Consider the following 57671-nt stretch of genomic DNA (forward strand, 5'->3'; position numbering starts at 1 on the left):
GGATAATGTAGAAGAATAATTAGATCTCACTAGATGTACTTGCTCGGGTGCATACTTATTAACTACCAACTAAGACACTATATAAAAAATCTACACTTTTATTATCATTTCAGTTTTTCAATCATTTCAGTAGCTTAAGAAAAAACGTACGCAATAACATATTGAAAGTTTTTATAAGCCCCCCTTTACTGGCACACACATCTATTTTATACTGATAAAAACAATACTCTCTACCTATTTAATTACTATTATATATAGAAAGACTTATCGTCATTCCTAACGCATTGAAAACTTTTTAGCAATTCTCTATTACAACAATCTTTTAATTAATACATACCAAAAAATTAAAATTTATAAACCAACACACCACTTTTGAATTCCATTCTTACCAATACAATAAGAATGTTCCTCTTGCACTTTCTAGGGGTTTGCTAGGAGATTCCTTGGGCTTTCCTTGCCCAAAAGGCGTTTTTGTCGAAGAAAGGTGCAAGAAACCCTCAAGCATTCCCCTAGCAAGTCTGAACAAAACTATCTTTAACACATCCATAAATATGGATAAGAAATAAAGTTACTACATGATTCTTTTTAAATACGGCATCCCTTATCTACACTAGAAAACTTTTTTCCTATTTAAGTTTTGTTCGGGAATGGTTCGGGTCATGTTCGGTAATCCTTCGGTAAAAAGGGTGTTTTTCCGAACAAAATCAAAACAAACCAATGATTTAGAATTATAAAAAAAGCATCTGTATGACTACAGATGCTCTTCAACAAAACACATTTACACTAACCTAATATATCATTAGACAACCCTATATCTACAGGTCATACTTACTCTTTCCATTGATCATACGAGAGACTATTCCGTTCTCTGAACTCAGCTCAGCGAATAGTACTCCGATAAAATGGATAACTAAATATGTCACGAAGTAATATATAGAGCCAAAATGAATACTCTTTATTTCATTATTATAAGCTGTCTCGATATCTAATGCTAAGACGACTCCAGATACTATAGAGATAACCACACAGACATAGAACACTAAGTATATAACTGCTCTAATACGTGTATTAAGTGTAATTCCTCTCTTAAACGGATTTAAGAACGGTACTCTATCCATCATCCCTAGTATGATTCTCACGAATACTAATCCCATCAAGGTATAACCCAAGTAGACATGCCACTCCCACATAGGAGCACGTAACCGCTTAGCGAGTACGATGGCTTTCTCTTTAGTCATACTAACCTCCTGAGAAGTACAATATTCCATAATGATTTCACTCATGCCTTCTTTATTCAGCCAGGTATAACGCAGCAGTATAGTGATAAGCATACCTAGCATCACGAATGCTATACTCCAGTGCAAAACCCGAAATGCCAAGCTATAGCACTCACCTCTCATTCTCATTTTAATACTTTTAATAAAATTAAATTACCAAATATGTTAATTTAAAACAATTACAATAATCAAATATAGAAATAACAATCAATAACTTCTAAACAAAAGTGAACATAATTTGAAAAAAGTAAAAAAAATGGCTTTTTATACAATATCAAATGATACCATCCGTTATATATCTAGCTAATAAAATGCAGAAAAAATAGATTAACTCTATTATGTCTATTTTTTAAAGTATGTTTGTTAGTCTGCAATATTTTTTTGAAATAAAATATTAATATTTATCTTAAATTTGCAGAGTGAAAAACAAATTGTTATTGAATCAAAAATAAATTGGAATGAAAAAGATATTACTCTTGTTTGTAATACTAATGTCAATTAGTACTTCTTATGGTCAACGAAAATCTAAAAAACAGGAAGAGCCTGTAAAGAAGATTGAGTACCTAGACATTGTTCAAATTCTATCAAATAAAGATGAGCTTAAATTAACTCAAAAACAGGTAGGAGCCTTGACAATCAAAAATGAATACATTAAGCGTGACTTACAGAATCTGAATTCTAAAACAAAGATGCAGGAGGTAGAAAAGAACATGCACCAACGTCAATTATTCGCTGGTTATGACAACTTCGTAAATAGAACACTGAATGAAGACCAATTAGAAAGTTGGAATGTAATTAAAAAAGAAATAGCTGCTAGTGAAGAAGAGAGCACTGATCTAAAAACGGAGATGGCTGCACTAGACTCAGCTTATAAAGCAGAACTAAAAGAAGTATACAGAAAGTACAGCAAAGATCGTAAACTGTACTACGCGAGTAGAAATGTAGTGAGAAAACAATACGATGCAGATAAACTTCGTATCTACAAAAAATACAACCAAGCTGTAGAAGAAGAAGGTGAAGAGGGAGATAAAGTATTAACATTAGAAGAAATCGCGAACTTATATAAAGAATACGACGATTACTACAATGAACCGACACAAGCGAATCCATTAGAATACTTAGATGTAAAAGAAGAATATTCTAATGAGACAGAAGAAATAACATCAGAAGAAGAAGGAGAGTATTAATCTCCTTCTTTTTTTTTGTATTATTTAAATACATTAAAGTACTTTAACAGCCAAAATGTCCGAATACTACCAAAATACAAGTATATTAAGCGCAAAGCTTTCAGTTTTTTTAAGTTACTTTGCATAAAAAATAAATTATGTCTTATATCAGCAAAGTTATTAGTGGAAAATGCCCTAACTGTGGTAAAGAGCACATATTCCATGACAAAGGAAATCCGATTACATTTAAGATGCCGAAAATGACGAAAGAGTGTGGATCTTGTGGATATAACTTCCATAGAGAAACAGGATTTTATTTTGGGGCTATGTATATGAGTTATGCACTTACAGTTGCTGAAATGGTAACGGTGATGGTGCTTCGTCTTATCATCAATCACTTATTTGATTTGAATATCACGATGTTACACGCATTTATTGCAATTGTCTTTGTAATCTTTATTCTGTGGACATTTAACTATCGCTTATCTCGAATCATGTGGTTAAATTTATTTTATAAAAAAGATGAGCAATAGTCTAGGTTTATTAAAATAAAAGTTATTATATTTGCGCCACCTAACAGAGAAACGGGTGTAGTTCAAGGGTAGAATAGCGGTCTCCAAAACCGTTGATGGGGGTTCGAATCCCTCCACCCGTGCAGCGTAAAAAAAGCTCCTTAATATTTACATTAAGGAGCTTTTTATTTTTATATCATTCTCTTATTTTACACATACTTTTTAAGGAACTCTTTCGGAGAGATACCAGTTCTCTTTTTAAACACCTTAGAGAAGTAAGAATAATCATCGTATCCTAGCATCATAGCGATCTCACTAAAGCTTTTGCCTGTATAGATAAGCATACGCTTAGCCTCTAAGACGATTCTGTCTATAATGATATCGGTAGTAGTCTTATCTAATAACGTCTTGCACACGCGATTTAAATGCTTTTGTGTCATATTCATCCATTCTGCATACACTGCAGCCGACTTCTCCGTGCGAAAGTTCTTTTCTAATAGGTTCTCGAAGTGATGTAGATGTTGATTATACTGCAAGTTTGGTACAGCACTAAAGGAGTTCCCTTCTAGTAGCTGTCTATTGCATTCTATATAGAAGAGTGAAGCTAGATTCACGAGAGAGAAGTTCTTCTTCCAGTTGGGCTGGCTTACCTCATCTGTCATTCTCTTCATTAGATTCTCCACTAATACGCTACTCTCTTCATTTAGTAAAAAACCGTTCGGGTAATACGCTGATCTAAATACAGGATACTCGCGTATCGTCTCTCGGACAAAGAATAAATCAAAATACTCTTGAGTGTGAAAAAAGATATAACCATCTATATCCTCTGATAAGATCCAACTATGCGTCTGCCCAGGTGCTAGCATGAATACCATACCAGGCTGTATCTCATAGCTCTGAAAGTCTATCTCGTGGTTACCACTCCCCTTGGTAAAAATCATACAAACATAGAAATCATGTCGATGTGGTTTTTCCACATGATCGTGATTTGTGATAAGGTGTTGTGGTATCGTATTGGCATAAAAATCAGCTCCTTTAACCTCCTCAGTCAAATCTCGCATTTGTAAAATAGTAATATCTTTCATCAATCTAATATATGGTCAAACAAAAATAGTATTTTTAGTTTACACTAAATAATTCTTATGCTAATGGCTTATGTCCTAGCTACTGTTCTACATTATCTATTTAAAAAACAAAAAGTCTCTATAATACGCTAGTACACACTTGATCAAGAACTAAGCGTGAATATTATCCAAAAAGTCTACTGTACAACAAACAAAGTTTTGAGTAAACTTTACTATCTTTAGCACTCGTTAAAATAAATAATTGTTATGAAATATATTCTACCTATTCTTATGGTATTAGGGCTAGCCTCATGTGGAGGTGGTGAAACTAAAAAAACAGATCTTGAGACTATCGATAAACAATCTGCAAGAGAAGTAACAATCAAGTCTGTAGTAGCAGGAGATAGTATCCTACATATCACAAGTCAAAAAATATGGGCGAATGGTCAACTAGTAACACAAAAAACGGACACGATCAAAACAGCAAAAGAAGTAAGCGCATGGGGAGATACTAAGCCTACTTCTCTAGTAAAAGTGCCGATTTATGTAACTGTAGAATAATAATATCATGAATAGAAAAAGTAGTAAAGCAGTGAGTCTAGTACTTATCACAGCAGCATTAGCTTCATGCTCTAAGACTCCTGATAAACAAGAAGAAAAAGAACAAGCACAGAAGGTATATATGAGAGCAGATAGCTCTGCACCTTATACGGATGTGACTCAACAATATAATCAACAACGCCATCACAGTGGAGGTGGTATGGGAACTGCGCTACTATGGTATATGGCCTTCAGACCACTAATGGGTGGAGGTATGGGATATGCTAGTAATGGACTCTCTCACCAAGCTAATGTAGGTACGAATACGTCTAAATCTAATGCTGTAAAGACACATAAGTCAGCTAGAGGAGGTTTTGGTAATACTTCTAAGTCATCTACTGTTAGTTCATAATCTATGAGAATAAAATACCTAACAGCTGATGCAAATTGGCAAAAGAGATTAGAAGACAACGGTTTTGGATTTCACACGGATGAGAATAATATCCCTTACTGGATAGAACACTACTATTACAGTATAGAGCCAGCATTCGCTGACGAGATATACAATGCCACTACTGAGCTATGGCAGATGTGTCTAGAAGCAGTAGATCATGTGATCACACATAATCTATTTGATCAATTTCAGATTCCGATCTTCTTTCACGATCATATAAAGCAGTCATGGGAGAACGATGCTCCAAGTATCTATGGTCGTTTTGACTTTGTCTTCGATGAGAAAAAACAACAACTGAAAGTATTAGAGTTTAATGCAGATACTCCTACTTCTCTGTATGAAACAGGAGTGACACAGTGGCAATGGATGCAACATTACTTCGGTGAACGCAAAGACCAGTTTAACTCTGTACACGATCAATTAATCGCTTCATGGCGTGATCTAAAGCCTTATCTTAAAGGGGACACTCTACACTTCAGTTGTATGCGTGAGACCTTAGAGGATCTAACGAATATAGAATACCTAAGAGACACTGCTATACAAGCTGGTATCAACACAAAGCTAATCTTCATAGATGATATCGGATGGAATGGGGTTAACTTTACAGACCTAGAAGAAGAGACGATAACTGATATATTTAAGCTATATCCGTGGGAATGGTTGGTATATGAGCCATTTGCGCTACATATACCGAATGACGAAGCACAAGCGAACTGGATAGAACCGTCATGGAAGATGATCTTATCTAATAAGGCTATCATGGCTGTACTGTGGAAGCTGTATCCTAACCATCCACTACTACTAGAGACCTACTTCGATACACCTAATGGGATGCGTGACTATGTAAAGAAACCTTTACTCTCAAGAGAAGGTGCTAATGTAACGCTATACCAGCATGGAGCTATCGTAGAAGCTACTCCTGGAGATTATGGAGAAGAAGGCTATATCTGTCAAGAGTTAGCTCACTTACACCAAGAGTCAACAGGATATTCTATTATCGGAAGCTGGATCATAGGTCAAGAATCATGTGGGATTACATTCCGAGAAAGTAATAATCGAATCACAACAGACAAAAGCAGATTTATACCTCATATCATAGAAGAACCATAAGGATAAATCTTTATAATATTATATCTTGCTACCGTATATGGATAAGTTCTATATACGGTAGCTAACTTTTAACACCAGACAGATGACTCCTGAATTTATATACGACAAACAATACAGTAACACTGTATTTAACTATAACGATATCTCATTTAAAGAATTTGAGAATTGTAAGTTTGAAAACTGTGATCTGAGCGCTTGTTCATTCTTAGCTACTCTTTTTATAGACTGTGATTTTATCAACTGCAATTTTAAAGATGCAGAGGTGAACTATGTAGGACTGCGCAATGTCAACTTTACAGCTTGTAACTTTACACGTGTAAACTTCGCCATGATAGACCAGACTATATTCGAATTTACCTTTACAGATTGTAATTTAGAATTAACTCAGTTCTATGGATTAAAGCTTAAAAAGCAACTGTTTTCTAACTGTAGTCTAATCAGTGCTGATTTCTCTGATACAGATCTGAGTATGGCACTGTTTGACAACTGTAACTTACACCGTGCAGTATTTCACAAAGCTAATGCAGAGAAAGCGGACTTCTATACGAGTTATAACTATGATATAGACCCACAGTTCACTAAGATTAAAAAAGCAATATTCTCTATGGACGGATTAGCTGGTTTATTAACAAAGCATCAATTAGTTTTAAAGTAATTCATAATAATTACAAAAACATAAAGATAAATTAGTACTTTTAAGTATTAATTTATCTTTATTAAAAAATGAAATTATCAAAACGTGTCAAAATCCTTTTAATAATTGGTATCAGTCTACTAGGACTATATCAGGTAGGGAGATATGCATTAAACCGTTTTATATATAAACACTTACCAGAGATCATCGCAGAGAAGAATGATACTCCTTATGATCTAACGTATGAGGACATCAGCTATTATCCTGCCTTAAGAAGACTAACTGTCTCTGGAATCACAGTCACTCCTAAAGATACTACTACTCACCCTAATCTTACTTATATCAGTGCAAGACTAGATAAAATAGTGATTCAAGGGGTAGCTATCAAAGAATTGCTGCAGAACAAGAATCTACGTGCAAACAAAATCAAACTAAGTCATCCTAGTATAGTGATGATTAAAGGAGATAGTGTCGTGCAGAAGCAAGCTAAAATAAACGTAAAAAATGATATAGATATAGAATCTATTATCGTAGAGCATGCTCATGTCTTAATAAAAGACAGAAAGAGTAATACAAGACTAAATGAGGTCTATAACTTCAATGCAACAATCAGAGGAGTACATTTCGGTGAAGAAATCGTAGAGAAGGCAATACCTTTTAGTTATGACTCTTATGTGATGACTACTGACTCTATCTATAGTAAGCTGAATGAGTGGCATAAGTTCACCATCGGTAAGATTATCATAGAACCAACAGCGCTAGAGATGCACAAGCTATCTGTAAAGCCGTTCTCAGAGACTGTCGAGTCAAAAGAATTAGCTAAGAATTTATTGTCTGTAGATATTCCACAGCTAAAGCTGACTGGGACAGACTGGGGGTATAAAAATGAGCAAGACTTCTACCTTGACATTGCTTCTATAAAGACAGACTCTACAGCGATCACTATCAAAAACAACAAACTCAAACAAGATATCAAAGTAGCAGAAAAACAACCTACTAAAAAAACTAAAAAGCAGAAAAAGCAAGAGGTGGCAGTGGTATATGATACATTGCCTGCACTAGTTCCATTTGCTTTGAAGATAGGCGACATTAAGATTAACAAATTATCATTAGATGCATTAGACACTTGGAATACATCTAAGACTAATATAGTCTTAACGGATATCAACAATAAGGTAGGAGAACAACTAAAAGTAGCTAAAATAGCGATAGACTCTCCTGTTATCACCTATACTCCTAATGATGTAAAGAGTAAACCTAAAACTACTGCTAAATTACTGTCGGATTATATCACATTAGATTCATTAGTGCTGCGCAAGGCTACTTTTCAAATACACGATAGAAAGACAAATAGCAACAGCTTAAAGGTGAATAATATCAATGCTGTGATAGCAGATATACGCATTGATAAAAACACTGGTGGAAATAAGATTCCTTTTACTTATGGCAAGACTACGCTATCCTCTGGAGCGATTACATACGATACGAAGAAATATTATGATATAAGTGTAGACTCTCTATCTATCGATAATAAAGAGCTAAAACTGGCTAACTTCAATATGAAGCCAAAGTACTCTAGAAAGAAGACAGTAAGCATGTTTAGATATGCAGATGATATCTTCACACTACATGCCAAAGAGATAGCTCTAAAGAATTATAACTATGACTTCGATACCAAAGGAACACTACTGTTTAAAACAGAACAGATCAACATCAATCAACTTGATGCTAATATCTTTAGAGATAAGGCTCCTACATTCAATATGAGTATCAAGCCCATGTTTAGTAAAAAGCTGAGAGATCTAAAATTCGGATTAGAGGTAAACAATGTTGCGATACGCAACTCTAAACTAGTCTATGAAGAGACGGACCCTAAAGCAGTAGCTCCGGGTAAGATTATGTTCCACAACTTCAATGCGACTATTAAGAATATATATAGTGGATATGGTGTCACTAAAGTACCTACTACTACGATAGCTGTCAATGCGAGGTTTATGAACGCAGCTCCACTGCGTGTGGACTGGTCTTTCAATGTACTTAACAGAAGAGATAACTTCAATATACAAGGTAAGATTACGAACTTCCCAGCTAATTCTATGCGCCCGTTCTTACAGCCTTATGTCAAGGCTAATACAGAAGGTAGTATCAGTCTAGTCACTTTTAACTTCACTGGTAATAATACTTCTGCGACAGGAACCTATGGTATGCAATATGAGGATCTCAAAGTAACTATCTATAAGAAAGATGGGCAGCAAAAGAAAAAGTTCTTATCTGCTGTGGGGAATATGTTTATCCGAAAGAACACTAAGGATGAAGTCAAGACAGTTAATATTAAAAAAGTAGATAGAGTCCAAGAGAAGTCTTTTTTCAATTATCTTTGGTTATGCATAATGCAAGGTTTAAAACAAACCGTCTTATAGTACAACACCACAAAACAAAAAGATATGAAAACAGCATTCATTACAGGAGCGACATCAGGTATAGGAAAAGCAACAGCGCAAGCCTTAGCTGCTAATCACAGACTAATCTTGTGTGGGAGAAATAAAGAGAACTTAGCTGCCATAGAGCGTGAACTAGCAGAGCAGACAGAAGTGATGACACTAACCTTCGATGTGAGTGATAAAGAAGCTACCTTTAAGGCAATAGCCTCTCTTCCGACTGCATGGCAAGATATAGATGTGCTAATCAATAACGCTGGAAATGCTCACGGATTAGCTACTTTCCAAGAAGCTTCTCTAGAGGACTTAGAAGCTATGATAGATATCAATGTAAAGGGAATAATCTATGTGACTAAAGCTATTGTTCCTCTTATGATCAAAAGACAATATGGACATATCGTCAATCTATCTTCTATCGCAGGGAAAGAGTCATACCAAAACGGTACAATCTACTGTGCTTCTAAGGCTGCTGTAGAGGCATTCTCTAAAGGACTGAGATATGATTTATTATCTGATGGAATTAAGGTAACTAATGTAGCTCCTGGGGCAGTAGAAACAGACTTCTCCCTAATCCGATTTAAAGGAGATAGCGATAGAGCAGCAAAGGTATATGAAGGGTATACTCCATTAGTAGCAGAAGATATAGCGAATGCTATAGCTTATATCGTCAACCAACCTGAACATGTACAAATAGCTGATATTACAGTATTTCCGAAGGCTCAAGCTGGTGCAACAACCATTCATAAAAAATTGTAAAAATTATCATATTAATCATCCCAAAACTAATACATTTGCAGAGGAATTACAGTATGTTAATCTTCTATTAGAATGAAACAAATCTTAGCAATAAGTCTCTTATTAGGGCTGAGTTGCACATCTAGTTGGGCTTATAAAAGTACCTACTCACACATCAATGTACAGTTAGAGGAAAGTGTAAAACTAGACACCGTCTATCTCGACTTAAAAAATGATCCAGACTTTAAGTTTCAAAACAACTTAAGATGGTATCAAGATAAGAAGTTGGAATTGTTTGGAATCAAAACCAATAAGAATGAAATCTTCATCGAGCCTCTTTTCTATCAAATAGAATCTTTTATAGAAGGAATATCTATCGTGTCTATGGACAACTTCCAAGGCGCAATAAATGATAAAGGAGAAGTGATTATTCCTTTTGCTTATGAAGAACTACAGACGAGTAGTGAGTACAAAATAGCCTTCTTAGAAGGTGGCAAGTGGGGATTCTTCAACACAGAAGGTAAAAAGATTATCTCTGCTCAATATGATTATGTAGGAAGCTACTCTGATGGATTAGCATTAGCTTCTAAAGATCAATTGTTTGGTTATATCGATCACAAAGGAAGAGTAGTCATCCCTTTTCAATATGACTACGCTAGTAACTTCGAAGATGGACAAGCACAAGTAGAACTAAAATTTGAATCTTTTACGATTGATAAAAAAGGAACTAAGGTATCTTATTAAAATAAAAAACGGTAAGCTGTACAAGGCTTACCGTTTTTGTATACTAGAATTTCATAGCAAAAAAGCGTATTCTAAGTATTTGTAGTAATTGATTCATACTATTGAAACTACCCCACGATAATCTAAATAGTATGTAGTCATCTGAAAACTCCAACTAACCAATTTATATATTAAAGTCCATTAAACTTCACTCCTAACATAAACCATCTACCAGGCATAGGTACTGCACCTGCCTCTATATAAGTCGTATCAAATATATTCTGAGCATCTAGATAGATACTATATTTCTTTAGATTATAGTTGATTCTTACATCTGTAATCCAATAGTTCTTATAACTGATGCGCTCATTAAAACGATTAGCCAGTGTAGCACTAAACTTATTATAAGTATAATTAACTGTTCCGACTAACTGATGTCTTAAACTCTCTATCGCATACTTAGAGATCTTATCTTCTCCTTTATTCTCCACTTTAGGAGATAAATAAGTATATGATAATCCTAAATCCCAATAAGACTTCTCTGATCCTACTTTATACTTTAATGCTGTATTAAATCCTTTAGTCTTATTCTTAGAAGCATTATATGGCTGATATGGCACTGTCGTATCTACTCTTATCCAATCGATAAAGTCATCAATATCTCTATAAAAAGCAAAAGCCTCTGCTCTAAATCCTTTATTGACATACTTCCCTCCTAATTCTATCTGATAAGCTTTTTCTGGTAATAGATCAGGATTACCTATATTACCAGGGCGTTGATCTAAATACAAATCTGTAAAAGAAGGTATTCTACTTGCTGTACCAGCATTAAACATCGCTTTCCAATGTTCATTAAAGGTATAACTAGCGTCTATCCCTGGGAAAACTTCCCATCCATACTTCGTATTATAATTAACATAAGCCCCTAGATTTACATCTAATCGATCAAAGAACTCACGTTGTATCTCAGCGTACAATCCATAGTTACTCTTGCTGTGATCCCCGATATTAGTAGAGTTAATCTCTTCATACCTCATCTCTCCTCCAAAAGATACCTTACCAAAATCTGCTAAGTACTCTCCTCTAATATTACTAGTAATCGCATGTGAGTAATGACGGCTACGTGCCTTACTTAACTCCTGTCTGAAGTAACGATAATCATCAAAGTTATATCTGTAAGCTACACTAGGCATTAATGTAAAACGGTCAGTTAAATAATGACGTGAACTCAGATTTACCATTGATGTAGAAACTACTTCTTTTGACTCTTTATCTCCAGGAGCAGCATAGAATCCATTTGCTCCAAAAGAACTTCTAGCATGACCTGCAAGTACCATAATAGCATTATTCTCATTAGGGGTATAATTCCCTTGATAAAAGATCTTATTGTTATTAAAAGCAGTGTTATAACGAGTACCATTACCCGAGTCATGGCTACCAAATAACATATGATTGTCTTTTTTGCGTACAAGTGTACCTCCTAATTGAATACCTCGGTTATTAAATAACTCTCCATGATCGCCTTCTTTATCTTTCTTTAAGCTACTTCCGATATACGTATTAGCAAAAAGACCATCTTTTTTAGGGTTCTTCGTTACGATATTTACAACTCCTGTCAGGCTGTTCACACCATATAGACGAGCAGAAGGTCCACGTACTATCTCTATACGTTCAATCGCTTCTAAAGGAATTGGTACGTTAAGACTATTATGCCCTGTCTGTGGATCTGAAATCTTCTGTCCATTAAGCAACAATACATTCTGCTCAAAGCTACCTCCGTCAATACTAAAGTCTGATTGTGTTCCAAATGGACCTCTCTGACGAATATCAACACCAGTAGCATAAGTCAACAACTCATTAATAGACGACACAGGTAATTGTTTTATCTGTTCTTGATTAATAAATGTAATATTTCTATTCTTCAGCGAACTTGGCAACTGTAATCGTTGATTATAGATTACTATTTCTTCTATTTTATCTTCAAGGGTATTTTCTGTCTTAGTTTGTCCTTGCACTTGTACAGTAAAAACAGTACTTAACAAGGCTAAAATGACATAATTATTCTTCATTTCAGGTAGTTTATTTACGCAAAACTATTCTTATTCCTTTCTTATATACTAGTCCACTTTTAAAATAACAACTAGTCCGGCCTACAGTACTCCAAAACGAGGTTTATAGAACATTTTAAGAATAAACAACAAATTATTCACTATATTATATTAAATTCGCAGTATAATATATAAAAACATGAAACATTTAATCTTCAGTTTTTTGAGTATACTTGTCCTTACTTCTTGTAAAAAGGCAAATACTATGGCAGAAACTTTGATTCTCAATGATACCATCAAGGTAGACCCTATGGAGGATCAAATAAAGATACACGTAGATAGTGCATCTATAGTTAGTCTTCCAAAGGATATCCAAAAGTTCTATGTAGAGAACCTATACCAAATCGGTTGGGGAAGAACAAGTAACCGAGAACAACTTCTAAAAGTACTTGACGAAGCATATTTAGATGGAATCAATAACTCAAAGTACAATACTGAAAAAGTTCATCAATTTCACAAAGATTATCAAAGGCTATCAGACCTAGATAAAATACAAGCAGATTTTCTGTTCACTAAAGCATTTTTTAATGCGAGTAAAGACTTGTATAATGGTGTACAAAATCCTAGAAGATTATACAATGACTGGGATATGTTTCCAAAAGAACTAAATACAGCTGCTACAATGCAACTCGCTTTAAGTAGAGGAACAATACAGACGACCTTTGATAGTTTAAGATCACCTCATAAAATATATGTCAATCTAAAAAATAAACTATCAAACCTATATCAACTGAATCAAGATACAATCAAAGCTGTGACAGCTAAGTATAAGTTAAATGATACAGTACCTGAGCTAGTGAATATTAAAAAACATTTAAACTTCTTGAGTTATTACCCTGATAGCCTATCAAAGGACTTTATCAATAACGAAGGAGTCGTAACTGCTTTAAAACAAGTTCAAAAAAATAGTAAACTAGTCGAGAACGGTGTTGCTGATAAGAAAACAATAGAGGCCATCCTAAAAGAAGAAGCTACTGTAAAAGAAAAGCTAGTAGTCAATCTAGAACGTTGGAGATGGTTCCCAAGAGATTTAGGTGATAACTATATCTTAATCAATATAGCTGATTATAGTTTAGTTGCGGTGAAGTCTGGTGATACTGTAAAACAACACAAGGTAATCGTAGGTACGACAGGTCGTAAAACGCCTATACTGAGCTCAGTTCTAAAGACAATTGTGATCAATCCAACATGGACAGTTCCTCCTACCATTCTAAAGAATGACTTAACACCTAAAGCTAGTGCTAACTTAAGTTACTTCTCTAATGCTAGATTTACAATCTACGATAAGAGCACAGGCAAAGTAGTAGCTCCAGAAAACTGGGATTCTAGCAAAGCTTCTTCTTATAGATATGTACAGAAAGCCGGTGTAGGTAACACATTAGGACGTATTAAGTTTATGTTTGATAACAATCACGCAGTGTATTTACATGACACTCCTAATAAAGCTAACTTTAATAGAGCTCAGAGAAGCTTAAGTTCTGGATGTATACGTGTAGAAGATCCTTTTGACCTAGCACAATTTGTATTTGATATACAACAGAATGAGATCTCTCAAGAAGAAATAAAAAAGATTCTTGATTCTCAAAATACTAAGAATATCACAACTAGTAAAGAGGCTGTACACATCCATCAGTTATACTGGACTATACAAGTAGATAACAATGGTAAGATAACTCAGTTTAGAGATGTCTATAAGTTTGATAACGATTTATACACTAAACTACAATAACAAAAAAACACCCATTAAGAATGAAATCTTAATGGGTGTTTTTCTTTATATAAAAGGTCTTACTAAACAAATTTTGACTTTAGCTCATACTGATTACTTGGATAATAAATAAACAGTAAAGATTTGTCTTTAATCATTTCTATTAAATCATCATTTACTTCTACAGGCACAGCTGGGCAACCATAACTACGTCCCAACCTCCCTTGAGCGCGTACTAAATCAGGTGAAGCATAATCCGCTCCATGGATTACAATCGCTCTTTCTCTAGCTTTATCATTAATCCCTGCTTCCAATCCATCTAATCTAAGAGAGAATCCATTTCTTCCGTTATACGTCTCTCCTGTAGTATAAAATCCTAAGCTACTCATATGTGAGTTCACACGATTAGAAAACGTAGTTGCGTATTCTTCTCCTGTCTTCTTGCCATGTGCTACAAGTGATTGTAACAGAACAGCATTCTCTTTCATATCTATCACCCATAGACGAGGCTTAGCTGACGATAAACTAAAGTCAACGATAGTCAACTTCTCATTCTTAATCTTACCTGTTTCTAGCATTTTATAATACCCTTTCAGTGCAGCAGTATATACTGCTCTAGCAGGAGCATTATAATGATTTAATTCTAAACTAGAATACAAACTCTTAGCCGTACTTTCAAAACTATATTCTTCAGAATCTACTGTGTTATCTACAGTTTTTTCAATCACATTTGTATATTCATTCGACGTTGGTAAAGTATTACTTCCTACTACATTCCCAAAAAATGCCATTGAGGCAAATAACCAATAAAAATTCTTTTGTTTCATATAACCTTCTCATTTATAGTCTTTAATTCTAATTTTAGAAACGTAAATTTAAAAAAAATATTATACGACCAAAGGAATTTTTAATAATAAAAGTATTTAATGCCGTTATTTCAAGAATCAAACATTGCCTTTTTTGAATAAGTATGCGTAAATTTGTATAACACAACTAATAATATTTAAAGTTTCACTATTATGAATAAGAAAGTAATATTAATGATTCTAGATGGCTGGGGACAGACTCAAGATCCTAAAGTATCAGCTATCGAGCACGCAAATACGCCATTTATAGACAGTCTATATACTAAATATCCTAATACATTTGTACTTACTGATGGACTAAATGTAGGTCTTCCAAAAGGGCAAATGGGTAACTCTGAAGTAGGACACATGAATCTTGGGGCAGGTAGAATCGTCTATCAAGATCTTGTAAAAATAAATATGGCAGTAGAAGATAACACTATTGCTAAAGAGCCTGCATTACAAGCAGCATTCGAATACGCAAAGACAAACAATAAAAAAGTACACTTCTTAGGACTGCTATCTGATGGTGGAGTACACTCTCATGAGCAACATTTATATGGTCTAGTAGATGCAGCATCAGCTGCAGGAGTATCAGATATCTGTATTCACGCTTTTACAGATGGACGAGATGTAGATCCTAAATCGGGTGCAAATCACGTACAACAACTACAAGACAGACTGAGCTTATCTACTGCTAAACTAGCTTCTGTAATCGGAAGATACTATGCAATGGATAGAGACCAGCGTTGGGAAAGAGTAGCAAAGGCTTACCATCTGTTAGTAAACGGTACAGGTATTCACTCTACTGATGCAGTAAAAAGCATTGAAGCAAGTTATTTAAATAATGTGACTGATGAGTTTATTGAGCCTATTGTAATGGTTGATGAAAACAATCAGCCGATAGGAAAGATTGAAAATGACGATGTAGTGATCTTCTTTAACTTTAGAACGGATAGAGGAAGAGAACTAACACGTGTATTATCTCAAGAAGATCATTCAGATCATGACATGAAGAAACTTGACTTGTACTTTGTAACGCTTACGAACTACGATGATACTTATAAGAATGTACATGTTGTCTATGACAAAGAGAACTTACACAACACATTGGGTGAAGTACTAGAAAAACATAGTAAAAAACAAATACGTATTGCAGAGACAGAAAAATATCCACACGTGACTTTCTTCTTCTCTGGAGGTAGAGAACTTCCATTCGATGGAGAACAGCGTATCTTATGTCCATCTCCTAAGGTAGCTACTTATGACCTTAAGCCTGAGATGAGTGCTTATGACCTTAAAGACGCACTTATTCCTGAATTGAAAAAAGGAGAAGCTGACTTCGTATGTCTAAACTTTGCTAACGGAGATATGGTAGGACACACAGGTGTAATGGAAGCAGCAATCAAAGCATGCGAAGCAGTAGACCAATGTGTAAAAGAAGTAATCACAACTGCTCTTGATAATGGATACACTACGATAGTGTTAGCAGATCATGGTAACTGTGAGGTAATGATCAACCCTGATGGTACTCCCAACACAGCACATACTACTAATCCTGTACCGATCATTATCGTAGACAATGATATCAAAGAGGTAAAGGATGGAGTACTGGGAGACTTAGCTCCTACTATTCTTAAACTAATAGGCATACCTCAACCAGAAGAAATGACTAGACACTCTCTAGTATAATATACAAAAAAAGCCACTCGATGAGTGGCTTTTCTATTTTATATCATAGACATTTACTTTCCTGTAAGCATCTTTTTCTTCATTTTACTAAAAAACTCAGGAGTAACCCCTAAATAAGAAGCTATCTGCTTCTGTGGCAGACAATACTTAATCTCAGGGAAACGCTCTAAAAAGCGTGTATAACGCTCTTCTGCAGGTAGTGATAAGTTGTCCATCAGTCGTTGTTGTGTAGCCACTAGTGACCTCTCTATAAGAACTCTGAAATAACGTTCTATCTTAGGCACTCTATCAAACAAAGCTAATTGATGATCTCTACTCAAAGTCATTACTATCGCATCTTCTACTACTTCTAGATAAGAGTTACCAGGTTTTTGAGATAAATAACTATACATATCAGCTATCCACCATCCAGATGCTGCAAAGCTAACAGTATGTTCTACTGCTTGATCATCTAGACAATAGTTTCGTACGATACCTGAAACGACAAAAGTAGAATTAATACATACTTCTCCTGCACTTAACAGCTTCGTTTTAGCAGGGTAACGAGTTACAGTAAATGACTCTAATATAATCTGTTGTTCCTCTTTAGTCAGAGAAACATGTTTAGCAAAACTCTGTAATAATATATCCACGATGACGAACTTTTATAAAGTATAAAAATAAACAATAATGCTCATGATAACTAAAAAAGCCTCATTACTAAGGCTTTTTTAACGATTATAACTTACGCTAATGCTTCTTTAATTCTTTTGAATGCTTCGATCAACTGGTCTTCACTAGTCGCATACGACATACGTATACAATCAGGATTCCCGAATGCCACTCCTGTTACAGTAGCTACGTGTGCTTTCTCTAACAGATACATAGATAGATCATCCGCATTATTAATCTTTACACCTTGAAGTGTCTTTCCAAAGAAAGAAGATATGTCTGGGAATACATAGAACGCTCCTTCAGGTATATTAATCTTAACTCCTGGAATCTCTTTTAATAACCCTACTACTAGATCTCTTCTATTCTTGAATGCCGCAACCATATCTTTTAATACGCTAGGGTCAGCCTCTACAGCAGTAATAGTAGCTCGTTGTGCAATACTATTAGCACCAGACGTTACTTGTCCTTGCATCTTAGTACATGCTTTAGCGATAAATTCAGGGGCACCGATATATCCGATACGGTATCCTGTCATCGCAAATGCCTTCGCAATACCGTTTACAGTAATCGTACGGTCAATTAAATTACCGATAGTTCCGATACTGCAGTAATTACCTGTAAAGTTGATATGTTCATATATCTCATCTGATAAGATAAAGATATTTGGATATTTCTCTAATACTTTAGCTATAGCTTCGAATTCCTCTTTACTATACACAGAACCACTAGGATTACATGGAGAGCAGAACCATATCATCTTCGTCTTAGGAGTGATAGCTGCTTCTAATTGTTCAGGAGTAATTTTAAAATCACTCTCTATACTAGTAGGTACTTCTACAGGAGTACCCTCAGCCATCTTCACGATTTCAGCATAACTCACCCAGTATGGAGCAGGAATTACTACCTCATCACCAGGGTTGATCATGACATGAGCTACATTGTATAACGATTGTTTAGCACCAGTAGATACAACGATCTGACTCGGTGAATAATTTAAATTATTATCTCTCTTAAACTTATTGCTTATTGCCTCTCTTAGTTCTTTATATCCTTCTACAGGAGGATACTTACTATAGTTATCTTTTACAGCCTGAATAGCAGCTTCTTTGATAAACTCAGGAGCATTAAAATCTGGCTCACCTAGACTCAAACTAATTACGTCTACGCCTTGTTCTTTTAACTCTCTTGCTTTCGCAGCCATTGCTAAGGTCTGTGAAGTAGTCAAATTGTTTATTCTATTAGATAGAAGTTGGTTGCTCATCTTGTTGTGATTTTAATGAAACTTAATCCCAAAGGTAATTATTATATCTCTATTAATCTGTGTTATCTTTTATTTATTCACGATAAAAAGCCTACTTTTGTCAAAATTTACGACATGGAAGAAATCTTAAAATATTTCCCTAATTTAACTCCTGAACAGATTGCTCAATTTGAGAAATTGGAAGAAGTATATACGGATTGGAATGCTAAAATTAACGTTATTTCACGTAAGGATATACATGAGCTATATACGAAGCATGTATTACATTCATTAGGTATCGCTAAGGTTATGGAGTTCCTTCCTGGAGCTAATATACTAGATGTAGGTACTGGTGGAGGTTTCCCTGGTATTCCTTTAGCTATATTATATCCAGAAACTAACTTTTACCTAATCGACATTATCGCGAAGAAGATACGCGTAGTTAATGAAGTAGTAAAAGCGTTAGACTTAAAGAACGTTAAAGCAGAACAAAAACGTGCCGAAACTATAGACGAGAAGTTTGACTTCATCGTAAGTAGAGCTGTTACGAATATGCCTGACTTCGTAGAGTGGATTAGACACAAAACGAAGAAAGAAAACAAGCATGAGTTTGACAATGGTATATTATACCTAAAAGGAGGTGACTTAACAGAAGAGCTTAAGGACTTCCCTAAAGCTGTTCAGTTTGACCTGACTAATATCTTCTCAGATGAATTCTTTGAAACGAAAAAAGTGGTGTACTTACCCTTAAAATATAAAGGATAAAAAGAAAGGGCCGTCTATAAGACAGCCCTTCTTCTTTTATTTACTGTGCTTAACGAATAATAAGCAAGTATTCGTATTTCTGTGTAGCAAGTGGTTTGCCACACTACCTAAGAATATCTCTTTAAATCCTGTAGTCCCCTTCACTCCCAATATCAGCATATCAGCCTTTTTACTGCGCGCATAAGCGATCAAGGATGCTGATATATTGCGCTCTCCAGCAGGCACTATATCAATATCAGAATAAGTAGCGTACTTCTTATTCCATTTCTCTTGTTTTTCTTTGATATCATCCTTCGTTACTTTCTCTAATTCTCTATTCGTCATCGTAGGATAGAACCCCATATAAGACTTAGAGATATGTACTGCAGAATGCTCTATCTTTTGCCCCTTCGAATTATTCTTAAAACGATCTGCCCACATCATAATATCACTCGTATATCGAGAGAAGTCTATCGCATCAATTACTGTTGTGATTGGTACTTTAAACGTATCTGGTACTAATAATAATGCTGAAGGGAATATACGTACCAGCTTATCAGCCAGGGCACCAGTACCCTCTAGTTCCTGTTTATTACCTAATACCATCAGGTCATACGAAGATTTCTTAGCTATATTCATAAAAGCAATCTCTGTATAACTCTCTACTGATACCAAGATTTCGAAATCATAACTCACTCCTGCTTCTGTGAAATACTGAGTAAGCTTATTCTTTATCTTCTCCTTGATAACGACAATGCTCTCTGGTTTAAGTAATTCCTTAGGTAACTCACCTACTTTAAGGTTGTGCACATAGGTTACTTTATTTATATCTAAAATCTGGTCTAGCACCTGCATATATTGCAACAGATATTGATCCATTGTAGACAAGTCTAAACCTACTATTATATCTAATTTTTTATTCTTATCCATCCTTATTTGCTTTGAGGTTCATCTAATAGTTCTGCTATAATCTCCTTATAGCTCTTCTCTTCTTTTGACTTAGCCTTCTTCGTTGTTTTCGCTAGCTCTTCTTTTAATCCTTTTTGTAGGCTATAACACATCACCAGAAGAATCACAGCAAAAGGCAGTCCTGTAATAATAACTGCTGTCTGTAAGGCATCCAATCCTCCACCCCATAGTAATACGATAGCAATAATCCCTTGTGCAAAAGACCAAAAGACTCTCTGCCACACAGGAGACTCTCCATTACTACCTGAGGTAATATTATCTACAACTAATGAACCTGAATCAGAAGAGGTAATAAAGAAAGAGAAAATCAGAATAATCGCTACAATAGAAAGGAACTTAGTAAAAGGGAAGTTCTCTAAGAATACAAATAATGCAGTAGACACATCAGCTTTAACGGCTGCTATCATCGTTACATCACCTGATAAAATAGTGTGTAAAGCACTACCCCCAAAAACGTTCATCCATAATAAGGTAATCAACCCTGGTACAATCAATACCCCTAGTATAAACTCCTTCACTGTACGTCCTTTAGAAATACGAGCAATAAAACTTCCTACAAAAGGAGACCATGCAATCCACCAAGCCCAATAGAATATAGTCCAGACATTCTGCCATCCAGAACCTAAGTAAGTATCATTCCATGTACTTATATCAATAAAATTAGCCAAGTACGCTCCAGTATTCTCTACATACCCTTTCATAATAAATAGAGTCGGCCCAAGAATAAAGATTAGCAACATAAAACTTGCCGCTATATACATATTAGCATTACTAAGTATCTTAACCCCTTTGTCTAATCCTGAGAAAACAGAAATAGTAGCAATCCCGATTACAAACAAGATAATCCCAGCTTGCATCATAGGGCTTATCTCCCATCCATATAGATACTCTAGTCCAGCTGTAATCTGTATCACCCCAAGACCTAAAGATGTCGATAATCCAAATACTGTAGCTAAAGCGGATAATATATCGATTACGTGTCCCCACCAGCCATGTATTCTCTCTCCCCAGAATGGGTAAAAAAGAGATCTAAAGGTCATAGGTAACTTCCTATTAAACCCAAAAAAAGCTAAAGCTAAACCAACCATCGCATAAATACCCCAAGCGTGTAATCCCCAGTGCAAACTGGTAAACTCCATCGCTTGTACAGCAGCTTCTATATCAGAATCTACCGGTCTAGGAGTATTAAAGAAATGAGATACAGGCTCAGCAATACTAAAGAACATAATACCAATCCCCATACCTGTACTAAATAACATAGCAAACCAAGACGCCTTAGTAAACTCTGGCTCTGCATCATCACCACCTAATCGTATCTTACCGAACTTACTAAAAGCAAGGTAGATGGCAAATATTAAAATAATATTCACTGTGACTACAAAGAACCAACCGAAGTTAGAAGTTACTGCTAATTGGGCAGCTGGAAACCATACTCCTACTTTTTCTGGAAAAAGCACACAAGTAAGGATTAATGCTACTATTAATAATATTGAAGTTATAAAGACAGGTGGATTAATAACCAATTGTCTATTATCAAGTAATTTTTTAAACATGAGTTATACTATTTAAATTAATAATGATAACCCAGTACTTTAAAGATAAAAAAGGATCATTTTTCAGTAATCGAAAAATAATAAAAGCAAAAAGATAATAGTTTTTACTCAGTCGTTTTATAAGTGTTATAGGTAAATAGTGTTCTCTTAAAAACGATCCTAATAAAAAGGGACTTTTTTCTGTATTCGAAAAAAGATAAAAGCAAAATATATAGTGTATTCTTACTTAGTAGTATAGCCTGAATGACTCTTATCATGTCATTCTTCATCGGTTATACATTCCCAATAAAAAGCACTGAATTGTATTCTAGTGTTGATTAAAAAAGGCGGTCAACTCTTTTGCAACCGCCTTTTATTATAATTTTAATTATCCTAAGAAAGGATATTTATAATCAGTTGCAGGAACGAAAGTTTCTTTAATCGTTCTTGGTGATACCCAACGAAGTAGGTTAAGGATAGAACCCGCTTTATCATTAGTACCAGAAGCTCTAGCCCCACCGAATGGTTGTTGTCCTACTACAGCACCTGTTGGTTTATCATTGATATAGAAGTTACCAGCACAGTTTACTAATGCTTCTGTAGCCTCTACGATAGCATAACGACATCCAGAGAAGATAGCTCCTGTTAATGCATAGATAGAAGTCTCATCCACTAATTTTAATGTTTCAGACCATTTAGCATCTTCGTATACATAGATAGTTAATACAGGACCGAATAGTTCTGTTTCCATCGTTGCATACTTAGGATTAGTAGTTAAGATAACTGTTGGTTCGATAAAGTAACCAATAGATTTATCATATTTACCTCCTAAGATAACTTCTGCGTCAGCATCAGCTTTTGCTTGATCGATAGCTTTCGCTAATTTGTCAAATGAAGCTTCTGTAATCACAGATGACACATAGTTACTTGGATCTTCTGGAGAACCCATTTTGATAGTAGCTAGATCAGCAGTCATATACTCTTTCACTTGATTCCATAATGAAGCTGGAATATAAGCTCTAGATGCTGCAGAACATTTTTGTCCTTGGTATTCAAAAGCACCTCTTGTAAGAGCTACTGCTACCTCTTTAGGACAAGCTGATGGATGAGCTACAACGAAATCCTTACCACCTGTCTCTCCTACGATACGTGGGTAAGTTTTGTATTTATCGATGTTTTGACCGATTTGAGCCCACATACTGTTAAATACTCCTGTAGATCCTGTGAAGTGGATACCAGCGAAGTCAGGACTTGCTAATAACGTATCAGTGATCATTCCAGAGTTACCATATACTACGTTGATAACACCATCAGGTAAACCTGCAGCTTTAAACACCTCTACGATTACTCTAGCAGAGTAGATTTGAGTTGCAGCTGGTTTCCATACCACTACATTCCCCATCATAGCAGGAGCAGAAGGTAAGTTACCAGAGATAGCTGTAAAGTTAAAAGGAGTGATCGCATAGATAAATCCTTCTAATGGACGGTGCTCTAATCTGTTCCATACTCCATCTACAGAAGCTGGTTGCTCAGAATAGATTTGAGTCATATACTCTACGTTGAAACGTAAGAAGTCGATAAACTCACATGCAGAGTCGATCTCAGCTTGGTGCAATGTTTTTGCTTGAGCGATCATCGTAGCAGCATTGATTTTAGCACGGTAAGGACCAGCTAATAATTCAGCAGCTTTTAAGAAGATAGATGCTCTGTGTTCCCATGGCATTGCAGCCCATTTTTTTCTAGCCTCTAAAGCTGTAGCAATAGCTTTCTCTACTAACGCTTTATCAGCTTCGTGGTAAACACCTAATTTATGTTTGTGATCAAATGGAGGGAACAAATCTTTTGTATTTCCTGTTCTGATTTCTTCTCCACCAATGTATAATGGAATATCAACAGTTGTGTTGTATTGCTCTTTGAACGAGTTCAAAGTCAATTCTCTTTCTTTTGTTCCTGGTGCATAAGACTTAACTGGCTCATTGAACGCAGTTGGAACTTGATAGAATCCTTTTGACATATTACGCGTATTATTTATATAATTTCTAAATGAATAAGCACAAATATAACGAAAAAAAATGAAACCACTTTTCTCTAAAGCCCTAAAAACATCTCCTTAACGATTTCAAAACATTGACTATCAATAGTATTTTTGCCTCACTACATTCTTCTAACTACCTGTTATACTTAACTCTGAATACAAACCTATGTGCGATTAATAATTAGTTTTTACAATCACATCAGAAGTAAATCAAAATATTTTAATATAAATGAATCACAACCCATTAATATTCTTTAGAAAAAATAAAAAGCAAGTACCAAATCTATTTCAATTCAGCATGTATTGATCCACCACAGATAATTTTGTACTGATTTGCTAGGGGATTGCTTGCAGGTTTCTTGCACCTTTCTTCGAGAAAAACGCCTTCTGGGCAAGGAAAGCCCAAGAAAACTCCTAGGAACCCCCTAAGAAGTGCAAGGAAAGAGTTATTATCTCATTCATAAATAGCAATCGAGATCAACACTCCTACATTAGTTTAAAAATTTCAACAGCTACTTATGCTTTAGCCCATATATGCATATTGATATCGCGTTAAAACAATACCATAAGACTCTTATAGAATAAGATATTAAAACAACTAAATCACTTCCATATCCTATTCACTACTTTTTACTGTTACCTTACCTCCTTTAACTTATAAAAAAACCACCTTTATGCAGTTGCATAAAGGTGGTCTAAGCATTTTATTTTTAGTACACTAGCACTCTATAAGAGTGTGTTCTTTATTATTTCTAATTCAATACGAAAGGGGCTACTAGCTTAAAGTTTGGGATTTCTACATTAAAATAAGTTTGGTTCGCTAGATTAAGTACCTCATAGAATCCCTGCATAGCTCCCATAGATGAATTTAAGACACATCCACTACTATATGTATATTTGGTACCAGGCTCTATGATAGGTTGCTCACCTACTACACCCTCTCCTTTTACTATCTGTACACTATTCAGCGCATCATATATCTCCCATAGTCGTCCTTTCACCTGGATATAATCAGTAGAGTTATTTTCAATTGTTATTTTATATGAAAAAGCATAGCATATCTTTTTTGATTTAAAAAAATTGCCTTCATATTCAGTATTTACAGATATTTTTATTCCCTTCGTCGTTTGTGAAATCATCTTTTCCATCTTAATAATTTACTATAAAAAACACATTGAATTCTTCGTTTTATCACAGTGTCTAATACACTATGTTCTCTGCACTTGCCTCACCTATACCAATTACTCTATCGTGTAAATCATTATTACCACGATAATAAACTAAAACTTGGTAGCGATTCGTTGTCATTGCATAGTTCCCATCTGGTGCAATGCTTGGATCAACAACACCATTTCGAACTGCTGTATAACTAAAATTAGTAAAACCTTGTTTCACTAAAATGATTTGTTCATAATATCCCTTCTCTTCGTTATACGTCATTTTGTTAGCAGGTACTAAGGCATAATCATTAAATAATCCTGTCACATAATAATCTATTCCTTTCTGTACATCCTCCTCTGGACGATAACTGAAATATACCCAACTATACTCCGCTTCTATATTCGGGTTTCTCCCATTGATATTTCTAGGATAGAAACTTCCATTAATATCAGGAAAATAGGTATATCCTTTACTTTTTCGGCTCTCGTTTGTATACAGATACGTGTTATAAATACCATTATCCGTAGTTACAGAACCGATCATATTATTCACTTGCTTAATATCACTATTGTCAAAGTTTAAGAACTGATTCCCTGCCCAGAATTGAGTCTCATTCTCGTACTTATAGATAAGGTCATTACCCATCGTGTACTGAGGCTTAATATTCGTCAGATAAGAGTCCCATCTCCCATTCTGAAAGATCGCTATCTTTATATTCTGAACTGGATTCTGGTATAACGCATCTCCTAATAACACACTAAACTCTACATTCTGTTTCGTCTCTATGACATCCAGGTTTCTAGTACGCTTAATCTGAATCGGTACATTGACCAAGCTCTCATATAAGACGAACTTCCTTCTAATTACTACTTCGTCGTCTTCATTATAAATTTCCAATACATAATTACCACTCTTCAATATTCTATAACGTTGAGCAGGAAGCGTCAATCGATAGTTCGTATAATTCTGCAAAGTATTAAACGAGTTTTCATACGTCATAATACGCTGTCTATCTAATCCATCTATATACTCGATCTGTTTTAATTTCGATGGAGTCCAGTCATAGTTATAAGCCTTAACTCGATAGAAATAATTACTATCATCTCCATATAAGTCATCAAAAGCAAGCGTAAACTGATCCCCTATTTGAAAGAACGGCGTTACAGCTCTATTATTACTCATAAACCCTACTGACTTAATATAATCAGCAGTATAGTTCTGTGGAGATTGTGCCAATACGCACCCTACCCAAAGAAAAAAAAGAATAATAGACCAAACCTTATTTCGCATAATGACCATTTTAAACTAAACCGTTACTTCGTGCAAAAAAGATACAATATTTTCGTTTAAAAATATCATACTTTTCAATTTAAAGTCAGCAATATCAAATCTTTCTTGTTCATACTGTAAATGATCAGGTATGGCTACCACAGTCATCCCTGCATTTTTACCAGCTGTAGCTCCTGTGAACGAGTCCTCTACTACTAGACACTCTCTAGGCTCACTCCCTAGGTTATGAGCTGCTCTTAAATACACATCTGGTGCAGGCTTACCGTGTTCTACATGATCTACAGAAACTATGGTTTGGAAGTAATCACGAATACCTAATCTCTTTAAAACAGTATTAATCAAAGATTCTGGAGAATTAGTAGCAAGACCTATCTTCACTTTTCTCTCTTTTAGAAAATTCAATGTCTGAATTACCCCTTCTTTTATTTCTCCTTCTGTACTAATTAATTCATCGACTCTATCAATCACCATTTGCTCCACCTCCTCAATACTCTTTCCTTCCCATGGAAACAGGCTATACCACAGCTCGGTCACTGCTCTAGTCGTTTTGCCTTGTGTTTGGATCGCAATCTCTTCATCCCAAGTAGCCCCCATAGAAGTAAACACCTCTTGTTCTGCTTGTTGCCAAAAGCCCTCTGAGTCTATTAAAACTCCATCCATATCAAAAAGTACAGTAGTAATCAATGTATTCTTCATAATCTTTCTAAATAAATACGAAGATACACAATAGGATATAGATAGGGTAGCCCTTATAAGGATACTTTAACTAATTCTCTAATCGAGCAATTAAATATTATGATTACTCTACTTAAAACAAACTGGGATAATCTCACCCTCTGCTAGACAGTATTTAGTTACTTCCTCTGAAGTAAGTTTATGAATAAAGTCTTCTTCTACTACAGTGAAGCCGATAGCTCTTAACTTATCAAAATAATCACGTCCGTATACACGTACATGATCGTATTGACCAAAGATAAGTGTGCGCTCTTTAGGATCTGTTATAGTATCATCCTGAAAAGTAGTTTCTCTAGACATATCTTGTGGGATTTGGAAGATTCCCATACCTCCAGGCTTAAGAATGCGATACAGTTCCTGCATGGCTTTCGTATCATCTGGAATATGTTCTAAGACATGATTACACAAAATCATATCAAAACTATTATCCTCAAAAGGTAAGTTACAAATATCCGCCTTCACATCTGCCAAAGGAGATTCTAGATCGGTAGTTATATAATCTAAATTAGGTTGTTTTTTAAAGCGTTTATAAAACGCCTGCTCAGGTGCGAAGTGCAATACTTTTTTAGGAGTACTAAAGAAGTCGGTCTCGCGCTGAAGATAAAGCCATAATAGGCGGTGTCTCTCTAGTGAAAGTGTACTAGGAGAAAGGACATTATTGCGTTGCTTCGCATATCCATAAGGCAAGAAAGTCTTGAAACTTTTACCATCAATAGGATCTGTATACACATCCCCTTTTAGGTACCATGCCATCATAGGTCGAACAACGTAACTCAACCGAATTAATATCGGTCGAGGCACAATGTTCAATATTGTTTTGAATAACTTCTTCATTAATAGAAATGAGTAATTACAGAACTAATGGTTTAGCTCTAAACTCATCTTCTTCATTGCTAGTGATACCTAATGCTTGATAGATATATTGGTAAGTAGATAACAATTCTGGTTTACCATTTACTAATGCTACATCGTGTTCGAAGTGAGCAGAAGGTTTTCCGTCACGAGTCACGATAGTCCATCCGTCATTCAGTTGTTTGATATTACGAGTACCTAAGTTAATCATAGGCTCGATAGCTACCACCATACCTTCTACGAACTTCTTACCTTTACCAGGCTTACCGTAGTTAGGCATTTCTGGAGATTCGTGCATCTTACGTCCTAGTCCATGACCTACTAGCTCACGTACTACCGTATACCCTTCTTTCTCACAGTAGCGTTGGATAGCACTACCTACATCTTCTACTCTATTTCCTAATTTGAATTCTCTAATACCTACGTAAAGAGATTCTTTTGTAATCTGTAATAACTTTTTAGTAGCTGGATCTACATCACCTATCTCGAATGTATAAGCGTGATCTCCATAAAATCCATTCATCACTGTTCCACAGTCCACAGATACAATATCTCCTTCTTCTAAAGGACGATCTGTAGGTAATCCGTGTACAATCTGATCATTCACACTTGTCAACAAGGTAGAAGGACAACCATAAAGGCCTTTAAATCCTGGTACTGCTCCGTGATCTCTAATAAATTCTTCAGCTTTTGCATCAAGCTCTAAAGTCGTTACTCCTGGTTTTAGCTCTGTAGCTATCATACCTAATGTTTTAGAAACAAGCAATGCGCTTTGTCTCATCAACTCGATTTCTTCAAGAGTTTTTGGAATTATCATACCTTAAAATTTTATATCCTACAAAATTACACTATTACAGTTAATGAAAAAAATGATTAGCCACACTTTTTACTTGCCTTATAAAGACTAATGCTTTACTTTTAAGGAAACATTTGTCTAAATACACAAAATTACACACAAAATGAATTACACAACAGCACAAGAAGCAGCTAAGCTGATCAAGTCAGGTGACAGAGTTTATGTACACGCAGTAGCTTGTACACCTAATCACATCATTGATGCTATTGTAGAAAGATCGTCCGAATTAAGAAATGTAGAGTTCTGTCACATACATACTTTAGGCAAAGCCCCTTATGCTGATCCAAAATATAGAGAAAGTTTCTTTGTGAATTCTTTCTTTACTGGTGGTAACGTTAGACACACTATACGAGAAGGTAATGGTACTTATACTCCCGTATTCCTAAGTGAGCTACCGATGCTGTTTGACAGTGGTCTTGTTCCCTTAGACGTGGCATTAATACAAGTTTCTCCTCCTGATGAGAACGGCTTTTGTACGTTAGGAACTTCTGTAGTTGCTGCACAAGCGGCTATTCGCACTGCCAAGATAGTTATAGCACAGGTCAATAAATTCATGCCTCGCACTTTTGGAGATGCGCTAGTACACATCTCTAAGATTAATACATTAGTACAGCATGATACACCACTTCTGACAGAATACAGTTCTGACTTTAGTGAGGTAGAAGATAAAATAGGACAATACATTGCTTCTATGATAGAAGATGGTAGTACCTTACAGATGGGGATTGGTTCTATACCTGATGCCGTTCTTCAAAAACTGAAAGGGCATAAGAACCTAGGATTACACACAGAAATGTTTGCAGATGGTGTTGTTGATTTAATTGAAGCAGGAGCCTTAAACTGTTCTCAACAAACTACTTCTAATGGCAAAGCTATCTCTACTTTCTTTATCGGAACGGAGAGGCTATATAACTATGTAGACAACAATCCATTCTTTGAACTTAGAGAATGTTCATATACGAACGATCCATTTGTGATTCGTCAGAATCCTAAGATGATAGCGATTAACTCTGCTGTAGAAATAGATGTTACAGGACAAATATGTGCAGATTCTATCGGAGCGAATATCTACTCTGGTGTAGGCGGACAAGTTGACTTTATGAGAGGTGCTACGCTAAGTAAAGGAGGAAAAGCTATCATAGCACTTTCTGCTACTACTAAAAAAGGAGGAAACAAAATAGTTCCATTCCTTAAGCAAGGAGCAGGAGTGGTAACGTCTCGTGCACATGCTCAATACATCGTTACAGAATATGGAGTAGCTGATCTAAGAGGTAAGTCTATTATAGATAGAGTACACGCTCTAGCGAATATTGCTCATCCAGATTTTAGAGAAGATATTCTAAGAGAATACTTTGACAATACTAGAAACAAATAACTGACATTTATAGATGTACGCTATTCTTAACCTACATTAAGCAATGGAAATCAGCCTATAACGTATCTTTGTAGTATTAAAATCATAAAGCTATGAACACAAAAATTATATACACAGCAGATAGTAGAGGATATGCTAACCACGGATGGCTAAAATCTCATCATACCTTTAGCTTTGCTAACTATCGAAACAACGAAAGAATACACTTCGGTGTGTTACGTGTACTTAACGATGATCACGTAGCTGCAGGTATGGGATTCGGTACGCATCCTCATGATAATATGGAGATTATATCTATTCCTTTATCAGGAAGTCTTTCACACAAAGATAGTATGGGTAATGGTACAATTATAAATGAAGGTGAAATACAAGTCATGAGTGCAGGGACAGGAGTTCAACACAGTGAGTTTAACCCTGATGAGCATAAAGAGAGTAAGTTCTTACAGATATGGGTATTCCCTGATAAACTAAATGTAAAACCACGTTATGATCAACTAAAATTAAACAAAGAAGATCGCCTGAATCAATGGGATCAAATCCTTTCTCCTAATCCTGACGATAAAGGAGTATGGATTCATCAGAATGCTTGGTTCCACATGGCTGATCTAGATCAAGGTAAAGAACTATCTTATGAATTAAAAGATAAGTCTAATGGTATCTTCTTATTTGTTCTAGAAGGAGATATTACTTTAGGTGAAGATACGCTACATAGAAGAGATGCTATTGGTTTTGATGGAGAAGATACTTTCACAATCAAAGCAAATGAGAAAAGCCAAATATTAGTTATGGAAATACCTATGGAACTACCTAGTTATTTACAATAAATATCAACAAAAAAGCTCGCTATCATCTAGCGAGCTTTTTTAATATCTATATTAACCGTTTTTAAGGTTTCTTACTTCCTCATCCGTTAAATGTCTCCATTTACCTCTTGGTAGATTCCATTTTGTCAACTGACCATACATCACACGGTCAAGTTTAATAACATTATATCCTAAAGATTCGAATATAGCACGTACTAACTTCACATTAGATGCTTTTAGCTTAATACCGATCTCTGTCTTAGGCTGATCATCTACATAAGATACTTCTTCTACGAATACACGACGCTCATCGATATAAACTCCTTTTTTAATCTTTTCTAGATCTTCATATTTAAGGTTCTTATCTAATGATACATGATATAATTTAGAAGAACGAGAATCAGTAGAGTTTAACTTCTGTAATAAGTTAGTATCATTCGTGAATAACATTAGACCAATAGTAGTCTTATCCATACGACCGACAGGAGCTAAAGGATATTTAGAAGCTCCTTTTAATAAGCTTAATACATTCTCAGCTGATACGATTGGCTCATTAATAGTAGCAAATCCTTTCGGTTTATTTAATAATACGTAAGTCAATTTTTCTGGAGTCAATACTGTTCCATCAAAATTAACGATATCCGTTTTCTTTACTTTATAACCTAACTCAGTAACTACTACTCCATTTACAGTCACATTTCCAGACACGATATAGATATCTGCCTCACGACGTGAACACACTCCAGAGTTACCGATATATTTATTCAGACGTACTTCGTCTGTTTCTTTAGGTGTGTTTTTTACTCTTGGTTTACTATCAAATTTCTTTGTAGTATTAGCACCATACGTTTTATTTCCTTCTTTATTATTGTCAAATGATCTTTTCTTGCTATCATTTCCCCCATAAGTCTTTTTAGCTCCATCCTTAGAACCAAAAGACTTCTTTCCCGCTGCATTTCTATTTCCTGAGCGATTCGATTTATTATTTCCTGAATTCGACCTACCGTTATTCATATCTAAAGATTTTTGCAAAGATAGTTTTATTCTATGCATTTATTAATATAACTCTAAAAGTTTACACAACTTTTAATACTATAAAGTTTCTTCTAGCAGTACTTTGCCACTAATTACCACATCCGGGTCTATTAGCATAATCGAGAATACTCCTAATAAAATCAACAGTTTTAAACTAACATGTAAACTGTGATACTGTTCTATTTCCTTTGATGTCCATAATCTGTATAAGAACATGATTAATACAATAATACTTAGATAGAAGTAATATACCATGTACCCAAGATTCTCTTTATTGACTAAAAAATAGATCGGTATCAGTGTCAATACTGTCACGACTGTGATTACCTCTTTCGCTACTCTATCTCCAAATCGAACAGGAATAGTCTGATAATCATTAGCGAAGTCTCCTTTAATATTCTCCATATCTTTTATCAACTCCCTGATCAGAATAACTAAATACAGAAAAGCTGCATGTATGAAGATAGAAGGATAGTAAAACCTGAAATGCATCAAGATACTAAAGAAAGGTAATATCGCTAATAAAGAAGCAGTAAGGTTACCTATAATAGGATACTTCTTAAGCTTATGAGAATAAAACCACAACAGAAATATATAAGCAGAAAAGAATGCTGACACATGCCAAGACACAGGAAATACAATCCCCACAGCCAAAAAATTCAGCGCAAAATAGACACGTAATTTTGTAGCTTGACTCACTAGTCGATCTAACATAGACTTAATCGGCCTATTGATTAAATCTTTTTCTGCATCATAAAAATTATTAATGATATACCCTCCTGCGATAGCTAAGGAAGATCCAAAGATAATTAGAAAGAGTTTCCAATCTAAAATTACGTCTAACGCCCTAAGTTCAGGTGCAAATATAAAGATAGACGCTAAGTACTGTGCTAGTACTATAATAAAAATATTATAACCTCTCACAACAGAGAACAAGCTGAATATTTTAGCTAAGAGTAGTTTATTTTTCCTAGATAACATTATCTCTTGTTTCAATTTTATATCGCTACTGCGAAAGGTTATAACATCTATTTTTTCATATCTGAATTAGAATTGATATACAACTTCTAATTTATAATCTTTTAAAGACTCTTTTGCCTTTTCGATATCAGCAGTAAATCCTAAGATATAACCACCTCCACCAGAGCCACATAATTTTAAATAGTAATCGTTAGTCTCGATTCCTTTTTGCCATACACTGTGGAATTGCTCTGGAATCATTGGCTTAAAGTGATTAAACACTACATTAGACAATAACTTCGTATTACTAAATAACGATTTCACGTCTCCTTTTAAGAAGTTCTCTACACAAGCATCTGTATATTTCACGAACTGATCTTTCAACATCTGACGGAAACCTTGATCTTTTAGGTTCTCCATAAAGATTGTAATCATCGGTGCAGTCTCTCCTACGATACCCGAATCTATTAAGAACACAGCTCCTTTTCCATCTACGCTTTGAGAAGGAATACCTGCTGGCTCGATATTATCTTTAGAATTGATTAGGATAGGCAGGCTTAAATAACTGTTTAGTGGATCTAACCCTGAACTCGTTCCATGGAAGAATGCTTCCATTTTTCCGAAGATTCCTTTTAATACTAAAAGTTTATCTTTAGTCAAGTTCTCTAGAACAGTAACTTTATCATAAGCATACTGATCATAAATAGCAGCTACTAATGCCCCACTACTTCCTACACCATATCCTTGTGGAATACTAGAATCAAAGTACAATCCTTGTTCTATCTCAGCGTTTAAACGCTCTAGATCAAACTGTACTAAAGTAGGTTCTTGCTCTTGCAAATCATGTAGATATGCTGCAAAGTTTTTTAAACTCTGATTAGACTTTAAAGATACTCCTTCTAGATTCTCTTCCATCTTTAATGCTCCCTTATAGAAATTATAAGGAATAGACAATCCTTTAGAGTCTTTAATAATCCCATATTCCCCAAAAAGAAGAATTTTTGAATAAAATAATGGTCCTTTCATAGCTGTTATTGTAAATTCACGTTGCAAAAATACACATAATATTCTCACACCGTCTTTTTTACTACTTTATTTTTATAAATATCTGTTTTTAAAGCCATAAACACAATGTCTACACCCATTTTGGCAACACTGTCCTTTCATTAAATGATACAATTCTGTGAACACAAAATACTCATTTTCCATGTAATAATGCACTCCTTCTTCCATCTCACTTCTGCGCTTAGGAAAAAGCTTCCCTTTTGAAGAAATAACCATTTCATCAAACTTAGACAAGCAATTATTACATAAACATTTATGAAAAGAGCCTGCTAAAAAGACACGTGTATCATTAGATATATTCACCTGAGTACAGTCACATTGTTTGATATCATCTGTATTACAAATTATCTCTGTCTTACAATGCGTACACACTCTATTATTTCCCATACTTCTATTACTTCATTGTTGCAAAATTATAGAACTGCATTTTTCCAGTACCTTCTATTTCTACATTATGTTCCACACGTTGACCATTTGCTCTCTCTAGTGTCATCTTGATTTGATTCTGACCTAACTGTAATGGTATTCTAGCATAGTTAACCTGTGCAGGTAATGTCTGCCAGTTACGCGTATCCGCTTTTTCAGAGAATAGATTAAACAACTGTATTCCTAAGCCGATAGCTTCTAATGCTGCATTCGGATCTCCATTTTTACCATTAGACTTCGCGACAGCTTTTACAGAATATTCAGCAGCTTTCTTCACTGCTACTCTAGTCAATATTTGCCCTAATTCTTTACCTGCGCGTTCTTTTAGTGTTAGTACGGCAAGCGCGTCTATATCTTCTGCTTTTTCGAATCTAGTATTTGAAGCTCCATTAGCCTGAATCTGAGCACTTGTATAAGGTGGTGGTTGTACGATATACTTAGGATAAGCGATATTCACACTGTGTATATCATTTAGGTTAGTCTTACCTGCAATACCAAAATCTAATGGAATCACAAAACCTAACGCATTTGTAAACACTAGACTACCACTGTCTCCTTTAGCTAATGTAAAGAACATATTCTCAGCCTCCTTAATAGGTGCACGTCCATTTTCCCAAAAGATAACTAATTCTCCTCCTGGAGCTTTAGCTTCTCTTGTGTACTTTAGATTAAACTGCTTCTCGAACTTTGTTAAGTCCCCTCCGAAGCCATTTGCATCAGCCATACGCATCACATCGTACTGCAGATTCTTAGGCATTGCTACACCATAATATGTACCATCCTTAGAACTCTGGTATACTTCTACGGCATTTCTATATGCAATAAAAGCATCGTTATAATTACCACTATACTCATAGATCAGTCCTTGCAGATTCAGAGAGAAAGCATCCTTAGAATAACGTGTTGCTTTATCCTTATACTTATCACCCTGAGAGTAGTTCTGTAAAGAAATACGTCTAGCCTCTACTATCGCATCATCTATTCTTCCCAGATGCATATAGTTAAGTGCTTTGTAGTAATGAAGCATAAAGATCTCAAACTCTTCTCCTTTATAATTTTGAGACATTGAGTTAAGGAATAATCCTACAGCGATATCCCCTGTAGTTGACAATCCGTCTTCTACTAGTAAATCTGCTTGGTTAAAATATTTATTACTAGACTCATAGTCTCCTTTTAGGTGTGCTACCCTCCCTTTCTCCATATAAAACAGCAATAGATTTCGAGGCTTTTGTAATAAAGCATTTTTATCTAATGCCTTTTCAGCTAGATCATATTCTGAGGCACCTACCTTCTGATAATAGTCTGTTATACGATCGTGATAGGTAGCACATCCAAACACGAAAAACATCACTGCAAAGAGCAATGATGTTTTTATAACAGAATATATGGCTCTACTTGAAACCATCTATTTTACTTTAAATTAGTTTTTTACGTACTTAGCGATTTTCTTTTCACCAATCCAAACCACTTCACTTGTTTGAATATTTGTCAACTCTAAGTTAACTTGGTAATAAACCACTTTTTTCTTTTTGTGAGAATCTACGATAGAATTGATAGAACCTTGTAACATAAAGTCAGCTCCTTGTTCTAAACCGAATTGTTTCATAGATGATGCTGATGCATTCGTTTGTTGATCTGCACGTTCACCACGTAATTCCTCACGTTTTTTACCACCTTGAACTAAACGTACTCTTTGAGAACGAATAAATGCTTGTTCCACATCTTTTACGAACGTCTCAGCTTCAATATGCTCATGGCTTTTATTATAAACCATACCTACAATAACCACAGGCTTCTCTCCTTTATTCTCTTCACGGAAGTTAAAGATCCATGGCTCTTCTAATATCTGCTGAGTCATTTGGTCAGCTACTTCTCTAGAGTCAGAGTTATTCCATCTTCCACTAATGTCGATAGTTTCTTCTGTACTTACTCTAGTTACTTGACGTCCACATGATGTAATAGCCAGTCCTGAAACAGCTAATATTGCAGCTAATGCTATACGTTTAATTTGCATAATCCTATTATTTGTTTTTCTTTATGTTTTTTTCCTAATTCTTAAATAGAGAACCACCAGTTACCAGTTCTAAAACCAATATTAGGTCTCCATGTATTCCAGTTATTCCATCCAGAGTAATATCTATTATAGTTACCATAATACCCATTGTCATAGCTATAGTAACTTCTACCATATTTAGCACGAGCCATGCGTTCTTCATGTCTCCATTGCTTTTTCTGAGCTTTGCGCTCCATCTTAGCCTCGTACCAATCGTACGCTTTATAAGTATCCTGTACAGTAGTACTTAAAGTCGCAGTCAGAGAATCTTTCTGTGCCATATACTTTACCATACTTACTCTATAATTCGGGTTTTGATCTGGTGCTAACTCTTGTGCATAAGTTGCTTGACTAAATAGTAAGCTACCTAGTGCTAAACCAAAAATTGTCATTAACTTTCTCATATCTTCAATATTTATATTAGTATATGCAATTAGCATACCGTAGTATAAAGTTACAAAAAATTATTTAATTATTTCTGAACCGAATCCAACTTTATCATCTATATACTGTTCATTCTGACAGAACTGCGCCAATTCTTGTCTTATAAATGTCTGTACAAAGTCTTTGTCCCCTTCTGGGTATAGAACGTGTACATTTGCCCCAGCATCAAGTGTAAAGCACACATTGATTGATGTTTTTTCTCTAAATGCCCAAATTTTCTCGATGATCTGAAGCGTATTTGGCTTCATTAAGATAAAATAAGGCATAGAAGTCATCATCATTGCGTGTAGAGTCAATGCTTCGCTTTCTACTAACGCTACAAACTCCGTTAAATTACCTTCTATTAATATTTTCTTCAATCGAGCTAGATTCTCATGAGCTTGTTCAAAGCGTTGCGCTGCATAAGGGTGATTGTGCATCAGATCATGTCCCACTGTGCTAGACACTTTCTTCTCTCCTTTATCCACTAGCAAGATAGTATCGCAATACCCCTTAAAGATAGGGTGTACCTCAAAAGGGAAATTCACTCCATATAAATCTGTACTTCCAGGTATATCGCGTTGTTCTCCCCATACTACTACACTACCTGCTATACTTCTACATGCACTACCTGAACCAAGACGAGCTAAGAAAGAAGCTTTCTGGTCAAAATAGTCTTCTGTCATATCCACATTCAACTTTCTTTCTAATGACATAATATTCACCGCCATCGCCGCCATACCAGACGCAGAAGAAGCTATCCCTGAACTATGAGGGAACGTATTTTTAGTATCTATCGTGAAGTGATAATACTCGATATAAGGACAGTATTTTAGAATTCTCTCAAAAAACTTCTGAATCTTCGGTTTAAACTCTTCTTTAGGCTGTCCTTCAAACAAAAGATTAAAGCTGATCCCTTTATCCGCTTTCGCACTATAGCTTAATGTCGTTTCTGTCTTACAATTGTTTAAAGTAAAACTCAAAGACGGGTTAGCAGGAATCTGATTCTCCTTTTTACCCCAATACTTAACTAAAGCGATATTACTAGGAGAGCTCCATGAGAATGTCCCCTCCTTTACTTGATTAACATCTATATCTTGGCTAAAAATAAAGTCTTCTATATTCATTGTTCATCGATTTCTAAACAACAAAAATAACATCTTTTATTAATAGCCCCTCTATTCTTTAAGAAACTTCTCTTTTTTTAGAACAACACTAAAATAAAAGAGCTAATGATTTACACCTATATCATTAGCTCTTTACTTATACTTAACTTCCTTTATCTATAAATCAAATTCATAATCAAAATGACCACAACGGCTATCCAATGAAACAAGATTGTATACCAGAACTTTTTCTTGCTAGGGTTTGCCATTTCTCGAATAGCCTGAATCACTCGATCTTTTATAATCTCGCGGATATTTAGCTTCGGATCGTTAAAAGGGATATCATCTACCTTCAGCTTTTTAAACCCATAAATCAACAATTTCTTCACCCATTTATTCTCACTCTGATTTTTAATATTATTGATAATCTGCATTTGTATTAAAGAGAAATCAAACCCTTTTTGCATCCAGTTTTGTTTATCAGACGTTGAGACATCACTAATGACTTTATCTAATGCTCTATCTATTAATGGATACAACAGACTCTCACCTTTGTCAGTCAATAATCTATTTGCTACTCTTTTAACAGCATGAGAACTCGCCATAGAAAAAACAAAGTAATTACTAATCGCTATAAGAGTCAATAAGATACTCTGGATAGGTGCAATCATAAAGACCACGAATATAGCCATTATACCTGCCGAACCACCCAAATTACCAGGTTGGTTATAAGGCCCATACATAAATAACAAAAGACCTATAGTAAAAGAAAACACTGCGCTTAATGATCCTACCGCATATACCTTAAAGAAACTACTCCCGCCTATAAAAGATAGTTTAGCTACATACTTTACTTTATCTAACATCGTAAAATATCGTTATCTTAAAAATGAAATAATCAAGATAACTATCCAATGGTAAGCGATTATCATCCAAAAGAATTGCTTATCAGGTGTCGCAAAATCTTTAATCACTTCGATCACTCTACTCTTTATCTCTGAACGAACATTAAACTTCGGATCGCCAAATGGAATATCATCTAACCTCAACTTAGAAAATCCTAACACAAGTAAATACCTCAACCATTTATTCGTAGTCTCTTCCTTAACAGTATTAATCGTTTGCAACTTTAACATTGAGTAATCAACTCCTCTCTGTAGCATATTCTGTCTCTCTGTCTCTCCTATTTTTCCCATCGTCTTATCCATCACTTTATCCATAATAGGGTCTAATAGCACCTCCGCTTTATCATCTAAGATACGTCTAGCCACCTTTCTGAAAGCATACTGTGTCGAAAAAGAAAAAACAAAATAAATACTAATCAACGTGATTAGTAGTAACACTGATAAATAAGGATAGTCAATAATAAAAGTTCTAAATGAACTATAACGGACTTCTCCTAATTTGTTTGTATAACTACCATTAGATAGCAAGACTATACCTATAATCAAACTCAACACTGCACTAAATACTCCAAACACAGCAATCTTTAAAAAACTAAACGCTCCATAACCAGAGATTTTTAGCCCATACTTTACATTATCTATCATATAATAGTTAATTTAATTACAAACAATAAAAATAAATAATTTTGTTAAATTAACTATTTAAACTTTTATTTTTAAACAATATAATCATACAATAAACACTCAAGTAATAATTAATCAGAAATAAAGATTATATCCTCCGAAAAACTTATTTTCAAACAGTAATCACCTCATATTCTGAATTTGGAATACTCGTCTCTAGACGATTCCCTCATCTTTTACTTAAGAAGCTACTCTAAATAAACAACATATCAACTCCTCAATCACATAGAGTTATCACACTATAGTACTTTAATTTATTATTCTACTCTCTATCACTATTCAAAGAACATAAAAAAACTCCTAAGCAATTATACTTAGGAGTTTATATTTAAACAAATAACAATAATCAATTAATATCACTTCACTCTTTAAATACTTCTTCAAATCCATCAAAATATTCTTGATAATAATATATACTACCATTTAATTTTGAAATTAGACTTAAAAACTCTGTATCCATATAATAGGATGGTATACTGTGATAATTAATATCTGCTAATATATCTATCCTTGTGGTCAAATCATTATCATAAATATAATTACCAAGTACTTTGATCTTTCTTCCAAAATATTCTTTAAACAATACTACTAACGGTTCTAATTTTAATGTCGCTATAAAATCAAATTCATACTGCCACTGAGCATTTCCATATCTTGACCCTTTATATAAACTTATCCTACTACTTTCATATATGGCTGTATTAGGTACTAATCCAATCACCTTAGACAAATAATCACAATCTATTTTATCTCCATAAAAGGTCACTCTCAACTTTAAACAAGTAGGATATTCTTCTTGTTTTAATATTAAGAAATAATTATGCTTACCATCTTCACTTCCTAATTCATAAGCTAACTTAAAATATGCTTTAGCTCTTTCTCTATTATTCTTTATAGTATCACTATTTTCTATTATACTTGCTAAATTAGTATAGGCATCAGCGCAACCTAAAAGACCAGACTTTAAATAGAAATACATTCTACGAAAATTATCAAAATAAGGATTAGGATCTCCGAACTGATTAATATCTTCGTAGCATTGTGCTAAGTAATAATACTCCTCCCCAAAGTTTAAACCAATAGCTCTCTTTCTACAATCACTTATTACTTTCTCCATAATACAACTTATAATTAGACCTTGCTAATTTGCTTTTAAGACGAATTGCCTTTAGAAACAGCTCTTTAGCTTCTTCCTCTCTTCCATTTTCATAATACATCAAGGCTAGATTATTACAAGCATCTCCTATATTTGCGTCACAGGCTTTATTATACCAATACTCACATTTAGCAGAATCATAATGAGGGTTTAAACCAAAGAAATAACGTGTATCATAATGGAGTCCTAACTCATACTGAGCCAATGGATAACCGAGATACGCAGACTTCCTAATTAAACTAATATAAACATTATACCATTTAATCATCTGACTAAAATCTAAATAATCAGTTTCGTCACTATATGTTACGTTATGAGCTTTTAATAACTCATCATACGCTTTTACTGATTGTTGATAAAATCTCTCTCCTTTCATAGTATTACTTTTTTACTCCTTCTCTCGCTTCTTCTAGTCTCCTTAAAAAGTTTGCATAATTCTCTTCTGCTATTTCACAACCTAATGCAATGGCTCTTTCATACAATATCTTTGTTAAATCAATATTTCCATCTTCTCTTTCCATAATAGCGAGATTATTACAAGCAGTGCCATCTCCTCCCTTACACGCCCTAGTATACCAGTATTTTGTCTTTTCTTTATTATAATCAGGATTTACTCCAAAACAATTCAACTCGCTATAATAATCAGCTAATTCACATTGCGCTTCTGCATGCCCTACGTACGCAGCCCTTTTAATTAAATCGTAATATTCTCTATACTGCTTTATTTTTAGTATATCATCTACCCCTTCAGATTCAAAATGTAACTTGTGAAGTATCATAGATGCTTTCTTAAATAATCTCTCGCCTTTCATATTACTTTCCTCTTTTTTTATTCCACCATTCCCAAAAACCTTCTGGTGCTTTTTTTGGTTTCCACTCACTATCTTTATTTGGTTTAAACAAAGTCTTACCAGGATTCTTAGGATCTGGTTTGTATTTCTTAAACTCATTGTTAGTTCCCGAAGCTTTTGCTGCCCATCCTTTTTCACCCTTTCCATGGCTCTTCCCTCTACTACCTCCAAAGGCAGCTCCCATTGGTTTAAAATCATAAGGGCTATCATTATTTGTAAACAGACTAGTAAATGCCTCTTTAATACCTAATAAATCAAATGCTCCTCCAATAGAAGTTGCTTGCCCAGTTGCCAATTTAACTCTACGAATACCATATTCATCTACTGGAACTGACGATGCTGCACCTACAGGCTCGAAACTATTTCTAACAGAAATACTACTCACTATATTTCCATCGTCATCATAAAGATAATCTGTTACATCACTCTACTTTTTTACATAATTACTTCCAGACCATCTAAACAAGTGATCTTAATTTTATTGTCTACTACATCCCAAGATTCAAATATTTCGGGTAAATCTATTTGATCAATGATTTTAAAATTTTGCATCTCTATTATTAAAATTTGAAGTTCTGTTATAACGAAAAGGAAATTATTGAATATTTGAGTATCATAAAAGAAATAATTAAGCTTAACGAAATCAATAACAACGTTTTCAATCATATTAATAACAATAAATTCAAGATCTATTCCTATCGTACAATATTGATTATTTATAATCTTTATTACAGGTACAACAATATCACTTCCCCATGCAAATTTGTATGCCACATTATTAATTAGAATTGTAGCAAAAACTCTATCAGTCATTTTTTCTTCAAAGAGATTTTTTACTTTAAGCTCTTGATATTTTTCTTTAGTAATCCGTTCTACACTTGATACCATAATTATTGTTTAAATATTTTTGGAATAATTGTGACAACCGATGGCTGACTCATCATATTTCCATCTTTATAAAAAAAGCCTACATCAGTGATAAAAGAGCAATAAACTTTTCACTTTCAATTAGTAAAAAAGTATTACTTGTATACACCCTAACTAAACTCCAACCGTTTCTTATTCCAAAATAGTCAGTAATATCATCTACAGACAACAATATATTGTATATAATATTATTCTGTTATAATCAGCTTACAATTAACTCCAATTCTCTCAGCTTCATTAAAAAACTCTTGTGCTAAGTCCATATCATCTACTTCTATAATTACCTTTTCTCCATCTAAAAGAGAATCAACATTGCCTTTAGCCTCAGACAATGACTTTCCAAGCATACTCATTTGAATTTTGCTTAAAGAAACTTTCTCTAATCCCTCTCTCCAACTATCTAAAACAATTTTGGCCGTAATATTTCCTACTTTAATTATCATTGCAGAAATACTAATAACTTAAGTAATTCTAACGTTAACATCATTATATTAAACAACTATACTTATAAATCTTTATTTAAGGTACATAGCATTTTTTCCTTTCTGTTACAGAGGTCTAATTTCTTCTAATTCATTTGGATTAATCTTATAAATCTCCTGACATATATCCTCTTCTTTAAGGTTTAATTTATCTCTAAGCGTTTCTTCAAAATCATGAATAAACCGAACATATTCTCTCAGATATTTCTTTATATCATTCATAACTAATTTATTGTATGTAGTCTCTTATCACTTTATCCATTCTTTATCCCCACTAACACTTCAACGATTGCCTCATTCTTAAGAACTTTATTCCCTAATAACAATCTTTAGCTATACCTCTTTATTAAAAAGGAATTCCATACTCTACCTCCAAATATAACAGGTAGTAAAAATCCTTCTTTCACTAATTCTTTTAGTTTTTCATTCAGTTTATCATCATCAATATCAACATGATAATAACTATCAATAAAATCTTTAAGCGCAAATGACGTAAAATTATAGGTTAAATCATCAATATAGTGTACGAAGTCAAAGTCACATCTTACATCTCCCTTTTGAATAAAACATCCAGCTCCATGATAATGGTATTCATATCCATCAATGTTACCATGTTTATAATTTTTAGTACCATTTGAGTTAATATTAATCTTATAAATCTCCTGATATATATCCTCTTCTTTAAGGCTTAATTTATCTCTAAGCGTTTCTTCAAAATCATGAATAAACCGAACATACTCACTCAGATATTTCTTTATATCATTCATAATTAATTTATTATACATAACCTTTTATCTTTCTTGCCTAATGCTAAGCATTACTTCTCGTTGAATAATTATTACATTATCACTAATCAGTAGTTCACTTCACTACAGTATCGTCATGCTCACTAAATATTTTATCTACATTCTCTTTACTGTTCAAATCCCAATACCACCATTTATTAGGATTATTTTTCTCTAATAAAAAACGTCTTTGGTAAGCGACTTTAAACAACTCTAGAAAAAGAATAAAAACATTTACTAATTCATAATCTGGCAAATTAATTATATTCCTGAGGCTATACTCTTTTACATCTTTGCGAAGCATCACACATGGAGTACAAGTCTCTTTAAGCCCACTATTTTTAATCACAGCATCCACATCTGTAATTAAAGGTTTAGATTGTTGTATTAAAAAAACGAGGTCCTCTAAAAAAAGCCTCTTACTATCTTCTTTATTAAACAGCTCTGTAACGACTTCTACCCCAATTATAGATTGTCCATACCTATTTACTATTACTTCCTTCTCTTTATTCATTATTTCTTCTAGCTTTTATTACTATACAACGTCGATTAATATCTCCTCCTTTCTCCGAAAACATCTATCTTTCTAAGAATTCTATCAGTTGCAATTTTTGCTCCTACAAAAAAGGATTCTTAACCTTACTAATCAACGGAAGTATTATATACCTAGTTGAAAGTAAACTGTTTTTGTATTTAAAATTACTTGTACAGCGTAATAAAGTTAACTATTATTCTCTCAACTCTCTATCACTATTCAAACACCATAAAAAAACTCCTAAGCAATTATGCTTAGGAGTTAAATTTCACATCCCTAAATAAAAACCACACCACCTCCCTAGCCTTAATCACAACTTGACAGGATACTGCTCTCATAGTGATCGCATTAAAAATAGCCTTTATTATGTGAGCACTATCCCATAACTATGCGACCACTATGCGATAGTTCAAAATAAACCAATGAAAAAGGCAGTAAAACCGTGGTTTTACTGCCTTCTCTGATATTTTATATTTTTCTTTAAAATGATTGTTTCTATTTTCGATATTGTGCTATTGCCTTCTGTATAGCAGGTCTAAACTGTACGCTGATATAATCTTCACTAGTAGGTGCACTAAACATAAACATTGGATTCTCAGGAAACCCCTCTGTCGTTCTAAATAAGACGAAATAACTCTTACCTGCTTTACCCGCATTCATCCATTCGTCAAATTTATAATAATCAGCTACAGAGCGCCTCTCTCTCACCACGATCAGCACATCGTTTATCTCATTCCACTTGAGTTGCTTCTCTTTGAGCAGACTTTTATACGTCACTCCTTCTGCGTCTATACTTACTTTGATAAAAAAACATTTATAGACAAAAACGACGAATAGGAGTAACATAACAGCACTAAGAGACTTGGCTAATCCATTGCCTACTTGTAGAAAGAAAATAGACATCCCTAAAAAAGGAAGTAAACAAAATACGAATAGCAATATCTTACTCGTCAAATTATAATAACTAAACCTCATCTTATTTATGCTCTATTTTAGTTGTTATCGCTAATGCAGCAAGGTATCCGTTCGTCCATGCATTCTGAAAATTAAATCCTCCTGTGATGGCATCAATATTTAAAATCTCCCCTGCAAAGTACAAATTATTGTGCAATTTACTTTCCATGGTTTTAAAGTTAACCTCTTTTAGGTCTACCCCTCCAGCAGTAACAAACTCGTCTTTAAACGTGCTTTTACCATTGACTTGATATTCTCCTTGAGTCAACTCCCCACATAGTATATCTAACTGCTTATTAGTCACATCTGCCCATTTGGTATCTTCTGCTATTCCTGATATCACGACCATGCGCTCCCATAGTCTATTAGGCAGGTCTAATTCTATACGTTTAATCACATTCTTTTTTGCATGATCTTTACGGATGCGTTGCAATTCTTCTTTTAAAGATTCGAAGCTGTGCTGTGGCATCCAATTTACTGTGATATGAAACTGATATTTCTTGTCTGCTAATATTCTAGCACCCCAAGCAGAAAGACGCAATATACCAGGTCCACTCATCCCCCAGTGGGTAATTAATAAAGGTCCTGATGCTTCTAGCTTAGTCCCCTTAACACTTACCTCAGCAGGTGTGGCTACTCCCATCAAATCTTTTATGCGCTTATCATTGATATTAAATGTAAATAATGAAGGTACTGGCTCAACGATCTTATGTCCTAATTCGGCTACTGTATTCCACATCTTAGGATTACTCCCCGTAGTCATGATTAGATAAGTCGCTTCATAGTTACCTGTTGTGGTATCTAGCTTCCAACTATTCTCTTTCTTAAAGATGCCCTGTACACTACTACTCGTGATGACTTCTATCTTCAGCTTCTGTACTGCCTTCATAAAACAGTCTATAATAGTCTGAGAAGAGTCTGTATCTGGGAACATTCTACCGTCTTCTTCTATCTTTAATGTCACGCCATGTCTATCAAACCACTCAATAGTGTCACCTGAACAAAATTGATGAAAAGGCCCTAATAACTCTTTTGCACCACGAGGGTAGAACTGTGTTAATTCTTTCGGATCAAAACAAGCATGAGTCACATTGCATCTTCCTCCTCCTGATATTCTTACTTTAGAAAGCACTTCTTTTCCTCTCTCGATAATCGCTATTTTTAGTCCTTTATTTTGTTCTGCAAGATTAATTGCAGTAAAAAAACCTGCTGCTCCACCTCCGACTAATATGACATCATAATTCATTGAAAAACCTATTTTAACGTTTAAGACTCTCTTCTAGAGTTTTTTTATTGAGTGTAAAAAATTATCTTTACGCCAACAAAGATACTTACTTACGATCGCACCACTATCATTGTTAAATTAAGAATATGAAAAAATTACCTTTCTTAGCTTTAATTGTCTTGTTCTCTATGTGTAAATCTGCTTCTCACGTAGCAACGAAACCACCTAAAGAACTGACAGTAGATGAGCGTATCGAAAAAATCAAAGAGGAAGACAGACTTCCTGAAGAAGATGATGTAATGGATCTACCTGATTATGCTCAGGTGAGAGATGACTTTAGATCCGTTACTGACAAAACGAAAGCAAACTACCTTAGAGGAATGAATGCTTCTGCTGATAACTACTCTGTAGTCATCTTAACTAAAGGCTTTAAAGGAGAAAATATCTCTATCAAAGGAAATAGCAAGACCTACTACTACGCCATGACCATGAGTGATCTACGCTCTGGTATAGCGAAGTCTATCCGTGTAGACAACACGCAGAATATAGTATTAAAAGACAGTTATACAGGTGGTTCACTGACGATAGAAAGTGACCATGCTAAAATGTTTAAATTCATCTATGTGATGAAAAACAACGCAAATAAGGAGACTCCTTTTAAAGTGACCTTTAGCAATACGCTACGTCCTGTTCGATAATCTTCAATAATGGAAAAAAGAGACCTTGTCCTTAGAATGATACAACAAACGGCTCACTTACTTAGAGCCGTTTTTAATTCGCTTCCTATCGATGACTTCGAAACTGAACAGCAAGTACAAGACTTCTCCTCGTCTCTTAAGGAGAACTTACACCTAGATCTAGACAGATTTATCCTGCTTAGAGATGAAGAAGCTCTGACTTACTTATTAACCATAGAGGGAATGGATATCGAAAATATAGAATCACTGGCTGACATCCTAAGACTACTAGCTCTCAAAACTCAAGATGCTTTAAACGAAAAAAGTGCTCTCCTGAATAGCAAAGCACTTCTGTTATTTCAATATGTATCAGATACATCTAAGACCTACGACTGGGGAAGAGAGAATAAAATTATCACCCTAAAAAGTCGTCTAACTTAGTTCTTAGAAGCTCTCTTTTCTTTAGCTCCGATCACTAAGGCAAACAACAATACTACTACTGCTGATATAAGCAGAAATAGCCCTATCCCAAAGTTTTGCATTGCTACTAGACTTGTACCTATAGATATCATTAATAATCCTACTATTAATAACCCTTTACTTCTCTTCATTTATTTTTATTTTTTTAATATCCAATTACAATTGCACCTCCCAAAGCTTCACCACTCGATTCTAAATGGAAGTCAACATTATCTTTTGTTTTACCTACTCGTACCTTCACATCATTCATCCCAACAAAACTTGCAACTATTGTTAGTCGTTTAGTATTATACTTTTCAGGAATAACTAATTCATATTCTCCTGCTAGATTACTCTGCGTACCTATATAAGTCCCTTTTATTATAATACTTACACCTGGTAATTCTAATCCACCTTCATAAGCCTTTCCTCTAATTACTCTTGTATTCTCATTCTTAGTTTCATTCTGAACTAACGTTGGTAAAGGAGTACTTGTCTTAGTATCTTGACATACAGATTCCACCTTAGGTTTCTCTTGAGCTACAGCTGTACTTATAGTTGTTAGTGCTAACAAATTTACCATGGTAGCCACCATACCATTCAGTCCAAAAGACTTTCTGATTTTCTCTTCTTCTAAGTCTGTACCTATATACTGACGTGGAATACGTCCGCATATTTTTCCCTCTTTCTTAATATAATTGATGATATCTCGCTTACTTGCTTTAGAGAAGTCAACGACTACCTTATCACATACAGCACAGTGTCTCCCTTTATCTTGAGGAGCCATTTTATCCCAATCTTCATGACAGGGTTCTGGTATTTCGATTCTGTATTTCATAGTTACTAATATAGCGAATGATAACACAAACATAAATAATAAAAAACGCATAGTGGTATCTATGCGTTTTTTATTATTTAAAACTATTAGCTATTTTCTTCCAGCCTTCTTCTACCGACTTAGAGAATACTTTCTTTGTCTTATCTGCCTTTTCTACCACAGGTTTATCTACTTTGCCCTCGCTAGGTATAAATGCTCCTTTGGCGAGAAGATTCTCTTCACCATTAAACAACATGACTTTTAAATCATATTCTCCTTTCTCCCCATCATTACAGCTCGTCACATAAGACACGATCACTTCTGTCACTCCATCATTATCTAAATCAGTCACCACCGTCCCCATAGGTACATATCCTATATATGGAGCAGGACTTCCTTCACCACAGGGTACGACATCATACATCTTCATCGTCATCACATAACCGTTATCATCGTCTTTATTCGTGAACATATACATATAGATTTCACCTTTCGTTCCAGAAGAATACTGACCAAACCCTTTCTGAGACAAGTCTCTATAAGGGAAATACCCCGTAGTCGTTAGGATCAATATTTTCTCTCCTTCTTTATCTTTCCAACTAATAGATTCCATTACAGTTCCTCTAAAGTCGAAGGTCTTCGGAATATCGTTATACAATAGCGTCTTTGCCTTAACAGGAGACTCCTTATCGTATATCTGCATCTTCCATTTAGGTTGTAAGGTACGTTCTAAGTTTCTTGTATTTTGTCCCATCACAACAGAAGAGATAAACAAAAAACTACAGCACAAAAAAAGTAATCTTGTCATTATATACATTATTAGAGTTTGATTTTTTCTTTATCCCATGATATCACCACAACACCTTTAGAATAATGTTGTGCAATCACATCAGCTTCTGTCAAGTGCAGATCGCCTATACTATAATCAAACTCCATTGTATCAAATTTTATTGTTCTAATAGGCCATTCTTTATGGTGTATCTGATATCGAAACAGCTCCTCATGTACATATACATACAGACAATAACGCTCTGTCAACCACAAATCTAATGTAGACTTATCCTTAACTTTCTCCCCTTTTTGATATTCAAGTTTTAGAAAGAAGCGTTTCTTTTCGTTTAAAGATAGATAAGCATTTTTCTCACGAATTATATCTGACTTTTCATAAGGTAACCCAGATATCGTACGAGATACAAATGCAGATAGGCTCTTCCCTACTTCTATATTGATAAAATAAACTCCTGGTTTTCCATCTATCACAACATAAGTACGCACGTTAATCTCATCAAAATCAGATACCATACTCACCGCAGGTAGACGACGTGGACGAATATTCTCCATCGTGAATGGCACGATAGATACATAGTACTTCCCATCTAGACTATCTAGTTCTAAATCTTCTGGCACTAAGGGTCTCAGTACCTCTAGAGGCACTTCAAAATGTAAAAAGATAGCTCTATTCCACTCTTGATAGAACTTCCAAGGTCCTTCAGGCAATGCCCAAGGGCGATGGGACACTGAACTTAACACATCATCTATTTGGCTCATATTGTATTTTTTTACTAAGCAATTTACATAAATAAACACAACCTTCTTACTATTTAAAGACAATTAATCTCAATCAAATATCCTCAAACCGTCAAAAGCTGAATAGAAGCTACCTTATCACTATATTCATTAATTCACTTCAGCTGTCCACTCAATCCCACTGATATCTATCAGTCGAAGAACAACACTCTGTTTAGGATGCTCAACACTTGGCTCAAAAGTAAGATCAGCCTTCGCTCCTAAAGGAATAATCAAACTGTGTTTGCCAGGAGCTATTTTAGCTACATAGCGATTACTGATTTGTTCTTTACTCAGTTTTGACAGTGCTTCACCATCCCACTTCTGAATAACCTCTCCCTCTATTGTCTCTAATTGTACACCTATAAGGAATGATCCATATACATCTGCACCTTCTACACGGTATACTTCAAACTTCAATTGTCCTTCTCTCCAAGTCACATCTGCCAACTCTAGCTTAGGCTTAACAGACTTATTGTGTAGAGTACCAAACACTCCTCCGTGAAAAACTTGATTCGTATATAACGTCAATAATAACACTGCAAAAGATCCTACGAATACTACAGGCTTAAGATTCTTAATAGGTAATTCTCCTGAGCCTAAGAAACCAAACCACTTCTTAGTCGTAAATGCCTTGCCTTTCTTTGCAAAATAATAGTCTAGAGAACCATATCCACCTCCTGTCAAGAATAACATAAACCCTGTAGCTACACCTAGCACTCCTATCTGCCATTCGTCTAGACATGTAGTCCCTATCCAGCCAGAACCTAGTAAGATTCCCATCGCCAGAAAGAATACCCCTACAGACATTAGTCTAGTGAATAGACCTAACATAATAAACAATCCTACAATAGCCTCTACTATTGTAAAAATAACCATCGCCCACCATAGCATATCAGGATTACTCACTAGATATTCTATAAGCGGTTTTATCCCTAAAGCATTTGGCAAAAAGTGATTAAACTTCGCGCCAATATATCCCGCTTCTTCTTCTATTAATTTGTTCTCTAATATTAACCTACGCCAAAAAGCAGAGAAATAAGTCCATCCAACTACTAAGCGAATTCCAAGTGTAAAAAATCCAGCCGTTGTATACGACTGCTTATTAAAAATTTGCATGATTTTAAATTAAAATAGTGTAATCAATTTGTTTTAACTCATTAAAATACAAACCCATATATCGTTATTCCTTCGTTCATTCTAGAGAATAACAAGGCTTAGGTACGTATATAAATCCTTACGCTATAGCTAATTTAAACTGCTGATATAATATATATTTAGGAGGGTCGGTTCCTGCTATATTAAGAATATAGTCTAATTGTACTCCCTTACTGTGGTGAAATAAAGCCAAGTCTACTCCCGTTGTATAAGCCAACGAACTCAACGATATTCCTTTTACTTTTTGTTTTAACTGCTTTGAAGAAACAGTTACAGATGAAGTCTCTACATCACAAGAAATCTGATTAACGCCTAATGCTTTATTTGCATTCAAGGAACGTTCTACCTGAAGTCCTGATACCTCAAAAAAAGCCTTCTTAGCAGAACACCCAACTGTAGTAAACATCAAGAGTGCTATCCATAGATAACACTGTATTTGTACCGCTACTTTCTTTTTTAAGGTTAACATTTAATATATACTCTCATCATTAAAGGCTCAAAAATAGCCCTTTAAGTTTAATTTTAACAATTACAATTGACAAAGTATTGTTAAACTAAACTTGTTAGATGTACAAGAAAGTTCTCTTCATCTACTCCTTCAACCTTAAAGCAAGCTACTGTACCAGGGTACATCTTCTCTCTAGACAATACAGACAGGCACTGATGATAATCTGCTAATCCATAAAAAGCACTTCCTATATCCACCATGACACCTTGTGGGTAAAAACAGACTATCTCTCCTTCTACCTGATCACCTAGCTCCTTTTTAAATACAGCCCAATGCTCTTCATAAAGCATTTTACTCTGTGACCATTGATCGAGAAACTCCTCATGACTTATTTCATTTAGAAACTCTTTATCCTCGTCTTCTAACAACGTTTCGGGCAAAAAGAACTCTTGATCTCTTATCTCAATATAACTATTCGTCCAACAGCCATTATGATTAGTCACACTGCGCAGATAATAGCCTTCTTCAGACACCTCATAATAACTGATACAGCCTTCCACTCCCTCGAGTTCTAAATGGTCATAACTATAATATGCATTCATATTTATTACTATTTATGAGGTATAAACTCATAAGGCATACACAATACCCTTTCTAATTTTCGCATTAGCTCTTCTTCTGTATCTGCATACGTAATATGATGTTCTAACATATTGTTCAAGTCCACATTGGTTGTTCCTTTAGAAACAGGGTGTTTAACCTTAACCAACGATACTTTAAACTGATTATCTATCCAGATCACCTCTATAAACAGTTTGTCATTACTAGCGAAGTACAGTAGCTCATTGGATTGATAACTCTTCTTTCCTCTTATCAGCTTATGAACGACAACATACCAATACCCGTACTGAACAAACGGTAGCAAATCCTGATCTGTCTGATTTAATAACTTTTGTACAACCTCTTTTACACTTCCCAGATCATGACTTTGACAGAGGACTTCATACTTCCTAAACTCACCTTCATAATCCCAACTACCGAGCACACGATTATACTCCATATATTCTACTTCATACCCTACCTTATCATTACTATACATCACATATATACCTCTACCATCCTTTATATTCTCAGCCGTAAATAATAAAGTATCTTCTAGATATCCCTCTCCTATTGGATTATTAATACCTACAGACCAATGTTCTGATACCGCTAATGTCCATGACCACTGCGTGGACTTTTCTATTTTCTCTATAATTTCTTTCTGACACTTATAAAGTTGAGCCAAGTACTTACCATCACTTCCCTTCTTCTCTTCTCCTTCTATATACGATAACCAATCTTTTAAGATATCCATGAACACCAACTTTCCCTCCTCAGTTAGATCATCTTCATATAGAACTACTTCACGCTTCAGCACTCCATATTCATCAAAATTACTTGAAGAAACAAGACGCTTATTCTCAGCAAAACTCAACAAGGTCACAATCCCTTCTTCGGGAACTTCCTTGTGATTTGCTAAGTACTCGTTTATATTGAATATGTCTCTTCTCATATTATTCTTTTTATTATGCTAAGCGATACTATCTCTTACCATTCTTATACGGTGTCAAAAGTACGAAAGACTATAATAATACTTTCTACCTATGACGATATTGCCTACTTATGCCTACTAATAAACACTTATGGTCGCATAAACTGGGACACTATACAATAAAAAAAGAGGCTATCTTGCAACAGATAACCTCTCCAGATTGTCATTCTCTCCAACTTGCTCATAAAGATTCAGACTTTCTTTACTTAAAACCTACATTAAGCATTAGTAAAGCCTTATGGTCAACATCTCTATTTAATTAAATCAGTACTCAAAACATAGCACTTATGCTTCTTCTTTAATTAATGATAGTCTCTTTGCGATATCAACCTAAGCATCACTAATGAATCCAATAGATTTTGTTTTAAAAAATACTATATTATGAAAGGATAAATATAAAGCATTAAAATCAAAAATAGTAGTTAAACTTCTAAAAAAGAATCATATTCTCAAAGTTTACTATTACTTCATATCCTTTAGAACTAAAATACTCCAAAGGGTCATTTTTAGAAGCAACCATCACAAAGTCTCCTCCCCAGCCTCCTAGACTTTTGATTGATCCGTCGAAGTCCGCAAATAAACTTTGCTTCACAGTAGTGACTCCTAATACCTCACTCATAATCTGCTCATGCTCATCCATTAGTTGACTAAACTCTTCTAATGTAGTGCTAACAGACATCGCCTTACTAATCTCTGATATACGCTCTACCTGATGGTGAATACCATGGCGTTTCGCTTTAAAATTAGCAATAGCCTCTTTACTGCTCTTCTTCTGATTTAGGTATACGAAGTATAAATGCTCTTTAAAAGACGGATTAAAGGACACCTGCTCTACCTCAGGATGGTTTACATCAGTTAAGGTATAAAAGATTCCTTGATCATGACGCGCACAGGCAATATCATATCCACTACCCCCAAATGACTCCTGCAATAGTTGATATGGATTAATATTAAACCACTGTGCTACATTATTAATCCAAGTAGAAGAAGTCCCTAATCCCCATAAACGAGGAAAAGTTAGCTCAGATACCACCTCATATCCAGTTCCCTCTACTAGAATAGAAGGATTCTGTCTATGTGCAGCACGCAGTACATCTACTAGCGTTTTATAATACTCTGATTGATGTTCGATTTCATGCGTACCTAGTACATCTTGAAGAGGCACTACCTCACTCATCCAGATACTACCGTCCACATCATAGCTCGTCCAATGAATACAGTCACCTTCCTTCTCCTTTACCTTCAGTGATTGTCCATACTTAGTAGGCAAGGCAAAAGCCTTAGCTCCTTCTAGCACGACATACTCTCCTGAGATAAGCAGTTTTCCGTTACTATAATATTCTTTCACCATTATTTGCGAAGGCTTTCTAGCAGTTCTACTACTGCACTATGGGATACTACATTCTTTTCGAAATGAGCTACTACTTTTACTCTTTCTGCATCTGTTGCCTTGAACTGGTTTAGGATATTCATTAAGTGCATCTTCATATGTCCTTGTTGAATACCTGTCGTTGTCAATGATTTTACAGCAGCGAAGTTCTGTGCTAATCCAGCTACTGCTATGATTTGCATTAACTCAGTAGCAGAAGGACTCTGAAGCATCTTTAAAGCCACCTTTACCATAGGGTGTAATGAAGTTAATCCTCCCACAGTACCTAATGCTAGTGGCAAATCAATCCAGAACTTAAAGATACCATTCTCTATACTAGCATGAGATAAACTGCTATACTGACCACTGCGAGCAGCATAAGCATGTACTCCTGCCTCGATAGCTCTGAAGTCATTCCCTGTAGCTAGTACCACAGCATCTACCCCATTCATCACTCCCTTATTATGCGTTACTGCTCTAAAAGGCTCTACCTCTGCGATACGCACAGCTTGTACAAATTTCTCTGCGAATAACTGCGGTTCTTTAATATCCTTCCCTTTTAGGTCTTCGATCGGACAGCTAACTTCAGCTCTTACCACACAGTTAGGTACATAGTTAGACAGAATGCTCATCACTACATCTACTGCTTTCTCCTCTTCTGTAAACGCTGTACAGTTCATCGCCTCCGTTTTTAGCGTTTTAGCGATTTGCTCTAGACAAGAGTTAATGAAGTTTGCCCCCATACTATCTTTTGTCTCGAATGTCACATGCAGTTGATAATAATTATCCACATCAGCAGTCTTATCTCTTAGCTCGATCGCTGAGATACCTCCACCGCGCTTCTGCATATTCTGTGTGATAGAGTTCGTATCTTCATAGAACTTACTATCTATATCTTTAATAAACTGAACTAGTTTACTCTTGTCTCCTTTATATATAAAGTGTACTTGTCCTATCTTCTCTGTCCCTAGTATAGTAGTCTTAAATCCGCCTCGTTCTGACCAGAACTTAGCAGCCTTAGAAGCTGCAGCTACTACAGAACTCTCTTCTATCACCATCGGAATAGTGTACCATCTATCGTTAATTCTAAAGTTAGGAGCTACACCAAAAGGCAAATAGAAATTCGTAATCGTATTCTCTATAAACTCATCGTGAAGCTTCTGTAATTCCTCATCTGAATTCCAATATTGTTCTATCAATTCTACTGTATCAGCAGAATTAGAAAAATAGGTTTGTGCTATCCAATTGATTTTGTCTTGTTTACTCAACTTAGAGAATCCATTAATATTACCTTCCATCTTTATTTTTGTTTATGCCACAAAGATAACTCATTCTTACAAGGTTAAAAAAACTAAAAAAACAGCTATTAGTACTTTTTGTTTATGATATTATGATTTTTATTACCAAAATAGCTTCAACAGAATTAGACTTTTTTTGGTTTATTCGAAAAATAAATTGGTGTAAATCATATTTTTTCATTAAAATTGGAAGTTTTTTCGATTAAATAGATAATGAAACACCTTAACCTAACCCTACTATTTTGTATCATAGCTACCCAAATTGGGTTGGCTCAGAAACAAATTGCACAAGAAGAAATTTGGAACGGCACATTTAGAACGAAAGTAATGCAATCCGTTAATTCGATGGAAAAATCGAATCAATACTCACGCATTGAGCGCGTTGCTAAAGACCACCAAGAAATAAACCTTTATAACTTCGAAACACTAGAAAAAGCAAAAACAATCTTTTCTACTAGTGCGTTTAAAGATATTAAATCGATAGATACTTATATCTTCGATCATAAAGAAGAACAATTATTAATAGGAACTAACACCACTCCTATTTACCGTCGTTCTGCTTTAACTGATTTTTATTTGTTCAACCCAACTAAAAATTCACTAGTTAAAATAGCAGATCACAAAATATCTGAACCAACATTCTCTAATGATGGTTCTAAAATAGCTTATGCGTATCAGAATAACTTATATATCTATGATATCGCTTCTCAAAAAACACAACAGATAACGAATGATGGTAAGAAAAATCATATCATCAATGGTATCTCTGATTGGGTATACGAAGAAGAGTTTGGTATCGTACGCATGTTTGATTGGAATAAGAATGGAGACAAGATAGCTTATATTAAGTTTGATGAGACTGACGTTCCAGAATATTCAATGGATGTATATGGAACAGGACTTTATCCTACTCAAGATAAGTTTAAATATCCTAAAGCAGGAGAAAAGAACTCTCTAGTATCTATCCATATCTACGATGTGAAGTCTAACCAGACAAGTAAAGTAGACTTAAGCGAGTTCAACGATTTCTATATCCCTAGAATCAAATGGACAAATGACAATCAATACTTAAGTGCTCAAATCATCAATAGACATCAGAATGACTTAAAAGTATTCTTCATCGATGGAAATACATTAAGCAAAAAACTGATTCTAAATGAGACAGATAAGGCTTATGTAGATGTAGCTACGCTTAGCTTCTTAGACAACAACGATTTCGTATGGCTAAGTGAGAGAGATGGTCATAACCACCTATACTACTATAACAAAGAAGGTAAATTAGTAAACCAAATCACAAAAGGGAATTGGGAAGTAACGGATTACTACGGTATCGATACTAAATCTAAGAAACTTTACTTCCAGTCTGTAGAAGAAGGTTCTATCTATAGAGGAGTGTATTCTATAGACCTTAATGGAAAAAATAAAAAGAAACTATCTGAGAAACTAGGAACGAATAGAGCG

General features: G+C 34.8%; 62 protein-coding genes and 1 tRNA gene (1 of these 63 running past the window's edge). 18 read left to right on the forward strand and 45 right to left on the reverse strand.

What is annotated here, in order from left to right:
• Positions 1–815: 815 nt before the first annotated feature.
• Positions 816–1406: a cytochrome b/b6 domain-containing protein gene (locus RT228_RS13450; RefSeq protein WP_313138698.1), complete on the reverse strand. Its 591-nt coding sequence runs from the start codon at positions 1404–1406 to the stop codon at positions 816–818.
• A 329-nt stretch (positions 1407–1735) separates the two neighbouring features.
• Here RT228_RS13450 and RT228_RS13455 point away from each other — a divergent pair, with 329 nt between their 5' ends.
• The 3 genes from RT228_RS13455 (at position 1736) to RT228_RS13465 (ending at position 3098) form a co-directional block, all read left to right on the forward strand.
• Complete coding sequence (locus RT228_RS13455; RefSeq protein WP_006257458.1) at positions 1736–2464, forward strand: hypothetical protein; 729 nt, start codon at positions 1736–1738, stop codon at positions 2462–2464.
• 137 nt (positions 2465–2601) lie between these two features.
• Complete coding sequence (locus tag RT228_RS13460) at positions 2602–2976, forward strand: DUF983 domain-containing protein (RefSeq protein WP_006257459.1); 375 nt, start codon at positions 2602–2604, stop codon at positions 2974–2976.
• Positions 2977–3027: 51 nt separating this feature from the next.
• A tRNA-Trp gene (locus RT228_RS13465) sits at positions 3028–3098 on the forward strand.
• A 66-nt stretch (positions 3099–3164) separates the two neighbouring features.
• Here the strand turns inward: RT228_RS13465 and RT228_RS13470 are convergent.
• Entirely contained in the window at positions 3165–4040 is an 876-nt protein-coding gene (locus RT228_RS13470) for an AraC family transcriptional regulator (protein ID WP_025125650.1), read from the reverse strand.
• A gap of 246 nt (positions 4041–4286) precedes the next feature.
• Here RT228_RS13470 and RT228_RS13475 point away from each other — a divergent pair, with 246 nt between their 5' ends.
• The 7 genes from RT228_RS13475 to RT228_RS13505 all read left to right on the forward strand — a co-directional run bounded on the left by RT228_RS13475 (position 4287) and on the right by RT228_RS13505 (position 10674).
• A complete protein-coding gene (locus RT228_RS13475) occupies positions 4287–4580 on the forward strand; it encodes a hypothetical protein (protein WP_006257461.1) in 294 nt (97 codons plus the stop codon).
• Positions 4581–4587: 7 nt separating this feature from the next.
• The gene (locus RT228_RS13480; RefSeq protein ID WP_313138699.1) at positions 4588–4971 is read left to right on the forward strand and encodes a hypothetical protein; all 384 of its coding nucleotides are present in this window, start codon (positions 4588–4590) and stop codon (positions 4969–4971) included.
• 3 nt (positions 4972–4974) lie between these two features.
• Positions 4975–6123, forward strand: a complete 1149-nt coding sequence (locus RT228_RS13485) for a glutathionylspermidine synthase family protein (protein ID WP_313138700.1) — start codon at positions 4975–4977, stop codon at positions 6121–6123.
• 82 nt (positions 6124–6205) lie between these two features.
• Positions 6206–6778 (forward strand): pentapeptide repeat-containing protein, encoded by a 573-nt coding sequence (locus RT228_RS13490; protein WP_006262737.1) that lies wholly within the window; start codon positions 6206–6208, stop codon positions 6776–6778.
• 68 nt (positions 6779–6846) lie between these two features.
• Positions 6847–9177, forward strand: coding sequence for a hypothetical protein (locus RT228_RS13495; protein WP_313138701.1), 2331 nt, complete (start codon positions 6847–6849; stop codon positions 9175–9177).
• Positions 9178–9201: 24 nt separating this feature from the next.
• Positions 9202–9951, forward strand: a complete 750-nt coding sequence (locus tag RT228_RS13500) for an SDR family NAD(P)-dependent oxidoreductase (protein ID WP_006262735.1) — start codon at positions 9202–9204, stop codon at positions 9949–9951.
• 72 nt (positions 9952–10023) lie between these two features.
• Positions 10024–10674: a WG repeat-containing protein gene (locus tag RT228_RS13505; RefSeq protein WP_006257467.1), complete on the forward strand. Its 651-nt coding sequence runs from the start codon at positions 10024–10026 to the stop codon at positions 10672–10674.
• A 170-nt stretch (positions 10675–10844) separates the two neighbouring features.
• Here RT228_RS13505 and RT228_RS13510 read toward each other — a convergent pair whose 3' ends face one another.
• Positions 10845–12722, reverse strand: coding sequence for a TonB-dependent receptor plug domain-containing protein (locus RT228_RS13510; protein ID WP_006262734.1), 1878 nt, complete (start codon positions 12720–12722; stop codon positions 10845–10847).
• Between the two features lie 244 nt (positions 12723–12966).
• On the opposite strand from RT228_RS13510, the gene RT228_RS13515 reads away from it, so the two are divergent.
• Positions 12967–14490 (forward strand): murein L,D-transpeptidase, encoded by a 1524-nt coding sequence (locus tag RT228_RS13515; protein ID WP_006262733.1) that lies wholly within the window; start codon positions 12967–12969, stop codon positions 14488–14490.
• 62 nt (positions 14491–14552) lie between these two features.
• On the opposite strand, the gene RT228_RS13520 is transcribed toward RT228_RS13515, so the two are convergent.
• A complete protein-coding gene (locus RT228_RS13520) occupies positions 14553–15296 on the reverse strand; it encodes a murein L,D-transpeptidase catalytic domain family protein (protein ID WP_058699230.1) in 744 nt (247 codons plus the stop codon).
• Positions 15297–15488: 192 nt separating this feature from the next.
• On the opposite strand from RT228_RS13520, the gene gpmI reads away from it, so the two are divergent.
• Positions 15489–17006, forward strand: coding sequence for a 2,3-bisphosphoglycerate-independent phosphoglycerate mutase (gene gpmI / locus RT228_RS13525; RefSeq protein ID WP_006257473.1), 1518 nt, complete (start codon positions 15489–15491; stop codon positions 17004–17006).
• A gap of 53 nt (positions 17007–17059) precedes the next feature.
• On the opposite strand, the gene RT228_RS13530 is transcribed toward gpmI, so the two are convergent.
• Positions 17060–17638 (reverse strand): Crp/Fnr family transcriptional regulator, encoded by a 579-nt coding sequence (locus RT228_RS13530; protein ID WP_006257474.1) that lies wholly within the window; start codon positions 17636–17638, stop codon positions 17060–17062.
• A 92-nt stretch (positions 17639–17730) separates the two neighbouring features.
• A complete protein-coding gene (locus RT228_RS13535) occupies positions 17731–18921 on the reverse strand; it encodes a pyridoxal phosphate-dependent aminotransferase (RefSeq protein ID WP_006262731.1) in 1191 nt (396 codons plus the stop codon).
• 114 nt (positions 18922–19035) lie between these two features.
• Between RT228_RS13535 and rsmG the strand changes: the two genes are divergently transcribed.
• On the forward strand, positions 19036–19665 hold the full coding sequence (gene rsmG, locus RT228_RS13540; protein WP_006257476.1) for a 16S rRNA (guanine(527)-N(7))-methyltransferase RsmG: 630 nt from the start codon (positions 19036–19038) through the stop codon (positions 19663–19665).
• Between the two features lie 36 nt (positions 19666–19701).
• On the opposite strand, the gene RT228_RS13545 is transcribed toward rsmG, so the two are convergent.
• The 8 genes from RT228_RS13545 to map all read right to left on the reverse strand — a co-directional run bounded on the left by RT228_RS13545 (position 19702) and on the right by map (position 29035).
• Positions 19702–20574: a universal stress protein gene (locus tag RT228_RS13545; protein ID WP_006257477.1), complete on the reverse strand. Its 873-nt coding sequence runs from the start codon at positions 20572–20574 to the stop codon at positions 19702–19704.
• 2 nt (positions 20575–20576) lie between these two features.
• Positions 20577–22166: a BCCT family transporter gene (locus RT228_RS13550; protein WP_058699229.1), complete on the reverse strand. Its 1590-nt coding sequence runs from the start codon at positions 22164–22166 to the stop codon at positions 20577–20579.
• Positions 22167–22533: 367 nt separating this feature from the next.
• Complete coding sequence (gene pruA / locus RT228_RS13555) at positions 22534–24159, reverse strand: L-glutamate gamma-semialdehyde dehydrogenase (RefSeq protein ID WP_006266256.1); 1626 nt, start codon at positions 24157–24159, stop codon at positions 22534–22536.
• A gap of 773 nt (positions 24160–24932) precedes the next feature.
• On the reverse strand, positions 24933–25328 hold the full coding sequence (apaG, locus tag RT228_RS13560) for a Co2+/Mg2+ efflux protein ApaG (protein ID WP_006262728.1): 396 nt from the start codon (positions 25326–25328) through the stop codon (positions 24933–24935).
• A gap of 52 nt (positions 25329–25380) precedes the next feature.
• Positions 25381–26631, reverse strand: coding sequence for a DUF5103 domain-containing protein (locus tag RT228_RS13565; RefSeq protein WP_006266255.1), 1251 nt, complete (start codon positions 26629–26631; stop codon positions 25381–25383).
• Between the two features lie 15 nt (positions 26632–26646).
• Positions 26647–27327 (reverse strand): hexitol phosphatase HxpB, encoded by a 681-nt coding sequence (gene hxpB, locus RT228_RS13570; RefSeq protein ID WP_016650118.1) that lies wholly within the window; start codon positions 27325–27327, stop codon positions 26647–26649.
• A 108-nt stretch (positions 27328–27435) separates the two neighbouring features.
• Positions 27436–28200, reverse strand: a complete 765-nt coding sequence (locus RT228_RS13575; protein ID WP_006257484.1) for a class I SAM-dependent methyltransferase — start codon at positions 28198–28200, stop codon at positions 27436–27438.
• Between the two features lie 16 nt (positions 28201–28216).
• Complete coding sequence (gene map, locus RT228_RS13580; RefSeq protein WP_006257485.1) at positions 28217–29035, reverse strand: type I methionyl aminopeptidase; 819 nt, start codon at positions 29033–29035, stop codon at positions 28217–28219.
• A 142-nt stretch (positions 29036–29177) separates the two neighbouring features.
• On the opposite strand from map, the gene RT228_RS13585 reads away from it, so the two are divergent.
• On the forward strand, positions 29178–30449 hold the full coding sequence (locus RT228_RS13585) for an acetyl-CoA hydrolase/transferase family protein (protein ID WP_006262726.1): 1272 nt from the start codon (positions 29178–29180) through the stop codon (positions 30447–30449).
• Between the two features lie 92 nt (positions 30450–30541).
• On the forward strand, positions 30542–31273 hold the full coding sequence (locus RT228_RS13590; protein ID WP_006262725.1) for a pirin family protein: 732 nt from the start codon (positions 30542–30544) through the stop codon (positions 31271–31273).
• Between the two features lie 51 nt (positions 31274–31324).
• Here RT228_RS13590 and RT228_RS13595 read toward each other — a convergent pair whose 3' ends face one another.
• The 21 genes from RT228_RS13595 to RT228_RS13695 all read right to left on the reverse strand — a co-directional run bounded on the left by RT228_RS13595 (position 31325) and on the right by RT228_RS13695 (position 46845).
• Positions 31325–32266: a pseudouridine synthase gene (locus RT228_RS13595; RefSeq protein ID WP_006257488.1), complete on the reverse strand. Its 942-nt coding sequence runs from the start codon at positions 32264–32266 to the stop codon at positions 31325–31327.
• A 78-nt stretch (positions 32267–32344) separates the two neighbouring features.
• Complete coding sequence (locus tag RT228_RS13600) at positions 32345–33268, reverse strand: geranylgeranylglycerol-phosphate geranylgeranyltransferase (RefSeq protein WP_006262724.1); 924 nt, start codon at positions 33266–33268, stop codon at positions 32345–32347.
• Positions 33269–33334: 66 nt separating this feature from the next.
• The gene (locus RT228_RS13605) at positions 33335–34273 is read right to left on the reverse strand and encodes a mevalonate kinase (protein WP_025125731.1); all 939 of its coding nucleotides are present in this window, start codon (positions 34271–34273) and stop codon (positions 33335–33337) included.
• Positions 34274–34345: 72 nt separating this feature from the next.
• Positions 34346–34699 carry a cysteine-rich CWC family protein gene (locus RT228_RS13610; protein ID WP_006262723.1) on the reverse strand — a complete coding sequence of 118 codons (354 nt, stop codon included), beginning with the start codon at positions 34697–34699 and terminating at the stop codon, positions 34346–34348.
• A 7-nt stretch (positions 34700–34706) separates the two neighbouring features.
• The gene (locus RT228_RS13615) at positions 34707–36143 is read right to left on the reverse strand and encodes a COG3014 family protein (RefSeq protein ID WP_006260535.1); all 1437 of its coding nucleotides are present in this window, start codon (positions 36141–36143) and stop codon (positions 34707–34709) included.
• Positions 36144–36158: 15 nt separating this feature from the next.
• Positions 36159–36752, reverse strand: a complete 594-nt coding sequence (locus tag RT228_RS13620) for a penicillin-binding protein activator LpoB (RefSeq protein ID WP_006257495.1) — start codon at positions 36750–36752, stop codon at positions 36159–36161.
• A 41-nt stretch (positions 36753–36793) separates the two neighbouring features.
• Entirely contained in the window at positions 36794–37195 is a 402-nt protein-coding gene (locus RT228_RS13625) for a hypothetical protein (protein ID WP_225581570.1), read from the reverse strand.
• A gap of 60 nt (positions 37196–37255) precedes the next feature.
• Entirely contained in the window at positions 37256–38341 is a 1086-nt protein-coding gene (locus RT228_RS13630) for a diphosphomevalonate/mevalonate 3,5-bisphosphate decarboxylase family protein (protein WP_006262722.1), read from the reverse strand.
• Between the two features lie 152 nt (positions 38342–38493).
• The gene (locus RT228_RS13635) at positions 38494–39186 is read right to left on the reverse strand and encodes a hypothetical protein (RefSeq protein WP_006262721.1); all 693 of its coding nucleotides are present in this window, start codon (positions 39184–39186) and stop codon (positions 38494–38496) included.
• 12 nt (positions 39187–39198) lie between these two features.
• Positions 39199–39870, reverse strand: coding sequence for a hypothetical protein (locus tag RT228_RS13640; RefSeq protein WP_006262720.1), 672 nt, complete (start codon positions 39868–39870; stop codon positions 39199–39201).
• 400 nt (positions 39871–40270) lie between these two features.
• Positions 40271–41026 carry a hypothetical protein gene (locus tag RT228_RS13645; RefSeq protein ID WP_313138702.1) on the reverse strand — a complete coding sequence of 252 codons (756 nt, stop codon included), beginning with the start codon at positions 41024–41026 and terminating at the stop codon, positions 40271–40273.
• Entirely contained in the window at positions 41007–41441 is a 435-nt protein-coding gene (locus RT228_RS13650) for a tetratricopeptide repeat protein (protein WP_006262718.1), read from the reverse strand. Before RT228_RS13650 ends, RT228_RS13645 begins: the two co-directional genes overlap by 20 nt.
• Before the next feature lie 4 nt (positions 41442–41445).
• Positions 41446–41877 carry a hypothetical protein gene (locus RT228_RS13655; RefSeq protein WP_313138703.1) on the reverse strand — a complete coding sequence of 144 codons (432 nt, stop codon included), beginning with the start codon at positions 41875–41877 and terminating at the stop codon, positions 41446–41448.
• Position 41878: 1 nt separating this feature from the next.
• Complete coding sequence (locus tag RT228_RS13660; protein ID WP_006262716.1) at positions 41879–42301, reverse strand: hypothetical protein; 423 nt, start codon at positions 42299–42301, stop codon at positions 41879–41881.
• 50 nt (positions 42302–42351) lie between these two features.
• Positions 42352–42804, reverse strand: a complete 453-nt coding sequence (locus RT228_RS13665; RefSeq protein WP_006262715.1) for a hypothetical protein — start codon at positions 42802–42804, stop codon at positions 42352–42354.
• A 227-nt stretch (positions 42805–43031) separates the two neighbouring features.
• Positions 43032–43286 (reverse strand): hypothetical protein, encoded by a 255-nt coding sequence (locus RT228_RS13670; RefSeq protein WP_006262714.1) that lies wholly within the window; start codon positions 43284–43286, stop codon positions 43032–43034.
• A gap of 105 nt (positions 43287–43391) precedes the next feature.
• A complete protein-coding gene (locus tag RT228_RS13675; protein WP_006262713.1) occupies positions 43392–43547 on the reverse strand; it encodes a hypothetical protein in 156 nt (51 codons plus the stop codon).
• Between the two features lie 107 nt (positions 43548–43654).
• Positions 43655–44092 carry a DUF6896 domain-containing protein gene (locus RT228_RS13680; protein WP_172461563.1) on the reverse strand — a complete coding sequence of 146 codons (438 nt, stop codon included), beginning with the start codon at positions 44090–44092 and terminating at the stop codon, positions 43655–43657.
• Between the two features lie 94 nt (positions 44093–44186).
• Positions 44187–44624, reverse strand: coding sequence for a DUF5958 family protein (locus tag RT228_RS13685; RefSeq protein WP_313138704.1), 438 nt, complete (start codon positions 44622–44624; stop codon positions 44187–44189).
• 516 nt (positions 44625–45140) lie between these two features.
• Positions 45141–45620, reverse strand: coding sequence for a PH domain-containing protein (locus RT228_RS13690; RefSeq protein WP_313138705.1), 480 nt, complete (start codon positions 45618–45620; stop codon positions 45141–45143).
• 1 nt (position 45621) lies between these two features.
• Positions 45622–46845 carry an NAD(P)/FAD-dependent oxidoreductase gene (locus tag RT228_RS13695; RefSeq protein ID WP_006257510.1) on the reverse strand — a complete coding sequence of 408 codons (1224 nt, stop codon included), beginning with the start codon at positions 46843–46845 and terminating at the stop codon, positions 45622–45624.
• A 125-nt stretch (positions 46846–46970) separates the two neighbouring features.
• Here RT228_RS13695 and RT228_RS13700 point away from each other — a divergent pair, with 125 nt between their 5' ends.
• Together RT228_RS13700 and RT228_RS13705 are read left to right on the forward strand one after the other, a co-directional pair.
• Complete coding sequence (locus RT228_RS13700; protein ID WP_006257511.1) at positions 46971–47522, forward strand: hypothetical protein; 552 nt, start codon at positions 46971–46973, stop codon at positions 47520–47522.
• 9 nt (positions 47523–47531) lie between these two features.
• Positions 47532–47942: a hypothetical protein gene (locus RT228_RS13705; protein ID WP_313138706.1), complete on the forward strand. Its 411-nt coding sequence runs from the start codon at positions 47532–47534 to the stop codon at positions 47940–47942.
• Here RT228_RS13705 and RT228_RS13710 read toward each other — a convergent pair.
• The 10 genes from RT228_RS13710 to RT228_RS13755 form a co-directional block, all read right to left on the reverse strand.
• Positions 47939–48112 carry a hypothetical protein gene (locus RT228_RS13710; RefSeq protein ID WP_006262708.1) on the reverse strand — a complete coding sequence of 58 codons (174 nt, stop codon included), beginning with the start codon at positions 48110–48112 and terminating at the stop codon, positions 47939–47941. The genes RT228_RS13705 and RT228_RS13710 overlap by 4 nt on opposite strands.
• Before the next feature lie 14 nt (positions 48113–48126).
• Positions 48127–48798 carry a carboxypeptidase-like regulatory domain-containing protein gene (locus RT228_RS13715; RefSeq protein WP_313138707.1) on the reverse strand — a complete coding sequence of 224 codons (672 nt, stop codon included), beginning with the start codon at positions 48796–48798 and terminating at the stop codon, positions 48127–48129.
• 73 nt (positions 48799–48871) lie between these two features.
• Positions 48872–49585, reverse strand: coding sequence for a M949_RS01915 family surface polysaccharide biosynthesis protein (locus RT228_RS13720; RefSeq protein ID WP_313138708.1), 714 nt, complete (start codon positions 49583–49585; stop codon positions 48872–48874).
• Positions 49586–49596: 11 nt separating this feature from the next.
• On the reverse strand, positions 49597–50325 hold the full coding sequence (locus RT228_RS13725) for a DUF2071 domain-containing protein (RefSeq protein WP_313138709.1): 729 nt from the start codon (positions 50323–50325) through the stop codon (positions 49597–49599).
• Positions 50326–50454: 129 nt separating this feature from the next.
• Positions 50455–51462 (reverse strand): TQO small subunit DoxD, encoded by a 1008-nt coding sequence (locus RT228_RS13730; RefSeq protein ID WP_025125723.1) that lies wholly within the window; start codon positions 51460–51462, stop codon positions 50455–50457.
• 118 nt (positions 51463–51580) lie between these two features.
• Positions 51581–51970, reverse strand: a complete 390-nt coding sequence (locus RT228_RS13735) for a hypothetical protein (RefSeq protein ID WP_006257518.1) — start codon at positions 51968–51970, stop codon at positions 51581–51583.
• 80 nt (positions 51971–52050) lie between these two features.
• Positions 52051–52551: a hypothetical protein gene (locus tag RT228_RS13740; protein WP_313138710.1), complete on the reverse strand. Its 501-nt coding sequence runs from the start codon at positions 52549–52551 to the stop codon at positions 52051–52053.
• Positions 52552–52559: 8 nt separating this feature from the next.
• Entirely contained in the window at positions 52560–53504 is a 945-nt protein-coding gene (locus tag RT228_RS13745) for a hypothetical protein (RefSeq protein WP_313138711.1), read from the reverse strand.
• Between the two features lie 469 nt (positions 53505–53973).
• On the reverse strand, positions 53974–54894 hold the full coding sequence (locus RT228_RS13750; RefSeq protein ID WP_006260532.1) for a GYDIA family GHMP kinase: 921 nt from the start codon (positions 54892–54894) through the stop codon (positions 53974–53976).
• Positions 54894–56210, reverse strand: coding sequence for a hydroxymethylglutaryl-CoA reductase, degradative (locus RT228_RS13755; protein ID WP_006266229.1), 1317 nt, complete (start codon positions 56208–56210; stop codon positions 54894–54896). The genes RT228_RS13750 and RT228_RS13755 overlap by 1 nt, the downstream gene beginning before the upstream one ends.
• Before the next feature lie 213 nt (positions 56211–56423).
• Here RT228_RS13755 and RT228_RS13760 point away from each other — a divergent pair, with 213 nt between their 5' ends.
• Positions 56424–57671, forward strand: the 5' portion of a protein-coding gene (locus RT228_RS13760; RefSeq protein WP_006260530.1) for a S9 family peptidase. 918 nt of this gene lie beyond the right edge of the window; the window shows 1248 of its 2166 coding nt (coding positions 1–1248); it begins with the start codon at positions 56424–56426; the stop codon falls past the right edge of the window.

The organism is Myroides sp. (genome assembly GCF_032073645.1).
Classification (GTDB): Bacteria; Bacteroidota; Bacteroidia; order Flavobacteriales; family Flavobacteriaceae; genus Flavobacterium; species Flavobacterium odoratimimum.

Excerpts from the sequence above, each read along its gene's own strand:
- RT228_RS13450 (WP_313138698.1), bottom strand. The coding sequence starts at position 1,406 with ATGAGAATGAGAGGTGAGTGCTATAGCTTGGCATTTCGGGTTTTGCAC.
- RT228_RS13455 (WP_006257458.1), top strand. The coding sequence starts at position 1,736 with ATGAAAAAGATATTACTCTTGTTTGTAATACTAATGTCAATTAGTACT.
- RT228_RS13460 (WP_006257459.1), top strand. The coding sequence starts at position 2,602 with ATGTCTTATATCAGCAAAGTTATTAGTGGAAAATGCCCTAACTGTGGT.
- RT228_RS13470 (WP_025125650.1), bottom strand. The coding sequence starts at position 4,040 with ATGAAAGATATTACTATTTTACAAATGCGAGATTTGACTGAGGAGGTT.
- RT228_RS13475 (WP_006257461.1), top strand. The coding sequence starts at position 4,287 with ATGAAATATATTCTACCTATTCTTATGGTATTAGGGCTAGCCTCATGT.
- RT228_RS13480 (WP_313138699.1), top strand. The coding sequence starts at position 4,588 with ATGAATAGAAAAAGTAGTAAAGCAGTGAGTCTAGTACTTATCACAGCA.
- RT228_RS13485 (WP_313138700.1), top strand. The coding sequence starts at position 4,975 with ATGAGAATAAAATACCTAACAGCTGATGCAAATTGGCAAAAGAGATTA.
- RT228_RS13490 (WP_006262737.1), top strand. The coding sequence starts at position 6,206 with ATGACTCCTGAATTTATATACGACAAACAATACAGTAACACTGTATTT.
- RT228_RS13495 (WP_313138701.1), top strand. The coding sequence starts at position 6,847 with ATGAAATTATCAAAACGTGTCAAAATCCTTTTAATAATTGGTATCAGT.
- RT228_RS13500 (WP_006262735.1), top strand. The coding sequence starts at position 9,202 with ATGAAAACAGCATTCATTACAGGAGCGACATCAGGTATAGGAAAAGCA.
- RT228_RS13505 (WP_006257467.1), top strand. The coding sequence starts at position 10,024 with ATGAAACAAATCTTAGCAATAAGTCTCTTATTAGGGCTGAGTTGCACA.
- RT228_RS13510 (WP_006262734.1), bottom strand. The coding sequence starts at position 12,722 with ATGAAGAATAATTATGTCATTTTAGCCTTGTTAAGTACTGTTTTTACT.
- RT228_RS13515 (WP_006262733.1), top strand. The coding sequence starts at position 12,967 with ATGGCAGAAACTTTGATTCTCAATGATACCATCAAGGTAGACCCTATG.
- RT228_RS13520 (WP_058699230.1), bottom strand. The coding sequence starts at position 15,296 with ATGAAACAAAAGAATTTTTATTGGTTATTTGCCTCAATGGCATTTTTT.
- gpmI (WP_006257473.1), top strand. The coding sequence starts at position 15,489 with ATGAATAAGAAAGTAATATTAATGATTCTAGATGGCTGGGGACAGACT.
- RT228_RS13535 (WP_006262731.1), bottom strand. The coding sequence starts at position 18,921 with ATGAGCAACCAACTTCTATCTAATAGAATAAACAATTTGACTACTTCA.
- rsmG (WP_006257476.1), top strand. The coding sequence starts at position 19,036 with ATGGAAGAAATCTTAAAATATTTCCCTAATTTAACTCCTGAACAGATT.
- RT228_RS13545 (WP_006257477.1), bottom strand. The coding sequence starts at position 20,574 with ATGGATAAGAATAAAAAATTAGATATAATAGTAGGTTTAGACTTGTCT.
- RT228_RS13550 (WP_058699229.1), bottom strand. The coding sequence starts at position 22,166 with ATGTTTAAAAAATTACTTGATAATAGACAATTGGTTATTAATCCACCT.
- pruA (WP_006266256.1), bottom strand. The coding sequence starts at position 24,159 with ATGTCAAAAGGATTCTATCAAGTTCCAACTGCGTTCAATGAGCCAGTT.
- apaG (WP_006262728.1), bottom strand. The coding sequence starts at position 25,328 with ATGGAAAAGATGATTTCACAAACGACGAAGGGAATAAAAATATCTGTA.
- RT228_RS13565 (WP_006266255.1), bottom strand. The coding sequence starts at position 26,631 with ATGCGAAATAAGGTTTGGTCTATTATTCTTTTTTTTCTTTGGGTAGGG.
- hxpB (WP_016650118.1), bottom strand. The coding sequence starts at position 27,327 with ATGAAGAATACATTGATTACTACTGTACTTTTTGATATGGATGGAGTT.
- RT228_RS13575 (WP_006257484.1), bottom strand. The coding sequence starts at position 28,200 with ATGAAGAAGTTATTCAAAACAATATTGAACATTGTGCCTCGACCGATA.
- map (WP_006257485.1), bottom strand. The coding sequence starts at position 29,035 with ATGATAATTCCAAAAACTCTTGAAGAAATCGAGTTGATGAGACAAAGC.
- RT228_RS13585 (WP_006262726.1), top strand. The coding sequence starts at position 29,178 with ATGAATTACACAACAGCACAAGAAGCAGCTAAGCTGATCAAGTCAGGT.
- RT228_RS13590 (WP_006262725.1), top strand. The coding sequence starts at position 30,542 with ATGAACACAAAAATTATATACACAGCAGATAGTAGAGGATATGCTAAC.
- RT228_RS13595 (WP_006257488.1), bottom strand. The coding sequence starts at position 32,266 with ATGAATAACGGTAGGTCGAATTCAGGAAATAATAAATCGAATCGCTCA.
- RT228_RS13600 (WP_006262724.1), bottom strand. The coding sequence starts at position 33,268 with ATGTTATCTAGGAAAAATAAACTACTCTTAGCTAAAATATTCAGCTTG.
- RT228_RS13605 (WP_025125731.1), bottom strand. The coding sequence starts at position 34,273 with ATGAAAGGACCATTATTTTATTCAAAAATTCTTCTTTTTGGGGAATAT.
- RT228_RS13610 (WP_006262723.1), bottom strand. The coding sequence starts at position 34,699 with ATGGGAAATAATAGAGTGTGTACGCATTGTAAGACAGAGATAATTTGT.
- RT228_RS13615 (WP_006260535.1), bottom strand. The coding sequence starts at position 36,143 with ATGGTTTCAAGTAGAGCCATATATTCTGTTATAAAAACATCATTGCTC.
- RT228_RS13620 (WP_006257495.1), bottom strand. The coding sequence starts at position 36,752 with ATGCAAATTAAACGTATAGCATTAGCTGCAATATTAGCTGTTTCAGGA.
- RT228_RS13625 (WP_225581570.1), bottom strand. The coding sequence starts at position 37,195 with ATGAGAAAGTTAATGACAATTTTTGGTTTAGCACTAGGTAGCTTACTA.
- RT228_RS13630 (WP_006262722.1), bottom strand. The coding sequence starts at position 38,341 with ATGAATATAGAAGACTTTATTTTTAGCCAAGATATAGATGTTAATCAA.
- RT228_RS13635 (WP_006262721.1), bottom strand. The coding sequence starts at position 39,186 with ATGTTAGATAAAGTAAAGTATGTAGCTAAACTATCTTTTATAGGCGGG.
- RT228_RS13640 (WP_006262720.1), bottom strand. The coding sequence starts at position 39,870 with ATGATAGATAATGTAAAGTATGGGCTAAAAATCTCTGGTTATGGAGCG.
- RT228_RS13645 (WP_313138702.1), bottom strand. The coding sequence starts at position 41,026 with ATGGAGAAAGTAATAAGTGATTGTAGAAAGAGAGCTATTGGTTTAAAC.
- RT228_RS13650 (WP_006262718.1), bottom strand. The coding sequence starts at position 41,441 with ATGAAAGGAGAGAGATTTTATCAACAATCAGTAAAAGCGTATGATGAG.
- RT228_RS13655 (WP_313138703.1), bottom strand. The coding sequence starts at position 41,877 with ATGAAAGGCGAGAGATTATTTAAGAAAGCATCTATGATACTTCACAAG.
- RT228_RS13665 (WP_006262715.1), bottom strand. The coding sequence starts at position 42,804 with ATGGTATCAAGTGTAGAACGGATTACTAAAGAAAAATATCAAGAGCTT.
- RT228_RS13670 (WP_006262714.1), bottom strand. The coding sequence starts at position 43,286 with ATGATAATTAAAGTAGGAAATATTACGGCCAAAATTGTTTTAGATAGT.
- RT228_RS13675 (WP_006262713.1), bottom strand. The coding sequence starts at position 43,547 with ATGAATGATATAAAGAAATATCTGAGAGAATATGTTCGGTTTATTCAT.
- RT228_RS13680 (WP_172461563.1), bottom strand. The coding sequence starts at position 44,092 with ATGAATGATATAAAGAAATATCTGAGTGAGTATGTTCGGTTTATTCAT.
- RT228_RS13685 (WP_313138704.1), bottom strand. The coding sequence starts at position 44,624 with ATGAATAAAGAGAAGGAAGTAATAGTAAATAGGTATGGACAATCTATA.
- RT228_RS13690 (WP_313138705.1), bottom strand. The coding sequence starts at position 45,620 with ATGAGGTTTAGTTATTATAATTTGACGAGTAAGATATTGCTATTCGTA.
- RT228_RS13695 (WP_006257510.1), bottom strand. The coding sequence starts at position 46,845 with ATGAATTATGATGTCATATTAGTCGGAGGTGGAGCAGCAGGTTTTTTT.
- RT228_RS13700 (WP_006257511.1), top strand. The coding sequence starts at position 46,971 with ATGAAAAAATTACCTTTCTTAGCTTTAATTGTCTTGTTCTCTATGTGT.
- RT228_RS13705 (WP_313138706.1), top strand. The coding sequence starts at position 47,532 with ATGGAAAAAAGAGACCTTGTCCTTAGAATGATACAACAAACGGCTCAC.
- RT228_RS13710 (WP_006262708.1), bottom strand. The coding sequence starts at position 48,112 with ATGAAGAGAAGTAAAGGGTTATTAATAGTAGGATTATTAATGATATCT.
- RT228_RS13715 (WP_313138707.1), bottom strand. The coding sequence starts at position 48,798 with ATGAAATACAGAATCGAAATACCAGAACCCTGTCATGAAGATTGGGAT.
- RT228_RS13720 (WP_313138708.1), bottom strand. The coding sequence starts at position 49,585 with ATGACAAGATTACTTTTTTTGTGCTGTAGTTTTTTGTTTATCTCTTCT.
- RT228_RS13725 (WP_313138709.1), bottom strand. The coding sequence starts at position 50,325 with ATGAGCCAAATAGATGATGTGTTAAGTTCAGTGTCCCATCGCCCTTGG.
- RT228_RS13730 (WP_025125723.1), bottom strand. The coding sequence starts at position 51,462 with ATGCAAATTTTTAATAAGCAGTCGTATACAACGGCTGGATTTTTTACA.
- RT228_RS13735 (WP_006257518.1), bottom strand. The coding sequence starts at position 51,970 with ATGTTAACCTTAAAAAAGAAAGTAGCGGTACAAATACAGTGTTATCTA.
- RT228_RS13740 (WP_313138710.1), bottom strand. The coding sequence starts at position 52,551 with ATGAATGCATATTATAGTTATGACCATTTAGAACTCGAGGGAGTGGAA.
- RT228_RS13745 (WP_313138711.1), bottom strand. The coding sequence starts at position 53,504 with ATGAGAAGAGACATATTCAATATAAACGAGTACTTAGCAAATCACAAG.
- RT228_RS13750 (WP_006260532.1), bottom strand. The coding sequence starts at position 54,894 with ATGGTGAAAGAATATTATAGTAACGGAAAACTGCTTATCTCAGGAGAG.
- RT228_RS13755 (WP_006266229.1), bottom strand. The coding sequence starts at position 56,210 with ATGGAAGGTAATATTAATGGATTCTCTAAGTTGAGTAAACAAGACAAA.